Source organism: Dechloromonas denitrificans (assembly GCF_001551835.1).
GTDB lineage: Bacteria > Pseudomonadota > Gammaproteobacteria > Burkholderiales > Rhodocyclaceae > Azonexus > Azonexus denitrificans.
The window spans coordinates 112,336-170,006 of the sequence record NZ_LODL01000040.1; the positions used below are offsets into that span (position 1 = coordinate 112,336).

The following is a 57,671-nucleotide window of genomic DNA, read 5'->3' on the forward strand; positions in this document are numbered from 1 at the left end:
TCTGGTAGCGCGCTTCGAGCGACTCCATGGCCAATCGACCGTAACGCTCGGCTTCACTGGCGTTGGCGAAAGCGTAGAGGCCGGCATCGTCGTAGGACTCCAGGCGCGGGGCGCGTTCGCTGGCGAAGGCCAGCGCCGTCGGCACGCTGGCCGCGACGCTGCGCTTGGCCTTGTAGTCGTAGGAAATGAAGGTACTGAGCGCGCTCAGCAGGCGGCGATGTTCGCCAAAGGCGAGGACGACGTCCTGGTCTTCCTGCGAGTCGGCCCGGTGGTAGCGGATACCCTGGCCGCCATTGGCCGATTGGGAAAGCACGTCTTCCGGAAAGCTGCGGCTGTCGGCAAAGATCACGACCCGGTGGGCGCCGGGGGCATCCTGGTCGGCCTCGATCCGCCAGCCGAGGCCTTCTTCGGCCAGCAGGCGGGCGATAAACTGGAAATCGCTTTCGCCATACTGGACGCAATAGCTGCGCGGCCGGCTGTCGGCCAGAAAGTTGCCGACTTCGTCGGCCCAATGCCAGGCGGCGACATCGGCGTAGTCGGCAAAAACCGCATCGACGATCTGTTGCAGCGTCTTTTCCTGAAAGACCCGGTTGTGCCGGCTGCGCGAGAGCAGCCAGAGCCAGGGCACGATGGTCAGTCGGTAACGGCTGAAACCGCCATCGCTGCCCAGCTTGAGGGCGGCACGGACATAGCCGCTGCGCGGCAAGGCGCTGCCGTCGGAGAGACGGGTCTGCAGGCTGAGGGCACGGCCGAGAAAACGCTTGAGTTCGATATGGGCGTCGTTGGACAGCAGATCTAGGCAGTATTCAAAGCCGCCCGACAGACTTTCCTTGCCCCACCATGCTTCGACGGCCAGCGCCGGTCCCGCTTCGTCGCGCCACGTCAGATCGTATAAACGCGTCTCGGAAGTGAAAAGCTGGAACATGGCGCCTCGCATGCGGATAAGAGGGGGCAACGGAGTGGTCGCTGCGTGCTGCAAAAATAATCCGATAGCATACTTCAGGCGTCGTTTCGTGACAATGACGTTGTTCTATTTGCTGGTTGTGTAACCCCTGTCGGCAGTGCTGGACCGGAAAGCGCGGCTCAGTATTCCTGCAACATCGTCAGTTCGGTGTCGGCGTGGCGTAGGCGGATGGCCAGCGTGCGGGCGATGGCGGTGATCAGGCTGAAGGCGAGTTTCTTGTGCTCTTCGGCAAGCAGGTCGAACTGCTCGCGCGACAAGACATAGACCTCGGTTTCGGTTAGTGCCACCGCGTCGTTGCCGCGTGGCCGATTGTCGAGAAAGGCCAGGCCGCCGAAGAAGTCGCCGCGGCTGAAGCTGGCAATATGCCGGCTTCGGCCGGCGCCGAGCGGCGCAAAAATGCGCACCGTACCGCGCCGGATCCAGAAAATTTCATCGCCCGCTGCGCCTTGCGCATAAATGGTCTCGCCGGCTCGATAGGTGCGCTGCTCCATTCGGGTTTCGAGATCCTTCAGGGTTTCATCCTTGCGGTGGCTGAACAGATCCATTTCCTGCAGTTCGATCGGCGTTTCGGTTTCGGCAGGGGCCTGTACTTCGCCGAGGATGTGGTCTTCGACCCATTCGATGGCGGCATCGAGTTCGGGGAAAACGCGGACCACACTGTCATCGCTGGCATTGACGACCCCGGTCTGTTCGAGGAACTCGCGCAGGTTGCGGCCATTCGGCAGCTTTTCGCGGACACCGGAGAAGAGCAGCATGGCGCCACGCTCCTGCAGCGTCTGACGCACGTTGTGCAGCAAATGGGCGGCCGTCACATCGACGGACTGGACCCGTTTCAGGTCGAGGATCACGTAGTTGCGTTTGCCGAGTTCTGGTTCCAGCTCGCTATACAGTTGTTGCGTGGTGCCGAAGAACAGGCTGCCTTGCAGTTCGAAGATCACTGCCTGGTTGCCTTTCTGCTCGATGATGCGCATCTCGGCTTCCGGCCGGTACCAGGTTGAGGACATCTGGTTGGCGTACACCTTGTGGCGTACCACCGAGCCGCCGATCTGCTCGCGGACGAAGAGGATGATGGCCATCGCGACACCGACCGCCGAGGCGGCGATCAGGCCGATGGTCAGCGCGACGACAACGACGGCAAGGACGACCGCGAAATCGAAGACGGTGGCGCGTGATTCGATGAAGCGCAGCGGTTCGCGGTCGAGCATGCGGATGCCGATGACGATCAGGATGCCGGCCAGGGTGGCGACCGGTAGCCAGGCCAGGAAAGAGCCGAAGATCAGCGCCGCGATCAGCGAAAGTACTCCTTCCATGACGCCGGAAACCCGGGTCTGGGCGCCACTGTTCAGGTTGACCAGCGAAGCCCCCATCGTGCCGGCGCCGGGCGTGCCGCCGACGGCGGCCGAGCTGATGTTGGCGATGCCCTGGGCGACCAGTTCGCGGTTCGAGTCGTGCTGTGTCCGGGTCAGTTGGTCGATGACGACGCAGGTTTTGAGGGTGTCGATCGAGAGCAGGGCGGCGAGGGTCAGCGCGCTGCCGAACAGGCTGGCTATCTGGCTCAGGTGCAGATCGCCGATGTCGTGCCAGCGTTCGGTGATGGCTGCGAAATAGCCGTCGCGGGCAGCCCCGAGCGGACCGATGACCAGTGGGTTGCCGGTGATTTCCCAGAGCTTCGGCTCCTGGATGGCCAGCGCGAAATAGGTCAGCAGGCCGGCGACAATGCCGAGGATGGTACCGGGCACTTTCTTGGTGATTTTGGGGGCGGCGACGGCGACGATGACCGTTGCCGTACCGATGGCCAGGGCGCGCCAGTCCCAGCTCCACGGGGCGAGCAAGGCTTCCCACCAGCGTGTGCCGACGGCAGCGCCGACGAATTTCGGGATCTGGCTACCGATGATGATCAGGCCGACCCCGGACAGATAGCCGCTGACCACCGGGTAGGGGATGTACTTGATCAGCCGGCCGACGCCGATGAAGCCGAGCAGCAATTGCACGATGCCGGCCAGCACGCCGAGCAGCACCAGCAGCAGAACGATGGTATTGGGATCGATGCCCTGGCCGACCAGTTCGATGGCGAAGGCCGAGAGCACGGCGGCGGCCGGGGCGCAGGGGGCGCTGATCAGGCGGTCGGTACCGCCCAGCGTCGAGGCGACCAGACCGATCACCGTCGCCCCGATGATGCCGGCCAGGGCGCCGATGGCTGCGTAGCTCGGGGCAATGGCGGCGTAGATGGTGACACCAAAGGCGATCGAGGCGGGCAACGCAACCAGCATGGCGGCCAGCGCCCCCCAGAAGTCGCCGGGGACCTGCTTGTTGCCGAGCAAGGGTTTTCGACCGGCCGGGGGGGAGCTTTGCATCACGATGTCACCTGTTGTTTGAAGCCCGAAGCGCGGGGCGTATTTTGCGGGACGCACAGATGAGGAAATCTTAAACCCTTTGCCGGATGGGGAGTTGGCGAAGTGCATGGCTTATGCCTTTCGGCTGCCGGCAAAGCTGCTATCTTTAAGTGATGGCCCGAGCCGGGCCGACAGGGCCAAATGATGATCCAGCATCCTGCTTTGAATATCAGCCAGCTGACGCCGGAGGCGGCGCTGGCCAGTCTGGGCAGTGGCCCAGACGGGTTGAGTGCGAGCGAAGCCCGGCGCCGGCTGGGCGAATTCGGTGCCAACCAGGTGGCGCCGGTTGCCACCGAGCCGCTCTGGCGAATGCTGGGGCGGGAATTCAGCCACTTTTTTGCACTCGTCCTGTGGGTGGCGGCCGGCCTGGCCTTTTTTGCCGCCTACGCCGAACCGGGGCAGGGCATGCTTGAACTGGGGCTGGCGATTGTCGGCGTCATCATCGTGAACGGCGGCTTTTCCTTCTGGCAGGCCTATCGAGCCGAGCAGGCGCTGGCCGCCTTGCAGAAGCTGCTGCCGCAGCAGGTCGATGTGCGGCGCGACGGAGCGACCCTGGCAGTGCCGGCGGCGGCCCTGGTGCCGGGCGATCTGGTGCAGCTGGTCGAAGGCAGCAAGGTGCCGGCCGATTGCCGGGTCATCGAAAGCTGGGCGTTGCGCGTCAATCTGGCGACCTTGACCGGCGAATCCTATGCCCGTTCGATCTCGGCCGAGGCGAAACATAGCGATGATCCGATGTCGGCCCACAACCTGCTCTTTGCCGGGACACTGATCATCTCCGGAGAATGCAGCGCCCTGGTCTACGCTACCGGCATGCGTACCGAGTTCGGCCACATTGCCCACCTGACGCAAACGGCCGGCGACACCGAGTCGCCGCTGCAAAAGGAAATCGCCCGGGTTTCGCATCTGGTTGCCCTGTTGGCACTCGGCCTCGGGGTGGTCTTTTTCGTCATCGGCCAGTGGGTCGGGCTGCCGTTCTGGGCCAATTTCATTTTCTCGATCGGCATCATCGTCGCCAATGTGCCGGAAGGTCTGTTGCCGACCGTGACGCTGGCGCTCGCCCTGGCCGCCCAGCGCATGGCGAAGCGCAACGCTCTGGTCCGCCATCTGCCGGCGGTTGAAACGCTGGGCAGCGCGACGGTGATCCTGACCGACAAGACCGGTACGCTGACCCAGAACCGGATGACCGTGCGCGAATTGTTCGTTGCCGGCCGGCATCACCTGGCCGCCGAGCGCTGGCCGCGGGCCGACGATTTGCGGCTGCGCGCGGTGGCCCGCTTCTGCCACAGCCTGAAATTCCATGACGGCGAGCCGGCCGGCGACCCGATGGAAATTGCCCTCTGGCAGTTTGCCGGCGGGCTGCCGGAATTCGGCCGGCGGGCCGGGGAAATTCCCTTCGATACCGCACGGCGCCGGATGTCGGTGATCTGGCGCGAGCCGGATGGCAGCGGCGATCTCTATTGCAAGGGCGCCCCGGAGGTGATTTTCCCGCGGTGTACCGACTGGCTGGACGGCGATGCGACGCGGCCGTTCGATGCGGCGGCGCTGAAGGTGTTCCAGGCGGCGCATGAGGATCTGGCCGACCGCGGCTTTCGAGTGCTGGCGCTGGCCTGGAAGACCCTGGCCGGCCCCGGTGAGAGCGCTGAGGACGGGCTGCGGCTGTGCGGCCTGGTCGGCCTTGAGGATCCGCCGCGGCCGGATGTCCATGAAGCCGTCCGGCGCTGTCACGAGGCCGGTATCCGGGTCTTCATGGTAACCGGCGATCATCCGCACACGGCGGTAGCCTTGGCCCGCGAGGTCGAACTGGTGCGTTCGGTGGCGCCGCGCGTGCTGAGCGGGGACGAACTCGGGAAAATGAGTCCGGCCAGCCTGCAACTGGCGCTCGATGCACCGGAGATGGTTTTTGCCCGGGTCAGTGCCGAGCAGAAAATGCTGATTACCCAGGCCTTGCAACTGAAGGGCGAAATCGTCGCCGTCACCGGTGACGGGGTCAACGATGCACCAGCCCTGAAAACTGCCGACATCGGCATCGCGATGGGCCTGTCAGGGACCGACGTGGCGCGGGAGGCAGCCGATATCGTGCTGCTCGACGACCATTTCGCCACCATCGTCAATGCCATCGAGGAGGGGCGGGCGGTCTTCGAGAACATCCGCAAGTTCCTGACCTACATCCTGACTTCGAATATTCCCGAGCTGGTGCCTTACCTGATCTCGGTACTTTTCCGCATTCCGCTGCCGCTGACCATCATCCAGATCCTCGCCGTCGATCTCGGTACCGATATGTTGCCGGCCCTGGCGCTGGGCGCCGAGCGTCCGCATGCCGAAGTGATGAGCCGGCCGCCGCGGCCCCGCCAGGAGCGCTTGCTTTCCTGGCCGCTGCTGGCCCGTGCCTACCTCTTCCTCGGGCCACTCGAGGCGGCCATTGCCATGAGCTGTTTCTTCTTCGTGCTGAACGGCTTGGGCTGGACCTACGGTACGTCGCTGGCCGCCACCGATCCGCACTATCTGCAGGCGACCTCGGCCTGTCTGCTCGGCATCGTGCTGGCCCAGGTCGCCAATGTCTTCGTCTGCCGCCACCCGCTGTTACCGACCTGGTACTTCCCCTTGCTGCAGAACCGCTTGTTGCTCGCCGGCGTGCTGGCCGAAATCCTGTTGCTGCTGGCCATCCTGTACACGCCCTGGGGCAATGCGCTGTTCGGCACGGCACCGTTGGGCCAGGATGTCTGGCTGCTCGGTGCCGGCCTGGCGGCGCTTTTTGCCTTGCTCGAAGAAGGCCGCAAGTGGCTGCTGCGCCGCGCCGCCGTCCCCTGACGGCGGGCCCGGCTCAGTTGCCGGCGGCCTCCTTGTTCCACAGCGAGACGATGAAACGCAGTTGCCCCTGCATGCCGGGCGAACCGCTGCTGCCGAACGGAACGCAGACCTCCATCCGGCTGTCGCCGAGCAGTTTAGCGTCGATCGCGGTATCGGCCTTACTGACCCCGCTGCCCTGCCAGGCGTATTTGACTTGCCAGGCATCGCCCTCGGCTTTTGGCGGGACCATTTCGAGAATGATCGAATCGCGGAACAGGTAGCCGCCCTCGTAATGCTCATTGACCCATAGCCGGCGGTCGACCTCGTAATCCGGCACGCGTACGCCGAGCGTCATGCTGTAGGCCAGCGAACGGCGGCGCGGATTGACCCGGGCCCGGTTGGCGAGAAAGACGCTGGACAGGTAGAGCGCCTGGCGTTGCGCCGGCGCCTGCATCCACTCCTCGTGCGATAGGCAGGCCACCGAGTCTTCCTCTGCCGTGCGCCGGGTCAAATACCAAAGTTTGCCGCGCGGCGAAGCGAGAATCTCGAACTGATACAGCGCGCTGACCTTGCGCCCGGCCAGCACCTCGTCCTGTACCGGCTTGGGCAGGCGGATCTGCTCGACATCGACCCACAGGTCGACGCGGATATCGCCGAACAGGAAGCGCGTCAGGTTCTGGAAAGCCTCCTCGCTATTGACGATGCCCAAGAAGCCGGAGTGGGCGCGGTAGGCGAAGGCCTTGGCGCAACTGTCGCCGGCACTCCCCTTGTTTTTGCCGCTGCGCCGCCAGCCATGCAACGCTGCATTCTCGATGCGGACCAAGCCGTCGCTGCCGTGGCCGGCAAAGGTGCGCGACATGCCGAGGGCGGCTTCGTAATCCATCCGGTTCGAGCCGACCATGCAGAACACCCGCTCTGACGGGAAACTGTCTTCCGGCAACCAGTCCACCCGGCCGGTCGCCTTGAAGGCGTCCTTGATGTTCAGGTACTCGGCCATGTAGTCGCGGTTGAAGTTCTTCATGTCGTTCATATCCAGCCATTTCGGGATATTGACGCCGACCATTTCGATGCCGTTGTGCGGCGTGGCGTAGGTGAACAGCTTGTCGACATGTTTGACCGCGGCACGAAACTCGGCGGCCGGGTTCTGCAGCAGGGCGCGGCAGACCAGGCCGCCCATCGAGTGAGCGACCAGGTGGCAGCGGAAATCGTCTTCACCGATGCCGTTCGCTGGGTTCTTGCAGACCAGTTCGCGGACCCGCAGGATGAGCAGGCGCAACTTGTCGGCAAATTGGCTGATGTTCGGCGTCTGGCCGATGCCGAGCAGGCGCGAGGCTTCGTCGTAATAGCGGAAGATGATGATGGCGCGGCTCGGCACCTTGTTGTCCGGGTCGGCTTCCCATTCCGGGTCGAGGATGTCGTAGCCTTCCTCGTAGACATCCTGGTAGCCGAAGTCGGAGGCCAGCCGGATGACCGGCGACTCGAAGATGAATTTGCGCGGCTGGCGCTCTTTTTCTGGAACGGCGCGGTAAACGGTCGAACCGAGGTTAAAACCGCAGAACGGGTCAGCGGTGGTTTCGTCGATTTCGCCCGGCGTCATCGCATAACCGCGGACATAGATGATCGGGTGGAACGGAGCGTTCTTGTTGGCCATGTCATCCTCCAGTCGTTGTCGGGCGGCTGCCCATGACGTAGTTATATGGGGCAGGCCGCGATGCGCAAGGTCTTTGTCATGCCGGCTGGCCCGCTCCGCTCGGCAGCATCCGGCCGGCGCCTGTATCATCAAGCTCATGCTGACCATCGACATCGTCTCCGACATCGTTTGCCCGTGGTGCTTCATCGGCCTGCGCCGGCTCGACCTGGCCATTGCCGAAGTACGCCGGGAAATGCCCGACTTCACCTGCCGCAAGTGCTGGCTGCCTTTCTTCCTGAATCCGCAGACGCCGCCGGAAGGCGAGCCCTACCTGCCGTTTCTCGAACAGAAGTTCGGCGGCCGGGCGCCGGTCGAGGCGCTGTTCGAACGGGTGCGGGCCGCCGGCCGCCCCTACGGCATCGACTACGCCTTCGAGAAAATCCCGCTCCGGGCCAATACCCTGGCTGCGCATCGGCTGATCCACTGGGCCCAGCAGCGCGGCGATGCCGAGCCGCTGGTCGAACGCCTGTTCGTCGCCCAGTTCCAGCGTGGCGAGCATGTCGGCGATCAAGGCTTGCTCGCGACGCTGGCCGGCGAATGCGGCTACCCGGCCGAGGAGGTCGCGGCCTACCTGGCCTCCAGTCAGGACGTCGCTGAAGTGCGGGCGATGGAGGCACAGATTCGGGCCATGGGCATTTCGATGGTGCCGACCTTCATCGTCGGCGGCCAGCGCATTGTGGTCGGCGCCGAAGATCCGTCGGTGCTGGCCAGCGCCATCCGGCAGACCTTGGCCTGAGGTCGGCCGGGGGGCGGCCGGCGGCTGCCTCGTGAAATTCGCTAGCCTTTCTTCCGGTTTTTCCCGTCGCGCCGCCGCTGGCGTCGGCCAACAATGGCTCATCGCATTGTTGTCGCTGAAAGGAATTCCATGCCCAAGGAAGAAACCGGCCTCAGTCTCGATGGTCAGGGCAAGCCGCTCTGGGTTTCGCTGGAACTGACCTATCGTTGCCCGCTGAAATGCTCGTGGTGCAACAACCCACTCGATTTTGAGGATTACGGTTCGCGCGAGCTGACGACCGAGGAATGGAAGCAGGCGCTGCGCGAAGTGCGCGAACTGGGCGCCCTGCAGCTCGGCTTCACCGGCGGCGAACCGCTGTTGCGCGAGGATCTGGAAGAGCTGGTCGCCTATGCCGACAGCCTCGGCTTCTACACCAACCTGATCACCTCCGGCATCGGTCTCACCGAAGAGCGCCTGCTCGCCCTCAAGGCAGCCGGCCTCAAGCATGTGCAGTTGTCGCTGCAGGCTACCAAGGGCGAACTGACCGATGCGCTGGTCGGCGCCCGGGCGCATGCGCTGAAGCTGGAGGCGGCCCGCCTGATCAAGGCGCACAACTTCCCGATGGTGCTCAACGTGCCGATCTTCCGGCAGAACATCGGCGAGGTCGATGCGATGATCGAATGGGCGGTGGCGCTCGGCATCGAATACATCGAATTCGCCAACATCCAGTATTACAACTGGGCCTTGATGAACCGCGACGAACTGATGCCGAGCCTGGAGCAGATCAAGGCGGCGGAAGCGGTGGTCAATGCCTGGCGCGCCAAGCTCGGCAACACGATGACCATCTACTTCGTGATTCCCGACTACTACGAAGGTCGACCGAAGGCCTGCATGAACGGCTGGGGCGCCATTCATCTGACGCTGGCGCCGGATGGCGTGGCCATGCCCTGTCAGGAAGCGCGGGTGATTCCCGGGCTGGAGTTCATCTCGGTACGCGACCAGCCGCTCGGCTGGATCTGGCACGAATCGCCGCTCTTCCGCAAATATCGCGGTCTCGACTGGCTACCCGAGCCGTGCAGTTCCTGCTCCGAAAAGGAAAAGGATTTCGGCGGCTGCCGCTGTCAGGCGCTGCTGCTGACCGGCGACGCCGGCAATACCGACCCGGCCTGCAGCCGCTCGCCGCTGCATGGCGTGGTCAGGGATGCGGTGGCGGTCAGCGAGAAGCCTCTGCGTTTTAGAAAGCCGCTGGTCAAGCGCTCGGCCGGAGCGGTGTCCACGGCCTTCATGGAGGCCTGAGCGAGGTGCGCCATCCCTACGACAGCGCCGCCGGCACCATCGCCCTCGGCCTCGCCCTGACCGTGGCCCTTGTCCTCCTCGTCCGCCAACTGGCCGGCTGAACGGCATGGATCACGCGCTGTTCGATCTGCTCGCCCGCTGGCTGCACCTGATCGCCGGCATCATCTGGGTCGGTCACAACTACGCCAGCGTCGTCCAGCGTCCGCGCTGGCAGCCGCTGGCGGCGAGCGACCTGAGCGAAGCGGGCGGCCCGCGCCTGCAGGCGGTAATCAACCGGGAGCACGGCACCTTTCGTTGGGCCTCGGTCGTCGCCTGGGGGGCCGGCATGTTCATGCTCTGGCAGCGCGGCTGGCTGCCCGGTGCCCTGACCTTGCAAGGCGGCCTGGCGCCGATCGGCATGGGAGCCTGGCTCGGCACCATCATGCTGCTCAACCTGTGGTTCGTACTCTGGCCGCACCAGCAAAAGGTGCTCGGCCTGAAACCGGCCAGCGTTGAGGAAAGACTGCGCTGTTCGCGCATCACCCATCTGTCGTCGCGCACCAACACCATGCTCTCGGTGCCGCTGCTTTTCTTCATGGCCGCCGGCAGCCACGGCGGCGCCCTGTTCGGTTAGGGCGATGGCCTGGAACTTCGCGGCCGGCCCGGCCCGCCTGCCCGATGCCGTGCTGGCCCAGGCCGGAGCCTTGTTCCGGCGGAGTGACGACGGTGCCTGCACTATCGAGCGGCCGTTCAGCGGTCCGCGTTTTCGCGCCGTGCTGGCCAACGCCCGGCAGCGCCTGGCTGAACTGCTCGATCTGCCGAGCAATTACCGCATCCTCTTCATGGCCGGCGGCGCCATGCAGCAGTTCGCGCTGCTGCCGATGAACCTGGCTCGGGCCGGGCAGGCGGTCGCCTATGCCGATTCCGGCTACTGGTCACGGCGGGCGCGGCAGGAGGCTGGCTGGTCGGGGCCGCTCATCGAAGCCGCCCGCCATCCCGGCGCCACCGCCCTGACCGCGCCGGTAGCCGGAAAGTGGGCCTTGCCGGCCGATTGCGCTTACTGCCACATCACGCCAAACGAAACAGCGGATGGCATCGCTTACCCGGCCTTGCCCGACACCGGGGCGGTGCCGCTGGTCGCCGATTGCACCTCGGCGCTGCTGCTGGCGCCGCTTGCCGTCGAGAAATTTGGCCTGATCTACGCCAGCGCCCAGAAAAACATCGGCCCAGCCGGCCTGTGTGTCGTTATCGTCCGCGAGGATCTGCTCGAACGCTCGCCGGTGGCGCTGCCGGCCGTTTTTTCCTACCGCCAGCAGGCGGAGGCGGGGAGTTGCGTCAATACGCCGCCAATGCTGGCCCTCGAAATGGCGGCGCTGGTTTTCGAATGGATCGCCGGGCAGGGCGGCCTGCCTGCAATGGCGGCGGCAAACCAGAAGAAGGCGGCGCTGCTCTATGGCGCCATCGATGGCAGCCGGGGCTTTTATCAGGCGCCGGTCGAGGCGGTCCACCGCTCGCCGGTCAATGTCCGTTTCCAGCTGGCGGCTGATGCGCTGACCGAGCGTTTCATCGAACAAGCCGCGGCGGCCGGCCTGCAGCATCTGCGCGGTCACCCGCAGGTCGGTGGCTTGCGGGCCAGCCTCTATAACGCCATGCCGCTGGCCGGTGTGGCCGCGCTGGTCGACTTCATGGCCGATTTCGCCAGGCGTCACGGGTGAGCCGTCGCCGCTTACCCTGGCTGGCCCGCCCGGGGCTGGCCGGCGGTATCGACAAGGACGGCAGCCGGGCCGGCGAGTTGCTGGCCGTGGGGTTCGGCAGCGTCGAGTTCGGTTCGGTGATGCCGGGCGGGCTGGCAGATGTCGCCGAGCGTCTGGCCACGTGGCGCGGCACCAGCCGCTGTGCGCTCGGCGCCGGCCTCGGCCTGCCGCAGGCATGGCCGGCCGAAGACTTGGCGATGGCCTGGCTGGCCGGGCTGGAAGCCTTGGCGGACAGCGTCGACTATCTGTCTTTCAACCTGAGCGCGGCGGCCAATCGCCGCTTTCTGCTGGCCGAACACCGGGTGCGGCTGGCCGATGCCTGCCGGCGCCTGGCCTGGCGGCGTAACGTGCTGGCCGCAGAGCACGGCCGCTACCTGCCGCTGGCGCTCAAATTGCCGCTGGGTGGGTCGGACGAGCCCTTGCCGATGGCTGCCCTGATCGGTGCGGCGGCCGGTTTCGATCAATTGATCGTGGTGCTGCCGGAAGACAACGGGCGTTTTGCCCGTTTGGCGGCGTTGACCGCCGCACTCGGCCAGCGGCCGGCCGTGGTCGCCGTCGGCGGCATTCGCAGCGCGGCCGAGGTGGCTGCGGCGCGCCAGGCCGGCGCGGCCGGCGTGCAGGTGCATCGGCTATTCGTCGAGCAGGGGGCGGATTGCCTGGCGATGCTGGGGGAAGCAAAAATGCCGATTCAGGGCCGTCGACCGCCGGACTCTTGCTGACTACCTAGCCGCAACAGGCCTGGGCGCGCAGTGCCGCGACATTCGGGATGCCGATCTGGCGGCCGTTGATGGCGATCACGCCGAGCCCCTGCAACTCGCCGAGCAGGCGGGAGAAGTGTTCCTGGGTCAGGTTCAGTTGCGAGGCGATGACGCCCTTGGCGGTCGGCAGGGTCATGTGGATATCGCTGTCGCCGGCCTCGTCCTCGGGCACCGTGCGCAGCAGGTAGCCGGCAATGCGCTGGCGGCCGGAATGCAGCGAAAAGGCTTCGACTTCGCTCATCAACTGGTGGGTGCGGCTGGAGACGTTGGCCAGCATCCTTTGCGTCAGCCGCCGGTTGCGCGGCAGTTCGTCGAGCACCACCGTCTTGGCGACATGCAGCAGCCGCGTTTCAGTCAGTGCCTCGGCCGAGACGGTGTAAGGCTGCTCGGCAAAAATGGCGTCCTCGCCGCAACTGTCACCCATGCCGAGAATTTCGCAGATTTTCTCGTTGCCCTGCGGCGAGATGAAATAGCGCTTGATCTGACCATAGAGCACGACATGCAGGCCACAACAGCTTTCGCCCTTGCAGTAGAGGATTTCACCCTTCTTCAGATGGATTTCGCGCGTACCGCGACTGAGGCGGGCGATGGCCGTTTCATCCAGCCCGCTGAAGAGCGGGGTCTGGCCGAGACGCGCGGCGATGCCGATGGGGAGATTGCCATGCATGGATCAACGATCGGTGGATTCCGGAGGCGCCGATGCTGACATCCGAATATTACGGCGGCAATAATCCTTTCGGTCTAGCCAAAGGACTAGGCACTCGGCCGCCCCTGGCCTCGGGGGCGGCCGGGCCAGGCGGCGGTCTATTCGCTGACGCTGAGGTAAACCAGGGTCTGGTTCAGCAACTGGTAGCCGATTTCGCCAAAAGTCATCGGGCCGATGACCTGGCCGGTCCGTTTGCCTTCCAGTTCCGAATACAGGTAGTTCAGGATGCAGTTGCAGGAGAAGCTGATTTCCGTCGCCAGCGGCGGCAGCGCCGCCTTGAATTCGGCCAGGTAGTCGCTGACCGGCGCTGCGATGCGGTATTCGAGGCCGGGAAATACCGGGGCATAGAACTCGACGCGCTGGGTGGCTGGGTCGATGTGCTTGATGCTGACATTGATCATCGCCCCGCTGTAATCAGCGACCAGCGGCAGGCGGCGGTCGATGCCGTGCTCGACCAGGTAGTCGGCCAGGTTGCCCGGCTTGCCGTTGATCTGGCAGGCCCCGGCGCTGAAGCCGGTGTCGAAGAAGGTGATGCTGCTGCCGGTGCCCGGGCGGAATAGATTGACGATGTCGATCTGGGCGAACTTCTCCGGCGGCAGCGCAACGTCCATGACCACCGCGTGCTGCGCCGAGAACTCGCCGCTGCTCCCGAGCACGACCTTGGGTTCGAGCTGGCCGAGGGCGTCGAGATGGACGCCGGCGACCCAGCCGATCAGCGGCTTCAGGTACATCTCTTCATAGTTCGGCGCATTGCGGGCAAAACTGGCGTGGATCGTGCTGAAGGCGGGCAGGATCAGCACGCTGTAGCCGTTTTCCGGGGCATTGCGACAGATTTGCGGCAGCGTCGCGGCGTCGTAGAAACGCATTTGCGGCGGGGTCGAAAAACCGGTGATTTCGCTGACGAAGACCTGCTCGCAACTGCTCGTGCCGCCGTCGGCGCCCATGAAGTAGGGAATCGTGCCGCCGATCCAGTTGCCGAGCGGCAACTGGCGCAGCGCCGCTTCATCGCCGGCGATGCTGAGGTAGTGGCCGCTGGCGATCAGTTCGGCGGCGTGGGCGATCGGCATCAAGGACTGGGGTGGTTTCATGCGGACTCCTGCGGCTCAAAGGCGGGCGAGTTGGGCCAGTTCGTGGCCGAGCAGTTTCTCGTGGCGGACGAAGTAGCGCTGCATCTCATGGGTCTTGAGAAGGCGCACCTCGCCGTCGGTGATGAGGGAAAACTGCTCGCGCAGTTTGGTCAGCAGCAATTTCAGGCTGAGCACGCGGATCTCGATATTGATCGTACCATCGAGCAATCGTTCCCAGACCGGGTCGCTGGCCTCCGGCACGCCGCTGCCGGCCGGTTCGGCGCTGGCCATGCGGCGCCCGGAGAGGTTGGTCTTGCCGTTGTCAAGGCTGTGCTTGAATTTCCAGAGTTCGGCGACCGGAATATCAAGCAGCGAACAGATCGCCTGGAAAGTGATGCCTTCCATGAACATGCCGGCAATCTGCCGGGCCAGGGCGCGACTGAAGGGCTGCTTCGCCTCGCCCAGCCATTGCAGGCCGGGCTGATCGTCAGCGCCGGGCGGCAAGGCATGGACCAGGCAGCGGGCATTGCCGATGTTGATATGGCGCCAGACCTGCTCGTTGCCCTGGCCGACTTCGCTGCGGGCGCCAAAGAACCAGCTGCTGCGGACGCTTTCGCGGGCGACCCAGAGGTCGATCTGGCCCTTGCCGAGGTCGTTGCGCATGCGCACGATCTGCCAGGGGGCGTGAATTTCCAGGGCCTGGCGCAGCACTTCCTCAGGCTTCATTGTTGCTCTCCATAATGCTCCCGGCCTTGAATGATTGGTTCGAATGACGGAAATGCAGCAAGGAGCGTGCTATGCGGCCGGCGCCCGTGGTTACGCCGTTGTCCTCGGCAGGACTGTAAAAAAACGGAACGATTGCTGCGAATGGGAGCAGCGGCCGCTCTGTTCGGCGAGTCCGGCGGTCGACCGCTGGAAAATGGCGAAAACTGGCTGGCTGTGAGGGGCTGTTTGCGACCCCAAGCGGACGTTGAAAGCATGAGAAAGCAGACGCTCAACGTAGAAGAGAGGGGCGCTGATTGACTAGGCCAGAAGAAAGTACCCCGCTTGCACCGCGCCCCTCGCAGCTGCTGGGTTAAGCATTAGGCGTTCAATCTCAGAATAAGCCTGCAAAGTACTTGGACGTATTGTCTCGAATCTCTATACCACGACCATTAACATCCTTAATGTTCTTCAATGTGCGTTCTCGCAGAACGATACCGTCTTCATTGAGTTCGCGTATCTTGGTTGCCGTGCCATTTCGAACGTCAATGGCTTTAGCATTGGCTGTCCGAATAGCTTGATTAAATTCAGCGGTAATTTGTTTGACACTCTTGATAGCTTCTGGATGGTTCCTCGGAGCGCAGCTTAGTTCAACAACTATCGCAGTCCCGCTAACAATAACGGTAGCAGCGACCACAGTCGGAACGACGAGCGGGCTTAAAAGTGTTCCGGCTACATAGCCACCCGCGCCTGTCAGAATGTAGCCACCACTGCTATGCGCAACGAACTGCAAGCCCGTTGCTTGAAGCAAAGCCGCCGCACCAACTCCAGCGCCTCCAGTTCCCGCAGAAATTTGATTTACAGCTGCGCTTTGGCTGGGAGCATAGGAGCACACCACGTCTGCGGTTGTGTCAGCATATGACATTAATGTTGCGAGTGTGAGTGCCGCCGCGACAAGCAGTCGTGTGATGTTCACTTGGGTACCTTTTTGATGAAATTTATTGGCCGAAAAGTGCCCTTTAAATTGTACGAGCGCATTCAATCCGTTTGGCTATTCTCCGATTCTGGCCAGCTGCCGCCAGCTACCGAATCTCATAAGTCGACATCCGACCAAATGCTGGCGTAGCCTGCTTGGAAAGCGGACTCTACTAAATTCCCCGTGGCACTGTTTATGGGGGGGGCACCTCAATTATTGCTTCGCCCATAGGTTGCCATTTACACCGCAGTTGCGCTCTATCGCTGCCATTGTTTCATCAGCCGAATATTCCTTGTTGCGGTAGGCGTCCACTGCGGCTTGAACATAAGCACGACAATTTGATGGCAGTCCGGTTGATTCCCCAAATGTTGGCTTGGAGTTCGGGTCGCATGCCGAGAGGAAGAAAACGGCACCTAATAAACCAACAGTACGTACAATTTTTCTAAGCACAATCATTCGATTCTCCAAGCGCCCAGCGTTCAAAGTCACCGGCCTTGCGCAGTTTTTCGCGCGAGGTCCGGTGCATTGGAGGGGTGGGCATCGGGGGCATTCCGTTACATATGCTTAGATGGCGCATGCTGGTATGGGCTGCCCGCCCAGTCGTTTAGCCAAGAGTTGCATCACTTTTTGAAGCGTCCTTTTTCGCACCAGTACTTAACCTTAATCGAGCCAGGGGAAACGGTGTTGCTTCGATAGTCACGGTAGTGCGGCTGACTTAACGTAAACAACTCCAGTGCAAACTCACAGTTCGCAAGGTTGTATTTGGCGTTATCTTCGACACTCTTGAGCGGAGTGGCATCAAAGGTTGCGACGTGAATTCGAAGTGACTCATCGTGCTTTTGCATAGGTATGTCAATGCCGGTGCGGTACAAAGTGTATTCAGCGCTGTCTGCTATTACACAAGAGGTAATGAATCCGAGAGACAAAATTGCTATCAGTTTCCGCATAGTGTTCCTCCTCATGGCTAACGTAGAACTGACCGGCACTGCGCGGCTTTATCGCGCAGCGTCCAGCGACCGAAGGGAGCGAGGTCGAGCGCCGGGTTGGGCTGCACTTTCTTCACCACAACCACCTATCGGTTGGCAACCTTGCTGTGTGGCGCCAAACAAAACGTGCAGTAGTTGTAAGCACGACTGCTACCAATAGCCAAAGGCCAACTAAACCTGCGGTTCCCGCAAGAGCAAATGCGCCCTCAATCACCCACGCCAAACGCCCCTTGAATGGCGGAGCCGAGGGCATTAACCATTCATTGACGGCGGCACCCATTGCGAAAAGGGCGAGCCCCGCAAGTAGGCGGACAAACCAACGTGTTTCTTGCGCACCTGTACGTAGGAGGATGGGTTTCATGATGCCCAACGTTTGAATTGAGCGGCCTGCGCGGCTTTTCGCGCAGGTCCGCTCGAATGATGGGGTGGGCATCTATTGCGCATAGACACGGTTTTCAATCTCCGCGCCAAACCACTTACCAAAACCTTCGACTACCGCGATTGCGGCAAGAAGCTGCTTCTCGGTAACGTGCAGAGTTGGCGGGATGAACCAGGCTCTTTCGCCTTCCTCTGCGTCCGCAAAGAGAGCTGCCTCCCTTTCATCAACGAAGAACGGATGCGGCAATTTCTTTAGGTCCGCATCGGCGTAGTTTGTTCTGATGCTGGTAATCGACGGCGGGTGCTCAAACCGATTGCGCGCAAGAACGACCTCTTCAAGAAGCTGAAGGTTCTCTGGGCAAGCTTCAAAGTTGATTGCGAAGCGCTGAGAGTAGTGAGTTCTGTAGCCGGGAAACCAGCCAATTTTCTTGAATGATTTCTTCAGCGCTTCGTCAACCGGGACGCGACTCTCGCTCACCCATGACCCAAGGTAGAGATGCAGGGCCGCAGCGAGCATTGAAACGCACGAGTACGCGAGGACGTGAAGAGATTCATCGGCTTCTATCCACTCGCTCAGGAAGGCCGGCTCGGCATCCTCGCTGTACGGCGGAACAAATGGTTCCTCCTCGGCCTCAATCTTTCGTTTGCGCTCCACGTATGGCGCAGATGCCGTGTCGTAGAGCTGCCGAATGAACTCTAGCCGGCGGTTGAAGAAGTACGAAACGTCCATGGCCTGTGCCTAAGATGCCCAACATTTATTCAACGGCCCCACCGGTCCGCATATTGATAATCGTAAAACATGGAAATTCAAAGTAACTGCTTGATTCATTGTGGGTGGTATCCGGCAGACTGTCAGCATATGCAATGATAGTACGGGCCGACGGGCGTTTGGTATGCCGAAAGCAAGAACGTTTTGGCGAATGGCAGCTATGGAAAAAAACTCGACAGGCCGCTCCTGGCCGGAAGTACCAATTCAGCCATACCTCCGTCGCTGGCTATAAATTACACCAGCATGCCGTGGGGCCAAGCACCTAATCGGTCTTGGCGTTTGCTGGCGTGAGGGGTATGGTTTGAGAAACCCTCGGAGTCCCATCGCGGAAAGAGAATTCCAGACCATGACTTCGGTAGCCAGCAACCCTGCAACAACTTATTCTGAAATCGTCCTCCGGACGACGCCGCCGCGGGCGTCCAGAAATCAGCTGGCGCGGCCGCGCCTGAGCCTTTCGGATGAGCGCTTCCGCGATCGTCCGGTCATCGTCGTCCAGACTCCCCCGGGATTTGGCAAGACTTCCCTGCTGGGGCAATGGCGGCGGGAGTGTCTGGCTCGGGGAGCGGCGGTGGCCTGGATAACCGCCGACGCGAACGACGATCTGCAGAGCTTTCTGCACTGCTTGGTACAGGCGGTCCGCTGCGGTTGCGGCCGACCCCATTTCGGCAACCAGCTGGAAACCCTGGGCGCCAAACCCGGGGAACTTGAAGGGGTGACCGCCTGGCTGGCGGAAGTGGCGCAAACCTCACTGGACATCGTCCTGATTGTCGACGAGGCCGAGCGCCTCTCACCGGGTAATGTCGCCGCGCTCACCTATCTCCTGCACAACGTTACGCCCAATCTGCAGGTGGTGATCGGCTCCCGCAGCGGCTTCGACACCGCCGTTGCCGATCTGGTGGATTATGGCCATGCCGTGCTTCTGGGGGCGGAGGACTTGCGTTTCCGACTGGATGAATCGGCCTCCCTGATCCGCGCCCGTTTCGGTGACAAGGTAAATGCGGATCTGGCGGCCTGTCTGCACGAACAATCCGAGGGCTGGCCCCTGGGGCTCCAGATTTTGATGACGGCGGTCGAGAAGGGGAGCGACTTGCGGATCAGGCTGCTCCCCACGGCCGGCTTGGAAGGGAGCGGGAGCGAACATTTCGTCGGCAGTTTGCTGGCCAACCTGGCGCCCGAGGATGTCGACTTCCTGGTGCGCATTTCCTGTCTCGACCTGGTCCATCCTGACCTTTGTTGCAAGCTCATGGATTCGGCGGCAGCCAAGGATCGCCTGGAGCACCTTATTCGCGATACACCGGTTTTCGTAGTGAGCGACGACAGCGAGTGGGTACGCCTGCACAACCTGATCCGGGAAGTGTTGCAGCACAGACTGAGCAGCTTTTCTGCCGAGGATCGGACCGAACTTCATCGTCGCGCCATGGGCTGGCTGGCCGATCACGGCATGATCCAGGAGGCGGCGCGCCATGCCCTTGAGGCGGGACAGAATGAAGTCGCCTACGACCTGGCCGAGCAATGTCTTTATGAAGCCATGGCACAGGGCCATCAGGAGACCGTGCTGCGCTGGCTCGACGTGCTGCCGGAGACTGAGCTGAAAAGACGCGCCAGGTTGCGCCTGGCCGTCGCTTGGGCTTTGGCGTTGAGCGAACGTCACACCGAAGCTGAATTGCTGATTCAGGATCTTCTGGAGACGCCGGATGCCGACAGTTCATTGCGTTACGAATGTGCGCTGATCGCCAGCGGAGCTGCCTATTACGCTGACGATCCGGATCGCTGCACCGAACTCTTCCAGCCTTGGGTGGCTGCTCAACCACTTCCCCGGGCGCTGCCGCTGCAGCAGATGCATGCCAATCGCCTGGCGATTCTGGCCACCCTGAACGGCGATCCGGCCGGCGCCCGACGCATCATCCAGGCCGTACCCCAGGGGGACTTCGGCAAGGAATATCGCTATGGGAGCCGTTTGGGGGCTTTCATCATCGGCTTCAGCTACCTTTGGGAAGGGCAGGTGGTCCTCGGTGAACAGGTCTTGCGTCCGGCGCTGGTCAGTGCCGATGCCGATTTGGGAAGGCGCCATCCCTTGAGTTGCATGCTCGCCGCCCTGCTGGCAGCGACGGTATTGGAACGGGATCTGGTGGATGAGTCGGCCGAATTGCTGGCCAACCGCCTGGATGTTCTTGAGCGGGCCGGCACGCCGGATACCGTACTCCTGGGCTACCGGACGGCGGCCAGGATCGCGGCGGCCAAGGGGATAGAGCATCGGGCTCTGGACCTGCTGGAGATGATGTATACCATCGGCACTTCCCGAGGCCTGCCCAGGCTTTGCGTGGCGAGTTTGGGAGAACAGGCCCGGATGCATGCCTTCCGCTTTCATTCGGAAACCTGCCGGGTCGTCGTTCAGCGTATCGACGAGATCATTGCTTACCATGCCGGCATCCAAGGCCGTCTCTGGCGTCGCTCGATAGAGCTTATCCAGCGTCTCGCCCATGCCCATGCCTTGATTGCCAACCAGGACTGGCCGGCGGCGGCCCTGGCGCTGGAAACGTCTCAGGAACTGGTCGAAATGACCAGGCAGGAGCGTTGGCGCATCGAAATCATGGCCCTGCGCGCCTTCGTCATGGAACGTGCCGGCCAGAACGGCCGCTCACTACTCCTCGAAGCCATGAATTTGGCACAGACCTTCGGCCTGGTGCGGACCTTCGTCGACGCGCCCCCGGGCCTTGCCGATTTGGTCAGCCGCGCGGGGAACGAGGCGGGGGGGCATAAGCAGACTCCTACGGCAGAGGCGGCCCGTCCCGTTCCACCACGGGGGACGGCACCGTGGGTTGTGCCCAGCATGGTGCTGACCACGAAGGAGCGTCAGGTGCTGGAGCTCCTCGCCCGCCATCTCTCCAACAAGGAAATCGCCCAGGCCATGGAAGTGGGCGAAGAAACCGTCAAGTGGCACCTCAAGAACCTGTTCGGCAAGCTCGATGCGGGCACCCGCAAGCACGCCGTGCGCCGGGCCCAGCTCCTCGGGCTGCTCGAAGGAATGCAATGATCGCCTGGCAAACGGCAGGCCGGTGCCCGTGCTTACGCCATTGTCCGGTGGCGGGCTGTCAAAAAATGGAACGGTTGCTGCGAATGGGAGCAGCGAGCGGTCTGTTCGGCGAGTCCGGCGGTCGACCGCTGAAAAACGGCAAAAACCGCTCGGAGGCTCAGGCCGCTTCCTGGGCGGCGAGCGGCAGCCAGAGGCGGAAGCAACTGCCCTTGCCGGGCTGGCTGGCGACATCCATCCGGCCGTGGTGCTTCTTGACGATGATGTCGTAGGAAATCGACAGGCCGAGACCGGTCCCCTTGCCGATCGGCTTGGTGGTGAAGAAGGGATCGAAAATCTTGTGGCGGACTTCGTCCGTCATGCCTTGCCCGGTATCTTCCACCTCGAACCAGACATGGCCGTTTTCGGCACCGGAGCGGACGAAGATCTTGCCCTGCTGCGGAATAGCCTGAGCGGCATTGACCAGCAGGTTGAGGAAAACCTGGTTGATCTGGGCCGGAATGCAGTCGACGAGCGGAATGTCGCCGAATTGGCGGATCACCTCGGCCTTGTACTTCAGCTCGTTCCAGACGACGTTCAGCGTGCTTTCCATCGCCGCATTGAGGTCGGCCTGCTGGTGTTCGGCCTGGTCGACGTGCGAGAAGTCCTTCAGATCCTGAACGATCTTGCTGACCCGGCCCAGGCCTTCCTGCGATTCGGCGAGCAGCGAGGGCAGGTCTTCGCGCAGGAAATCGAGATCGGCCGTCTGGCGTGCCTGGGCGATGCTGGCCGGGTCACCGCCTTCGTAGGCGCTGATCACGGCCAGCAACTGGCCGACATAGGATTTCAGCGAACCGAGGTTGGAATTGACGAAGCCGACCGGGTTGTTGATTTCGTGGGCGACACCGGCGGCCAGCTGACCGATGGCGGCCATTTTTTCCGACTGCAGCAGTTGCTGCTGGGCTTCCTCGACCTTCGACAGCAACTGCTCCAGCTCCCGGCGGTCTTTTTCCAGGCTGGCATTGGCTTCGGCCAGTTGCGAGGTGCGCCGGTCGACCAGTTCTTCGAGTTGGTTCTGGTACTGCCGCAGATCGTCCTCGGCGCGATGGCGGTCGGTGACATCCTGCAGCGTTTCGATCGCACCGACCAGTTTGCCGTTGGCATCGCGCAGCGGCGCTGCGGTAAAGAACAGCCAGATGCCGTCGCTGCCCAGCTTGGGAAAAAAGGTTTCCGCCTCGAAGGCGCCGGCAATCGTTTTCGAACGTTGAAACATGCCGTGGTAGTAGGTCTCGAACTGCTCCTCCAGGCTGCCATTGACGATCAGGTCGGCCATCACCGGGCGCGGGCTGGGGTAGAAGATTTTCCACTGCAGATCGGTGCCGACCATTTCGCTGCTCGTCACGCCGCTGATCGCGGCACAGGCCCGGTTCCAGTGGGTGATGCGGTGGTTGGCATCGATCACGAAAGTCGGCACCGGGTCGCCATCGATGATCTGTTCGAGAAACAGCGCCATGTGCCGCTTGGTTGCTTCGCTGCGCTGGTGTTCGGATTCGAGCAGCTTTTTCTGGGTGATTTCGACCTGCAGCACGGCATTCTTCAGGCGTTCCTGCTCAAGCAACAGCGCGCTGTTGGTTGCGCTCAGTTCCTGGGTCCGCTGGGCGACCTGGCTTTCCAGGTTGGCGTTGAGTTTCTGCAGGCTGTCGTTGCGGCTGGCGATCAGCCGGTAGAGAGACTTCATCGCATCCAGCAGGCTGGAGGTGGTCGGGTCGGCGGCGCGTTTTTTCTCTTCAAGATAGACCATTTCAGCCGATTCGCCAGCGCGAATCCGCTGTACCTGGCGGGCCATCGACTGGTCCACGCCGAGAATGTGATGGGCCAGCCAACTGGTCAGGAAGCGCAACAGGTCTTCGGTGCCGACGCCATCGCTGGAAAATTCGCGCATTCTGACCACCTGCTGGGCAAAGTCGCGATGAATGGCGACGTGCTCGGCAATATGGCGGGGGTCGCATTTCGTCTCGGCCATCAGGCGTTCTTCATGGCCGAAATGGACCACGGCGTACTGGACCAGTTGGGCAAGGATCTGGTTGACCTCGGTTGCCGGCGTCTTGCTCGAGACCTTTTCGACGACCAGGTTGATGATGCGCACCAATTCCTGGTGTTCCGTGTCCACGATGGCTTCGCCGGTCATGTAACGCTGGTCCCAGATGAATGCATCCATGCTTATTCCTCTCCGGCCATCGGGCCAAGTACGCGCAAGATTTCTTCCAGCGTGGTACTGCCCGCCTGGATTCGTTCGACGGCATGGTGGGCGATGCTGCGCAAGCCCTTTTGCCGGACCTGGCGGCTGATTTCCAGCACGCTGGCGCCGCTGCCGATGCGGTCGCGGGTCTCGTTGTCCAGGGTCAGTACTTCATAGATGCCGACCCGCCCCTTGAGGCCGGTGCCGTGGCAGGTCGGGCAGCCCCGGCCGCGCCAGACGGTGTCGATGCCGCCGAACATCGGCCCGAGGCGGGCGCGGACCGCCGGGTCGGGCGCCGCTTCGGCCCGACAGTCGGGGCACACGCCGCGCACCAAGCGCTGGGCGATGATGCCTTCGAGGGCGGTGGCGACGACATAGGGCTTCAGGCCGAGATCGAAGAGGCGGGCGATGGTCGCCACCGCCGAGTTGGTGTGCAGCGTCGAATAGACCAGGTGGCCGGTCAGCGCCGCGTGAAAGGCGACCTCGGCGGTTTCGAAATCGCGGATTTCGCCGAGCAGCACGACATCCGGGTCCTGGCGGAGCAGGGCGCGCAGGATGGCGGGAAAGGTCAGCCCGATCTTTTCGCGGACCAGTACCTGGCCGGCCATGTCGAGGTAGTACTCGACCGGGTCTTCGATGGTGACGTAATTTTTGTCCGGCGTCGCATCGTGCTGCAGCAGCGAATAGAGTGTCGTCGTCTTGCCGCTGCCGGTCGGGCCGGTGGCGAGGATGATGCCTTGTGGCTTGGCCACCATGTCGGCGACGCGCGGCAGGTCGATGCTGGAGAAGCCGAGCTTCTCCAGCGAGTGCACCGTCGAGTTGCGGTCGAGGATGCGCATCACCACTTTTTCGCCGTTGATCGTCGGCAGCGTCGAAATCCGCAGGTCGACCATGCGCATCGGCGTCTTGACGGTAATCCGGCCATCCTGCGGTCGCCGCCGTTCGGAAATGTCGAGTTCCGACATGATCTTCAGGCGGGAGACCAGCGACTGGTGCAGGTGGTGCGGAATGTGGATCTTGTCGGCCAGGACGCCGTCGATCCGGTAGCGGACGACGACGCTCTTGGTGCGCGGCTGGATGTGGATGTCGGAGGCGCCGAGCCGGATCGCTTCGAGAATGATCGCATTGGCCAGCCGGATGGCGGGCGGCGCCTCGGTGTCGCGCAGCAGGTCTTCGAGCTTGGCGGCATCGTCGTCCTCGATGACGATCTCGATGCCTTCGTAGGGGTCGGGGGAACTGACCAGGGTTTCCAGTTCCTTGAAATCGACCTCGCCGCCGCCATAGAGGTCGTCGATCTTCTTGCGGATGGCGGCGACATCGGCCGTCACCGCATTGATGTCGAGGCCGGCGGTGAACCTCACCTCGTCGATCAACCCTTCGTCGAGCGGGTCGGCCATCGCCAGCAGCAGGCGGCGCCCTTCCAGCTTGAGCGGCACGACCAGTTGGCGCTGGCAGAAACTGCGCGGAATCAGGTCGGCCAGCGCCGCATCGACCTGGAATTCGGGCAGTTGCACCTCGTCGATCATCATCTCGCTCTTCAGCAACTCGCGGATGCGGCGTTCCGGCACCCAATCGTGCTCGAGCAGCAGGCTGATTAGCGACTCCTTGCGGCGCTCCTGTTGCAGGGCCAGTTCCTGCAGTTGCGCGGCCGAGAGCAGGTTCTTCTTGTGCAGCATGATGCCGAGCCGGCTGCGATGGGTGGCGGCCAGGCGGGAAAGGGCCGAAATCTCCTTGGCCTTCTGCTCGTTCTCCGCTTTCAGGCTGCGGTTGCGGCTGATCAGGTCGAACTGCTCCAGCGCCAGGGCGACCGTGATGCGCAGGTCGTCGTCGTTCCACGGCTTGAGAATGAACTTGTAGACGGCGCCGTCGTTGATCGCGCCCATCACCGCATCGGTATTGGCGTGGCCGGTCAGCATGATGCGGATGGTTTCCGGCGAGCGTTTCTTGACCTCGTAGAGGAACTGGGCGCCGTTCATGCCGGGCATCATGAAATCGCTGATCACCAGGTGCACCGGGCCTTCAGCCAGCCGATCGAGGCCTTCCTTGCCGCTGCCGGCGGTGACGACCTCGTAGTTTTCCTGGCGGAAAACGCGGCTCAGCGCCTTGACGATGCCCGGCTCGTCATCGACGAAGAGCAGTCGATAGCGCGGCGGCGTCAGGTGGGTGGCTGGGGCCTGCGGTGTACCGCTCTTGCCGGTAAAAAGTGAGGAATAGTCGGTCATGGCGGGGCCGGGAAAAAGATGCTGACGGTTGTCCCGCCGTCGGGCTGGCTGTCGAGCGTGATCCGGCCGCTGTGGGCGAGCACGATGTTGCGCGCCGTACTGAGGCCGAGGCCGACGCCGGCACCGACCGGGCGCGTCGTGTAAAACGGCTCGAAGGCGCGTTCCAGTTGGGCCGGCTGCATACCGATCCCATCGTCGTGGATGCGGATGGCGATGCCCGCCTCGCTCGCTTCCGACGAGATTTTGATGTTGCCCGGCCGGCTGGCATCCTGGATGGCCAGCATGGCATTGCGGATGAGATTGAAAAAGAGCTGGTTGATGTGGCCTGGCAGGCAGATCAGACGGGGCAGCGGCAGCAGGTCGAGCTGGATGTCGATGCCGGCCGGTAGCTGTTTTTCGACGATGCCGGCGGCCTGCTGCAGGCAGTCGTTGAGGTCGGTGAATTCCTCGCTGGCCCGGTCGACATTCGAGAAGGACTTGAGGTCGGCGACGATGCGGGCAATGCGCTCCAGCCCCTTGGTGCATTCCTGCAGCAGGTCGACGCCGTCCTCCAGCACGAAGTCGAGATCGAGCTTTTTCCAGGCGGCCAGGTCGGTGCCCAGTGCGATCTTCAGTTCGCCGAGTTTCTCCAGGTATTTCTTGAAAGTGGACAGGTTGCTGCGCACGAAGCCGAGCGGGTTGTTGATCTCATGCGCCATGCCGGCCGCCAACTGGCCGACCGAAGCCAGTTTTTCCGCCTGGTAGAGCATTTGCTGGCGTTCTTCGAGGACAGCGACCTGCTTTCGGACGCGTTCTTCCAGTTCTTCCGACAGCGCCTTGTAGCGGGCTTCCGATTCACTGAGCCGGGCGTGCTCGCGGCGCAGCGACTCGAAGTCTTCGGCGACGGCTTCGAGGTGCAGGGTGGACGCCATGCGGAAGCGGACTTCGGCCCGGAGTTGCATTTGCAGCAGATTGCGCGCCGCCGTCAGGCGTCCGCTATCGCTTGCCTGGCCGAGCAGGTAGCCGATCGGCTCCAGTTCGAGAATCAAGGGCAGCCGCTGTGCGCCGGGCGGGGCGATGCCCCACAGGGTATGGCCGGCGGCATCGGTAATTGCCAGATCGCTAGCGAGCAGGGGGCGCAGGTTGGCGCCGAACTGTTCGAGCAGCGGGCCGTCGAGCAGTTCGCCCAGTTGCCATTCGCGGTCGAAGGCCTGGCTCATGCCGCTTGCCCCATGGCACCGGCGACGAAGGCCGCTTCGTCGAGGCCGTGCTGGCTGGCCAGCCCGTATTCCTCGGCAAAGCGCCGGTAGACCGAGCGGAGCAGCGTGGCCAGCGTGCTGTCTACGCCCTGGCCGCTGAGTGCAATGGAAAAGACCAAGGGCCACGGTGCCGACGCCCAGCGCCCGCGGACTTCGCTTTCCGGCGTTGCGGTAGGCAGGTCACACTTGTTGAACTGAACGACCAGCGGCAACTGGTTGAAGTCGATGCCGACCCGGGCGCAGTTGTCGGCCAGGCTCTGGAAGGATTCGCCGTTGTTGGTTTCCTGGGCGCGGTCGGCATCGGCGACGAAGACGACGCCGTCGGCCCGTGACAGCACGGCCTTGCGGGTGCCGTCGTGGGCGACTTGGCCGGGGACGGTGAACAGCCGGAATTTGATCAAAAGCCCGGAGGGGGCGCGAAAGCCGAGCGGCAGCAGGTCGAAGAACAGTGTGCGGTCGTCCTTGGTCTCCATGGTCATGACCTCGCCCTTCATTTCCGGCGCCAACTGGTCGTGCAGGCGCAGCAGATTGGTCGTCTTGCCGCTCTGCGCCGGCCCGTAATAAACCAGCTTGAAGGTCAGGTGCCGCGGATCGCTTTCGGGCATCGCCGTTCAGCTTTTGTCGAGAAACTCGGGGTCGAGGACGACCGAGCCGTCCGGTCCCCAATTGACTTCGGTGATGCCCGGCTCGATCTTTTCCAGGCGTTCGGCTTCCAGTTTTTCGGCGGTCGTGTCGCCCATTTCGAGGCGGACCAGATTGGCCAGCTGGCGGTTTTCGAGCAGCAGTTCGCGATGGGCGAGGGCCTGGCCGATGGCCGACATCAGCTCGTAGTCATTCCACGGCTTGCCGATGAAACGGTCGATGCCGACTTCGTTGACCGCCCGCATCAGCGCATTGAGGTCGGCGTAGCCGGACAGGATCAGGCGCGCCGCGTCGGGCTGGATGGCCTTGGCGGCCTTGAGGAACTCGACGCCGTCCATGCCCGGCATGCGGTAGTCGCTCATGAAGAGATCGAAATCTTCCCGGTGGGTTGCGGCCAGCGCCTCCTGCGGCGAACTGAAAGCCTGCACCTCGAGCGCGAAAGTCTTGTTGCCGTAGGTGCAAGAGGCCAGGCGCAGGACGCGTTGCAGGGATTTGAGGATGGATTCCTCGTCATCGACGATCAGGATGCGACTCATTTTTCCTCCTGGCGAATATAGAGCGTCAGCGTTTGTTGTTCGGCTTGTTCCATGCGGATCAACTGCCCGATGATCTCGCTGGTCAGCGCACTGCCTTTGGCGAGCAGCATGTAGCCGTCGCGGTGGGTCAGGTCCCGGCTCAGCGTCATGCCCGGCTTCAGGTGCATGGTGCGCAGCGGCAATTCGCTGGTCGCCGGCTTTTGTGTTTCGGAAATCAGCTTGACGAAGGCGTCGACCGCAACCGGGTCGTAGCGCTTGCCGCGATTCTCGATCAGGAAGCTCAGTGCTTCGCTCGCTTTCAGCGGGCGCTGGACCAGTGTGCCGATCTGCAGCGAGTCGTATTCGTTGACCACGCTGAGAATGCGGGCGCCTTGCGGAATCGCGATGCCGGCCAGGCGGTCGGGGTAGCCGCTGCCGTCGTAGCATTCGTGGTGATGGCGGACGAGCAGTGCGGCGTCCTTGAATTTCTCGATGCCCATCAGGATGTTCTGGCCGATCACCGGGTGCTTCATGACCATGGCGCGCTGCTCGCCGCTCAGCGTGTTGTAAGCCTTGCCGAGCAGTTCGTCGGGCAGGCCGAGCTTGCCGATATCGTGGAGCAGGCCGGCCAGCATGATGTTCTGGACCTCGGCGTCGGGCAGCCCGATGCGCTTGGCGACGCTGCGCGCCTGCTCGGCGACGCGCCGGCCATGGCCGGCGGTCAGGCTGCCGACTGGGCCGCTGCGCAGTTCGATGACCCCGGCAAAGACCTGGACGCTGGTCAGGAAGGCCTTTTTCAGTTCGCCATGCGATTGCTCGACAAAGCTCAGGGCCTGGCGCAATTCGGCGGTGCGTTCGGCCACCTTCTGTTCCAGGCTGGCGTTGAGTGCTTTCAGTTCCTCATTCTGGGCCTGGGTAAGGGCGGTCAGGCGCCGGTTTTCGCTTTCCAGGCGCTGCCGTGCGGTGGCCTCGCGGACGATGCTGACGATCTCATTGTCGTCCCACGGCTTGGCGACATAGCGATAGATCTCGCCTTCGTTGATCGCGGCCACCGTCGAGGTGATGTCGGCGTAGCCGGTGAGCAGTACGCGCATGACCTGCGGCCAGCGGCTGCGGACCTGCTTGAGAAAGGTGGCGCCGTCCATTTCCGGCATCCGCATGTCGGAGATGACCAGGTCGATCGTCTCCTTTTCGAGAATCTGCAGACCGGCGGCGCCGCTTTCGGCAATGAAGATGCGATAGCCGTGCGGCCGGAAAAGGCGCCGCAAGGCCGACAGGATGCCCGGTTCGTCATCGACGAAGAGCAGGGTGGGGGAGGCGACGGCCTCGCTCATGATGAAATCTCCGAATCTTGTTTCTCAGGCGTCGGCTGCGGGCGCAAGGGGAGCAGCAGGCGGAAGGTGCTGCCGGCACCCGGCTGGCTCTCCACCTCGATGTGGCCTTGATGGCGCTCGACGATGCTGTACGACAGGGAAAGCCCGAGTCCCGTGCCCTTGCCGACCGGCTTGGTGGTGAAGAAGGGCTCGAAAATGCGGTTGAGGTGTTCCGGCGCAATGCCCTTGCCGGTGTCGATGAACTCGAGGCAGACCATGTCGTCGCCGTGCCGGCGGGTGCGGATGGTGATGCTGCCCTCTTTTTCGATGGCGTGGCCGGCATTGACCAGCAGGTTCATGAAGACCTGGTTCAACTGCGAGATCAGGCAATAGACGTGCGGAATGTCGCCGTATTCCTTGATCACCTTGCACTTGTACTTGAGTTCGTTCCAGACGATGTTCAGCGTCGAGTCGATACCCTGCTGGAGGTCGGCTTCCTGCCATTCCTGTTCGCCGACGCGCGAGAAGCTCTTCAGGTCCTGGACGATCTTGCGGACGCGGCCGAGGCCGTCCTTCGATTCGGCCAGCAGGCTGAAAATGTCCTGCTTGATGAAGCTGTAGTCGCGCTCTTCCATCAGGCGATGGACGCCGGCCAGTTGCTGAGCATCGACGCCGCCCGTATCGGCCAGCTTTTCGTAGGCGGCGATGATCGCCATCAGGTCGTGCAGGTAGCCGTCGAGGGTCCCGAGGTTGGAATGCACGAAGCCGATCGGATTGTTCAGTTCATGCGCCACGCCGGCGGCGAGCTGGCCGATCGAAGCCATTTTTTCCGACTGCAGCAATTGCTGGCCGGCATCTTCCAGCCGCTTGTTCAGCTTTTTCTGCTGCGCCAGTGTTTCGGCCAGTATCAGTTGCTGCGTCTTGCGCTCGGTGATGTCGGTCAGTACGCCATCGTAGAACTCGACCTGGCCGCTGACGTCACGCTGGACAATCGTGCGGTCGACCACCCAAATCACCTTGTTTTCGGCGGTCAGCAGCCGGTATTCCTGCTCGTAGCCGGCCAGGCCGGCCGCCGTATTCCTGCTCACCTCGTCGACGACGCGGGCCAGGTCGTCGGGGTGCACCAGTTCGGCAAACTGCGGCTGCCCGGCCTTCAACTGGTCGGCGGTGTACCCCCAGCGCCGGACGTTGTCCGAGACGAAGACCACCGGCCAGCCCTCGCTGGCCGCCCAGCGGAAGCAGATCACCGGGCTCGCATTGACCACTTGGGTGGCCAGGCGCAGGGCGTTTTCGGAGCGTTGCCGGCGGACGATGCGCCAGGTTTCGTTAGCGATCAGTTGTACCGTCTCGATATCGAATTCCGAATAGTCGCCGCCCTTGTTGCCGACGCCGGTCACCATGCGGACGATGCTGCCATCCATCACCGGCACGCTGAGAAAACGGGTGAGGTCCGAGTGCCCGGCCGGCAGGCCGTGTTTGTTGGCAGCCGAGGTGTAATCATTGATGACGACCGCCTCTTTCCGGCGTGCCGCATCCGCCCACAGGCCGGCTTCGCTAAGTGGGTAATGGTTGTTGAAGGTGGCGTGGCAATACTTTTCCAGCGTGCTCTTCGACCAGGCAACCAGTTCGATGCTATCGCCATCGTCATTGACGAAATGCATGAAAGCGATCGAGCTTTGCGTCAGTGTCTCGGCACATTCCAGCGCGTACTGCATGAAGGCCTGCTCCGCCATTTCCTCGGCTTTTTTCGGCAACTCCAGCAATACCGCCGAGCGCTTGATCTGCAGGGCCAGGTTGAGTTCCGCCAGATGACGCGTCGTCACGTCGAGCGTGATGCCGCCGAGCCAGGGCGACTCCTTGTCGCGCGGGATGATGAATTTGGTGCTCTCGTAGTGGCGGCCATTGAAGGCAAGCTCGGTCGTTTCGGTGGTGCCGGTGGCCAGGATGCGCCGGTCTTCGGCGACCATCGTCCGGCCGGCTTCGTCGGGGAAAATCTCTTGCGGACTGCGCCCGAGAATGTCTTCGCTACGCAGGCCGAGTGCATTGACAAAACGCTTGTTGGCAAATAGCGTATGCGATTCGGCATCCTTGACGTAAACCGCGCCTGGCAGATGGTCGATAAACCCCTGCAGGGTCTGGACCAGTTGGTCGCGCGCCTGGTCGGCCAGTACCCGGTCGGTGATGTCTTCGATGACTACGGCAAAGCAGTCGAGTGCGCCATCCGGCTTGCGGATGCCGCAGGCCGCGATATAGGCGTGCAGGATGCTGCCATCGCGGCGAATGAAGCGTTTCTCCAGCGTATAGGCGTCCGCCTTGCCCTTGATCACCGATTCGTATTGCGCCTCATTGAATTTCAGGTCGTCCGGGTGGGTCATCTCGGCCCAGGTTTTTTCCACCAGTTCACTGGCTGAATAGCCGAGGAGCCGGCAGAGGGCGGGATTGACCTCGATCCAGCGGCGGTCGAGCGAAGTCCGGGCGATACCGACCATGGCATGGTCGAAGATGGTGCGGAAGCGTTTTTCCGCCTCGCGTTCGCGGGCCTGACTGCGTTGCAGGTAATAAATGGCGGCACCGAGCAGCAGCAACAGGAGGCCGGTGAATAGCCATTTTTCGTTGGTGGCCGGGCGGGTCAGGGCCGCCAGTTGGTCATTGCCCAGGTGCGAGACGACCAGCCAGCGGTAATCGTCGCTCGCTACCCCGGCACCGCTGCCGGCCGGATAGGGCAGCACGCTCTGGTAAGTCCACAGCCCGTGCTGGTCGGTAAATTGTCCGTTCGCCGCCTGCAGGCGCTGCCAACTGTCGGGGTAGCGAGCGGCCAGGCTGCGACTGGCATCGTTGAACATGAATCCCCACTCGTCGGCGGCATTGGGGGCATGCAGCCAGTAGCCGGCGCTGTTGAGCAGCGCGAGGTGCTTGCCGCTGGCCTCGCCAGAACTGACGAAGTGTTTGAGCAGCGCATCGCCGAGGTAGTTGAGGACGACGATGCCCTGCTTGTTGCCTTGCCGGTCGGCGACGGCGGTGGCGACGCGCAGCATCGGCTTGAAGGGTTTTTCGATCTGGCCGTTGTCGACATTCAGATCGAGCGGCGAAAGATAGATCCGGCCGGCCTCGGCCTGCATCGCCTCGCGGAAGTAATAGCGATCGGCCTTGTTTTGCAGTTTGTCGGCGGGCACCAGCCGGCCCTGGCCATCCCGCAGATCGACCCGGATCACTTCCTGGCCGGCCTGGTTGATCCAGCGGATCTGGTCGTAAACCTTTTTGGCGCCCGAAAGATTGATGAAACTGCTTTCCAGCCGGCGAATTTCAGCGGAGGCCGGATTGTTGGCCAGTTGCTGCGGCGTCAGGTCACCGGCGATATACGCGATGTCGCCGAGCACCCCGTCCATCTGGCGCAACAGCGTCGTCGCGGCCAGTCCGACATCGAGCGTTTCCTGGTGCTTGATCTTGTCGAGCCGGTGGTTTTCCTCGCTGTTGCTGTAGAACATGCCGGCCAGCAGGATGGCCAGTGCGCCGGGAACGAACAGCCTGAGAAATGCGAAAAGCGGGCTACTGGTCATTGGCTGGCGGGGGCGGGCTGTGCGGGTGCGTGTCCTTGGCCAGTCGGAAGGCTTCGCGGATCTGTTCGCGCAGTTGGTCGTCATCCCATGGCTTGGTCAGGAATTTGTAGATCGCGCCGCGATTGATCGCGCCGGTGACCGAATCGAGATCGGTGTAGCCGGTGAGCACGATGCGGATGGTGTCCGGATAGAGTTGGCGGACCCGGGCAAAAAACTCGGTGCCCGACATGTCCGGCATGCGCTGGTCGGAAAGCACCACCTGAACGCTATGTTTGGCCAGGTGTTCGAAGGCTTCGGCCGGCGACTGTGCGGTCAGGATCTGGAACCCTTCGCGGCGCAGCAGGCGCGAAATCGAGGTCAGGATATGCGGTTCGTCATCGACGACGAGCAGTGTCTGGCCGCTGTCGCGCGGCTTGTCGACCAGCGGCAGCCGTTTGTTGCTGGCCAGCAGTTGTTCGAATTCGGCGGGCGGCAAGGGGCGGCTAAACAGGAAGCCCTGCATCGCATCGCACCGTCGGCCGCGCAGGAAGTCGGCCTGAGCTTCGGTTTCCACCCCTTCGGCGAGGACCGACAGGTTGAGGCTGCGCGCCATGACGATGGCGGCGGTGGCAATCGCCGCGTTGACCGGGTTTTCGATAATGTCGCGGACAAAGCCCTGGTCGATCTTGATCTTGTCGAAAGGAAAGCGCGAGATGTAGGCCAGCGACGAATAGCCGGTCCCGAAATCGTCGAGCGAGAGTTTGGTGCCGAGCGCCTTCAGGGCCTGGCACTGGACGATGGCTTCCTCGATGTCGTCGATGAAGGCGCTCTCGGTGATTTCCAGTTCCAGGGCGCTCGCCGGCAGCCGGCTTTCGGCCAGCGCCTGGCGGACGACGCCGACCAGGTTGGCCTGGCGAAACTGGCGGGTGGACAGGTTGACGGCCACCCGCAGGTTGGCCAGGCCGAGGTCCAGCCATTGCCGGGTCTGCTGGCAGGCGGTGCGCAAGACCCATTCGCCGATCGGCAGGATGAGCCCGGTTTCTTCGGCAATCGGGATGAATTCGAGCGGCGAGATGGCGCCGAACTGCGGGTTGTTCCAGCGCAGCAGGGCTTCCATGCCGATCATGTTGCCGCTTTCGAGGCTGATCTGCGGCTGGTAGTGCACCGCCAGTTCCTGGCGCGTCAGCGCCTCGCGCAGCGCGGCTTCCAGCCCGAGACGGCGGGCCGCATCGGCATCCATTTCCGGCGAGTAGAAGCGGAAGGTGTTGCGGCCGCTTTTCTTGGCGCGGAGCAGCGCCGTATCGGCGCTTTTTAGCAAGGTATCGGCATCGACGCCGTTACGCGGTGCGACGCTGATGCCGATGCTGGCGGTGATGACGACCGACTGCCTGTTGATCTCGAAGGGAACTGCAATTGCATCGAGCATGCGCTGGGCGAGGGCGATGGCGTCCCGTTCATGGCCGAGGCTGCCCATGACGAAGCCGAACTCGTTGCCCGAGCGCCGGCCGACGGTATCGCCATCCCGCACCTGCAGGCCGAGGCGACGGGCGACTTCGACCAGGACCTCGTCGCCGACCGGTGGCCCGAGCGTGTCGTTGATCAGTCGGAAGCGGTCGAGATCGAGCAGGATGACGGCGGTCTCCCGCTTGAAGCGGTGGGCGCTGATCAGCGACTGGCCGAGGCGGTCGGCGAACAGGTTGCGGTTGGGCAGGTTGGTCAGCGGGTCGTAGCTGGACAGGTACTGGATGCGCTCGGCGGCGCTCTGCCGTTCGGAAAGGTCGCTGAAGATGCCGACGTAGTGCATCGGCTGGCCGTGTGCATCCTGGACGGCCGAAATGCTCAGCCATTCGGTGATCAGTTCGCCATCCTTGCGTCGGTTGGTGATTTCGCCCTGCCAGTTGCCGTGCTGGTTGATGCAGTCCCACATTTCCCGGTAAAAGGCCGGGCCATGCGCGCCGGATTGAAGAAGGCGCGGGTTCTGGTTGATCACGTCGTCGAGGCAGTAGCCGGTGACCTTGGTAAAGGCGGCGTTGATCAGCAGGATGGCGCCCTGGGGGTCGGTAATGCAGATGCCGTCGTTGATCCCGGCAAAAACCGCCGCGGTCAGCCGCTGTTCGGCCTCGACCGCCTTGCGCCGGCTGATGTCGGCCATCGTGCCGAGGACGAGCTGCGGCTTGCCCTCGGCGTCGCGGCGGATGACCCGGCCGCGTACTTCCAGCGTCACCCAGTGGCCGGCCTGGTGCTGCAGGCGCATTTCCGCGAGGTAAATCTCGTCATCCCCGGTCAGCGCCTCGGCCATGCCCTTTGCCACCGTATCGCGGTCTTCCGGATGGATCAGCGACTGAAATTCGCCGATGTTCGGCGGACCGCTTTCCCGGCCCAGCATGCGGGCCAGGGAGTCGCTCCAGCGCATGTTGCCGGTTTGATGGTCGTGTTCCCAGGTGCCGAAGCCCGTGGTGGACAGCGCCACCTGCAGGTGGGCGTTGAGCTGGTTGTTTTCCGCAACCCGGCGGCTGACCTCCTGTTCCAGCCAGAGTTTTTGCCCGGCCAGCAGGTCGCGCGAGCGTTTCAGTTCAAGGTGGCCCTCGACCCGGGCCCGCAACACCGCCGGTTTGATTGGCTTGGTGATGTAGTCGACGGCGCCTTCGTGCAGGCCGGCTTCTTCTTCCGCGGGGTCGGTCAGGGCGGTGACGAAGATGACCGGGATGTCACGGGTTTCCGGCTGGGCCCGCAATTCGGCGAGGACGGCATGACCATCCATGCCGGGCATCATGACATCGAGCAGAATGAGGTCGGGGCGGGGTTCGAGCCGGGCATAGCGCAAGGCGGTCGGGCCGTTGGTGGCGGCCCGGACATCGACGCCGAGGGCGCGAATCATTTCGGAAATGGCGCTCAGGTTGTCCGGGATATCGTCGACTGCCAGAACGATCGGTTTGCTGCCGCCCCCTGCTTCCCATTCCGGATGTCTCATCCCTGCGCTCCGATCATGCCTGTTCTGTTTTCAGCAGTGTCTCTCGACTCGGCGGGCGCGACAAGCGATGGCTTGTGGTGGACCGCTATTTTCAGGCAATTTTTTCCTGCAGCGCCTGCAGCAGTTCGAAGGCGGCGTCGTAATTGAAGCTGCTGATTTCCTGGCGCAGGATTTCATAATCTTCCGGCCAGCCGGCTCTCAGGCTGGCGGCGAGGCGGGCGAAAAGATGGCTGGCCTCGACATCGCCGCTGGCGAGCAGGCTGGCCAGCCGCTCGAGATCCTGGCTGAGCTGTCCCCGATCGATGCTGTCCGCTTCCTTGATCAGGCCCGCCGTTGCCTGGCGGGTTTCGGTCAGGTACTTGCCGAGCATCTGGTAGAGCGTGTCGGGATCAACCGGCTTGGCCAGGAAATCGCTCATGCCGGCGGCGAAGCATTGCTCCTTGTCTTCGCTGAAGGCATTGGCCGTCAGCGCCACGATCGGGATTTCGCCGCCGCCGGGCAGGGCGCGAATCCGGCGGGTGGCGTCGAGTCCGTTCATGACCGGCATCTGGACATCCATCAGGATCAGGTCGAAATATGCCTTTTCGAACAGGTCGACCGCAGCCATGCCGTTTTCGGCGGTTTCGACCTGCAGGCCGGCGCTGCTCAGCAGTTCGCCGGCAATTTCGCAATTGATCGGATCGTCCTCGGCGAGCAGGATGCGGCCTTGCATCTGGGTCGGCTGCCAGTTGGCGACGACCGGCGCTTCATCGGCCAGCAGGGGGCTGCTGACCCGGCCGAGGCGGGTCGTGATCCAGAAGGTGCTGCCCTGGCCGGGCGTGCTGTCGACGCCGACTTCGCCATCCATCAATTGCGCCAGGTGGCGGGCGATGGCCAGGCCCAGCCCGGTGCCGCCAAAGCGGCGCGTCGTCGAGCCGTCGAGCTGTTCGAAGGCATTGAACAGGCGCCCGGTGTCTTCCGGCGCGATGCCGATGCCGGTGTCGCTGACCGCGAAGCGGCAGATCCAGGACTGCGCATCGCCGACGACGACTTTGCCCGACAGCGTGATCGAGCCCTGATTAGTAAATTTGAGGGCGTTGCTGGCAAAGTTGAGCAGGATCTGGCGCAGGCGGTTGGCATCGCCGCAGACCAGTCGCGGCAGGGCGTCGCTGTCGATGATGACGCGCAGGCCCTTGCCGACGGCCTGGTCGCGGATCAGTTCGGCGACCGTGCCGAGCAGGTCGCGCGGCGAAAATGTATTGTTCTCCAGCAGCAGCTTGCCGGCTTCGATTTTCGACAGGTCGAGAATGTCGTTGATGATATGCAGCAGGTGATTGGCCGCCGCCGAAACCTTGCTCAGCTTATCCCTTTGCGCCGGCTGCAGCGGGCTTTGCAGCAGCAGGTAATTGAGGCCGATGATGGCATTCATCGGGGTGCGGATTTCATGGCTCATGTTGGCCAGGAATTCCGATTTCGAGCGATTGCCGGCTTCCGCCCTTTCCTTGGCGACGGCCAGTTCATAGGTGCGCTGGCTGACTTTCTGCTCCAGGCGGTTGCGCTGATTGGCCAGTTCGGCCTCGATCCGGCGGGCCTCGGTGATGTCCTCCTTGACCGACACGTAGTGCGTGGTTTCACCCTGCGCATCGCGGACCGGCGAAATCGTCGCCCGCTCCAGGTAGCGCGAGCCGTCCTTGCGCTGGTTCATGAACTCGCCGCGCCAGGTCTGGCCGGCGAGCAGTGTCGGCCAGAGCTCGGCGTAGGTTTCCGGCGGGGTTTGCCCGGAGTGCAGGATGCGCGGATTGGCCCCGATCGCTTCGGCGGCGCTGTAGCCGCTGGCCCGGGTGAATGCCTCGTTGACGAAAACGATCCTGGCGTCGACGTCGGTAATGATGATCGCCGTCGGGCTCTGTTCGACCGCGGTCGACAGCAGGCGGAGGCGCTGTTCGGCGGCCTGCAGGGTGGCCAGCTTTTCGGTCAGCTCATGGTTCAGCGCCTCGATCGCCTGCTGGTCGGTCAGCGATTGCGCTTCGCGTTGTTGCAGGGCGCTGGTCATTTCGTTGAAGCGCTGATTGAGGACGGCGAACTCCTTCGGCATCTTGGCGTTCGGCAGCCGAGTCGACAGGTCGCCGCGCGCCACCAGCCGCGCCGCGTTTTCCGTCTGCTTGACCCAGGTTTCGATCAGCCGATAAAGATAGTAGCGGCCGAACAGCACCGAGAGTAGCGTCAGTCCGGCAAGCACGGCGAGGCGCTGCCAGAAGGCCTGCTCGATCCGCTGCAAAGTCTGGCTGAGCGGGGCGGCGACGCTGGCGACCAGTTGCTCGTTGGCGATACCGAGCGGGGCCAGCATGAACAGCCGCTCGATGCTGTCGAAGCCGGTCATGACGACACTGTTTTTCCCCTGACGCCGTGCTTCCAGCAAGCGGGCCAGGCTTTCCGCATTCAACTGTTTGTCCCGGTACAACTCGGGGTCCGGGTAACGGGAGATCAGTGTGCCATCGACGTGGAAGAGCTGCGATGACCAGCCTTCTGGCAGGGCCTGGCCAGTCGTGAAGCGGTCGAACCAGGCCAGCGTCACGCCGAGGAAGAGCAGGGCGCGCGGCTTGCCGTCGGCGTCGAGCATCGGGTAACTGAAGGTGACGTTGTGTTGCTTGCTGACGCGGCCCAGCAGGTATTGGCCGCGGCTGATGCCAGTGCCCTGTATGCCCTCCTGGAACCACGTCCGGTCGGCCACGCTGTGTCCTTTTTCGAACGGTTTGGCGCTGCAGAAGAGATCGCCATTGGGCAGTGCGGCGCCGATGTTCGACAAGCCTTCGCTGGCCTGGAGCATGCGCCTGGCCAGTGCGCTGCAGTCATCCGGCGACAGCGTCCGCATGTTGTCGGCGTTGGCCATCGTCTGCAAGGTCTGGCGGACCTGGCGCAACGCGGCTTCTTCCTCGATGCGCACCTTGTTGAGCAGCAACTGGCCTTCGCGTTCCAGGCTGGCGTTGGCTTGCCGGCGCTCGCTGCGGTAGTCGTTGATGGTCAGGCCGACCAGCGGCAGGAGCACCATGGCCAGCACCAGCCATAAACGACTGCTCAGGGAAAACTGGGGGAGGGGCATCAAGCGGGCTCCGGGGGCGGGGCGTTCGAGTGGCTTCCAGTATTCGCCCGGAGGGCGCCTGCTGTAAACAGCTTATTCGCGGCCGGCACGGCAGAGTCCGGCGGTCGACCGGTGAAAAATGGCAAAAAACCGGCGGCTCGCCAACTCCAGAAAAGCATGAGGCCCAATTCATTTTTCCCTGCAGGCCGGCCGGCGCAGTGCGCGGCACACTGGGGCCATGAAAATACTTGTCCTAGGCTCCGCCGCCGGTGGCGGCTTCCCGCAGTGGAACTGCAACTGCCGCAATTGCGCCGGGGTGCGCGACGGCAGCCTGCGGGCCACGCCGCGTACACAATCGTCAATCGCAGTCAGCGCCAATGGCGTCGACTGGGTACTGTTCAACGCTTCGCCGGACATCCTGACCCAGTTCCGCGCCAGCCCGGTGCTGCAGCCGGGGCGTGGCCTGCGCGATACCGGCATCGTCGGCGTTGTGCTGATGGATGCGCAGATCGATCACACCACCGGCCTCTTCATGCTGCGCGAGGGCAAGCCGCTCGACGTCTGGTGCACGGCCCAGGTGCATGAGGACCTGACCAGCGGCAACCCGGTATTCAACGTCCTGTCCCATTTTTGCACCGTGCGCTGGCAGCCGGTGTCGGTCGTCCCCCCGTCGTCCTTCTCCATTCCCGGGGCGGCGGGGCTGCGCCTGACGCCGGTGCCGCTGAACAGCAAGGCGCCGCCGTATTCACCGCACCGCGACGACCCGCATCCGGGCGACAACATCGGCATGCTGATCGAGGACGAGCGGAGCGGCCAGCGCGTCTTCTACGCGCCTGGCTTCGGCGCCATGGAGCCGCATCTCGAACCTTTCCTGGCCGACTCCGACTGCGTGCTGCTCGACGGTACTTTCTGGACCGACGACGAGATGATCCGCCTCGGTATTTCGAGCAAGACGGCGCGCTCGATCGGTCACCTGCCGCAGTCCGGGCCGGACGGCATGATGGCGTTGCTGGCCCGCTACCCGAAGCCGCGCAAGCTGCTGATCCACATCAACAACACCAATCCCATTCTCGACGAGGACTCGCCGGAGCGCGCCGAACTGATGCGGGCCGGTATCGAACTGGCCGAGGACGGGATGCTTATCGAGTACGGAGAGACCAAATGAAAATGGACGATTTGCAGCCGTGGACCGCAGCAGTCTTCGAGGACAAGCTGCGCGCGATGGGCGACCGCTACCATATCCACCATCCTTACCAGGTGATGATGGGCGAGGGGAAATCGACGCGCCAGCAGATCCAGGCCTGGGTCGCCAACCGCTATTACTATCAGATCAACATCCCGATCAAGGATGCGGCGATCATGGCCAACTGCCCGGAGCGCGAAGTGCGCCGCCACTGGGTGCAACGCATCCTCGACCACGACGGCTTCGAGGGCGAGGCGGGCGGCATCGAGGCGTGGATCCGCCTCGGCGAAGCGGTCGGCCTCAGTCGGGAGGAAATCATCTCGCAGCAGCATGTGCTGCCCGGCGTCCGCTTCGCTGTCGATGCCTACGTCAATTTCGCCCGCCAGCGGCCGTGGCAGGAAGCTGCCGCGGCCTCGCTGACCGAGCTGTTCGCGCCGACCATCCACAAGTCGCGTCTCGACCACTGGCCGACGCACTATCCGTGGATCGAGGCCGAGGGCTACAACTACTTCCGCCGCCGCTTGAATGAAGCGCCGCGCGACGTCGTGCATGGCCTGCGCATCACGCTCGGCCATTTCAACACCCGCGAGTTGCAGGAGCGGGCACTGAGCATCCTGCAGTTCAAGCTCGACATCCTGTGGAGCATGCTCGACGCCATGCTGCTCGCCCATTGCCCGGTCCAGGTCGACGGCTGGGGGCCGTACCGCAAGATGGGTGAGGCGGCCTGAGCGATCTCATGAAATTCATGAGCCGCTTTTGGCAAATGCCCGGGCGCCGTGCCGCGAGCGCTTCTCAATAATGGATTCAGAAACGGCGCCTGTCGTTTCACATCTACAAGGAGACACACCATGAACTGGCAAACCCCCGCTTATTGCGAAATCCGCCTCGGCTTCGAAGTCACCGCCTACGTCTACGTTCGCTAGGGAGACGCTGAAATATTCGTCATCCCCGCGAAGGCGGGGATCCAGTTCGTTGATTTTTCTGGATTCCCGCCTACGCGGGAATGACATATTTGAATAAATCAGCACTTCCCTGGCGTTAAGGAGAAGCGGCTTGGCAGGTGCTCAGGGACAGGGAGAAATCCCCTCCGTCGGACGCCACATGCCTGCCCAGGATCAGAGTGCTACGGTCGACCAGTCCAAAAGCATGAAAATGAAAAATGGCGCGGCTCAAACCTGCGCCATCTTTTTTGCCGGAAATCAGGCTCGAAAATAGATTTACTATAGCTTCGTGTTAGAGATTGTTATCAACATAAACGTCGGTGGCCTTTACAAGGTCTTTAATGAAGCGAATTACCTTTTCCAGTTCGTCTCGCTTGATTAAATGCGCGACAGGCGAACCGTTATTTAGGGGTTTTGATCGGTGTACGGCATCTCCGCGCTTACCTATCCAACTGTTTAAAGTAGCTCGTGCTTTTTCGGGTTCATAGTTGGCCCATGACCATCCTTCGGTGACATCCAGACCAAGGTATTCTTGAAAAATACGTTTTGTTTTATCAGAGCTTGGGTTGTGGAATTGCTTCAGATCGGTGTGCAACTTCTTTAAAACGAAATCACCGACGTAACTACCAGCGACGACACCCAGCTTTTTATTCATTTCTTCAAGAAGCCTATCCTCGACATAGGTTTCCCATGCTGTTAGCGCCATTACAAGGCCGGCACGTTTCAGTACCTCAGCATTCGCGGGCGGTGGATTTGTGTTGATTGCGTCAAAGTGCGCGAGCAGTTCTTCTGCGTCCTTTATGCCGAATTCAAAACTTTGGTATGCGCGTGACATTGAAATCTCTAACGTTTGAATGATTGGTTGGGCAGCATTTCTAAGCCCCCGAAAACAACCGGAGTAACAAACTAATTACGACGATAATTGCCCGAGCGCGACCAGAAACCTCCAAAACAAACTGGCTTTATGCGGCTATGACTTACCCGCTTACGTTGCTGGATCACGTTCGCGAACGGACTCGTTGCAAGCGCAAGAGCATAAGGAGCGAGGGTTCTCATGTCCAGTGGATAAGGCCTTGCATCCTGTTCAATGGCGAGGTTGGGCGAGTTAGCTATCGCCTTGGCGCGCTGAACGGTGACGGCAGAAGAGCCAAGCGTAGATTGCCGCGTTGATGACGAAGACTACGGCGGCCAGTGCGAACTGGATTTCCCGGGTCAGTCCGGTCGGATAGATGATGGCCAGTAGATAGTGCTCGATGAAGCTTTCGCTGTAGCCCGCTTCGCCGGCCTTGAGGCGCAGGTAGTTCTCGGCGGTGGTCAGCGGGCAGAGGCGGCCGGTGAGCTCGACAAAAACGCCCCAGGCTGCGGCAGGAAGGTGGATGAGGGGCAGCCAGGGCCAGCGCGCCGCCCCGGCTGCGCCCAAGATGACGAAGACGATGAAGGCCAGGTGAAGGAGCAGGACGGTTTCAGCGGCCAGGCGGTAGAGCATGGGGGGCTACCTCACTGGATCCCCGCCTGCGCGCCCCGCAGGAAGTACCCTTGGGGGGCGGGGATGACACTCTATTCAGCGTTTCCCTGGGTCGGCGCTGAGTCGGCATTCCGCTTCGGCATCTGCTCGAGTATGCAGCGGATGCCGGGCGAATCGGCCGGGGCGGCGTAGGAGCCTTGCAGCGCGGTGACGTAGCTCTGCTCGGAAATCTTGCCGTGGTAGTAGCGCGACGTGACATCGAGGAAATAAGGGTCCGTCGTCGTTGCATTGGGCATCAGCCGGTTGATGCTGACAGCGCCGAGCCGGAGGCCCCAGCATTGGACCCGGACCTGCTCAAGCGCCACATCGAAGTTGCGCTCGGGGCGCCAGGCATCGGTGGCGCAGCCCGCGAGAGCCAGGGCCGTCAGGAGCAGCTTGGAGAATTCGGCAACTTTCATGTTGGACTCCAAAACAACAGCGGGTTTTCGCGCCTAGAACAGCCGGTAATGCCGGAAGGCGCCGGGGGCGTGCGAGAGCAGCGTCGACAGGGTCAGGATAAACCAGAAAATGGGCAGGGCCCAGGCCGGTTGCAGCGCCATCAGGCCGACCAGCAGCAGTTTGAGCAGCACGCCGAAGCCGGCGGTTTCGCGCAGTTGGGCCGGGTTGGCCCAGCTGTCGATGGCGAACATGGCGAAGCCCGAGATGAACAGCACGCTGGCGCCGAGGCCGAGACTGCCGGCCCCGAGCAGGGCGCCACCGAGCAGGACCAGGCCGAGCAGATGGACGGTGCGCAGGGTGACGTTCAGCCAGCGTTTGCCGGGAAAGTCGCGGACGTTGTCGCGGGGGCGGCGCATCGGTGTCCGATCAGGCTGCGCTTAGCGCGGCCGTGCCTTGGCCGCCGGCTTTTTCGCCGGGCCGGCCGTTTTGCCCGGGGCGCTGCGCCCGCCGCCACGGCGGCCGGACTTGGCCGGCGCATCGTCGAAACCGACCCAGTTGCCGGGCACACCCTTGGCTGAACGACCGCCCGGGACCTTGGGCTTTTTCGGCTTTTTGACCAGTTGACCGGCGGCATTGGTCATCGGCACCCGGTGATCGGGTTCGAAACCCGGTTCTTCCTCGCGTTCCAGCGTCTGCTTGGTCAGCGTCTCGATGGCGGCGAGCAGCGGTGCTTCGTCGGCACAGACCAGCGAAATCGCCTCGCCGCTGGCTCCGGCCCGGCCGGTGCGCCCGATGCGGTGGATATAGTCTTCGGCGACGATCGGCAGGTCGAAATTGACCACCTGCGGCAGATCGTCGATATCCAGGCCGCGCGCCGCGACATCGGTGGCGACCAGGATTTGCACTTCACCCGCCTTGAAACTGTCGAGGGCGCGCTGGCGGCTGGCCTGCGGCTTGTCGCCGTGGATCGCGTCGGCCTTGATCTTCTTGGCGAGGAGGTTGGCGACCAGTTCGTCGGCGCCCTTTTTGGTCTTGACGAAGACCAGCACCTGCCCCCACTTGCGATCTTTCAGCATGAACAGGAAGAGTTCGCCCTTGCGCTTCTTGTCCACCGGCACCACCCACTGCTTGACTGCCTTGACCGTGCTGTTGCGCGGGCTGACTTCGATGCTCAGCGGGTCGCGCAGGCGGCCCTTGGCCATGCTGCGGATTTCGTCGGAGAAGGTGGCGGAGAAGAGCAGTGTCTGCTTCTGCTTGGGCAGCGCGGCGAAGACGGTCGACAGTTCCTGCGCGAAGCCGAGGTCGAGCATGCGGTCGGCCTCGTCGAGAATGAGGATCTCGACCTGCTTGAACTTGATGGCGTTCTGGCGGAAGAGGTCGAGCAGGCGGCCCGGCGTCGCGACCAGCACATCGACGCCGCGGCGCAGGCGCATCATCTGCGGGTTGATGCTGACCCCGCCGTAGGCGGCGTAAGTGCTGACCGCGAGGTGCTCGCCGTACTGGCGGAAGCTGGACTGCACCTGTTCGGCCAGTTCGCGGGTCGGCACCAGGACCAGGGCGCGGATCGAGTTGCTCGCCGCCTTTTCGCCTTCGCTCAGGCGCTGCAGCACGGGCAGCGCGAAGCCGGCAGTCTTGCCAGTGCCGGTCTGCGCCGCCGCCATCAGGTCGCGCCCGGCCAGCACGGCGGGAATGGCCTGGATTTGCACCGGCGTCGGCGTCTTGTAGCCGAGGGTGTCGAGGGCTTGCAGCAGCGGGGCGGCGAGGCCGAGGGAGGCGAAAGTCATGGTCGTGGTGGCGGCGGGAGCGGGGAAAGGGTGGAGTTTACCCGCTTCGCTCAGCCAAAGCGTCGCGCTGCGTCAACGGCGAGGCCGGCGCCGATGCTGCCGAACAGATCGCCTTCGACGGCGCGGGCTTTGGGGAGCTGGGCGGCGATGCGCTGGCGCAGGGCGGGAATGCCGCTCGAGCCGCCGGTGAAGAAGATGCTGTCGATGCGGTCGGCGGCGATGCCGGCCTGCGGCAGCAGGCGGGCGACGGTCGTTTCGACCTTTTCGACCAGTTGCGTACTGGCCAGTTCGAATTCGAGGCGGCTCAGCGTGTGCATCTCGCCGGGCGAAAAGGCTTCCAGCGTCAGCGGCGCGCTGTCCTGGTCCGACAGCGCGATCTTGGCCTGCTCGATCTGGTGCGCCAGCCAGTGGCCGGCCTTGTGCTCGATCAGGGCGAGCAGGCGTTCGAGGCGTTCCGGCTCCAGGGCGTCGATGTAGAGCCGCTGCTGCTCGGCCCAGACCTGGCGGGTGTAGGCGAAATTGATGGTGTGCCAGGTGGCGAGGTTGAAATACAGGCTGGCCGGCATTTCGCGGCCGCTCTTCAGGGCGCTGCGGTAGCCGAGCAGGGGCATGACACTGCTCAGGCTGAGCTGGCGGTCGAAGTCGGTGCCGCCGATATGGACGCCGCCGTTGGCCAGCACGTCGCTGCGGCGGTCGGCCTGTTTGGCGCGCTCGGGCGACAGGCGGACGATGGAAAAGTCGGAGGTGCCGCCGCCGATGTCGGCGATGAGGACGATCTCTTCGTGGTGCAGGCTGGTTTCGTAATGGTAGGCGGCGGCAATCGGCTCGAACTGGAAGCTGATGTCGCGAAAACCGATGGCGCGGGCGATGTCGCCAAGCGTGCTTTCGGCCAGCTGGTCGGCGGCCGGGTTGTCGTCGACGAAGAAGACCGGGCGGCCGAAAACCGCTTCGTCGAAACGGCGGCCGGTTTGCGCCTCGGCCCGGCTTTTCAGGGTGCCGATGAATTCCTTGAGCAGGTCGCGGAAGACGATGGCGCGGCCATTCACTTCGGTGCGGCCGTCGATCAGGCTGCTGCCGAGCAGGCTTTTCAGCGAGCGCATCAGGCGGCCTTCGTAGCCGTCGAGGTATTGCCCGAGCCCGGCCCGGCCGAAGCTGACGCTGTCTTCCTCGGCATTGAAGAAGACGACCGAGGGCAGCGTCACCTTGTCGTCTTCGAGCGCCAGCAGCGTCGGGCGGCCGGGGTTCAGCCAGCCGACGGTGGAGTTGGAGGTGCCGAAGTCGATGCCGCAGGCGCGGGCGGGTGAAACGTGCATGAACTGGCCGGAAAAATGTGGGGGCGCGCGATGCTACGCGGGGCCTCCGGCAAAGTCCAGAAACTAATCGGCCAGCTCGATTTCGCCGCTGATGCTGCTCGAAATCTGGCTTTCGCCGGCCTCCAGCGGCACCGGGGCGGCATCGCTGGCCATTTCCATCTTCGCCGCGCGCAGCATCGGCATCGGCGGCACCTGGCTGCTCTGCTGGATGTTCAGGCGCTTGATCTTGTACGGCTTGCCGAGCGTGCCGGCGACCAGCGCGGCGCGCGCCTCGAAGGCGCGGATCGCATCCTGGGTGACGCCTTCCTCGACCAGTCGGCGCGTCGCCGGCGACGGCAACTGGCTGACATTGCCGAGGGCCAGCTTCATCTGCTGCAGTTTGGCCAGCAGTTCGGACAGTGCGGCGCCATCCTTCGACTCCAGCACCAGCTCCGAACGCATCCGCCAGCTTTCAATCTTGCGATTGTTGCCGTACACCGGGTAGGTGTGCTGGTTGCCGCTTTTGACCGAAATGCCGGCCTTGCCCTTGATCAGGCGCAGCGCCTCGGCGATTTCCTGATTGACCCGCTTCGCCAGTTCGGCCGGATCGGCGGCATTGGCTTCGGCATAGACGACGGCGCGCAGCAGGTCGTTGGCGGCCGGCCGACTGGCTTCGGCCGACAGTTCGATCAGCGTGCCGGCCTGGGCGGCGGGCAGCAGCAGGCTGCCGGCGAGCAGCGGGATGGCAAGCAAGGCGAAGGTTTTGGCAGGCATGGTGGGGAGTCTCCCGGTCGGTATGGTGCGTCGAATTATGCACCTGTCAGACGGAGCGGCCGGCGTGAAATTAAGGCAGCGGGGATCGTCACAAAACGGCAGTGGGCGAATGCTAAAATTTGCCCGATGAATGAACTTGAAACCCTCTCCGAACGTCTTGGCACAACGCTTCTCGCCCGCGGCGAATGGCTGGCCGCCGCCGAATCCTGCACCGGTGGCTGGCTGGCCCAGTCGGTAACGGCGATTGCCGGCAGTTCCACCTGGTTCGACCGGGGCTTCGTCACCTATTCCAATGCCGCCAAGGTCGAGATGCTCGGTGTGCCGGAAACAACGCTCGAACGCCACGGTGCGGTTTCCGAAGCGACCGCCCGCGCCATGGCGCAGGGCGTGCTGCGCAACAGCCGGGCCGACTGGGCGGTGGCGATTACCGGCATTGCCGGGCCGAGCGGCGGTTCGCCGGAAAAGCCGGTCGGCACCGTCTGCTTCGCCTGGGCACAGAAAGACAAGGGCTGCGAGGCGCAGGTCTGCCAGTTCGCCGGCGACCGCGCCGCCGTCCGCGAGCAGTCGGTGCGCCATGCGCTGAACGGCTTGCTGAAGCGGGTGATGGCGGCCAGCATGCTGGCCTGACGGCTCGCTTTTAGGGCAGTCCTGCGGTCGACCGCCGTAAAAGGCCGATTCTCAGCGGCCGGCTTCGCCGGCAATTTCACCAAGCAGCGCTTCGATGGCCGGCGCCGCCTTGCCCTGCGGCTTGCGATAGGCGACCCAGGTACGTGCCGTCTCGCCGGGCAGCGCATAGACGGCGATCGAGAACGGGCAGAGCACGATGTTGTGCGGGTCGGCCTCCATCATTCGGCGCGACAACCCGGCCGAGCAGAATTCGATGATCTCGGCTTTGGCGAAGACCGGCCGGTTGGTCCCGAGATCGGCCCCGGTGCGGGCCAGCATATCGGCGATATGCGAGGTGTAATTGACGACCAGACCGCGGTTCTCGATGCCGAGGACGATCGCTTCGCGGGTTTCCTCGAAGCTGCTGCCGACCTGGCGGCGCACCATCCAGTCGTCGGCCAAGGCGCTACCGGCGGTAAAGAGCAAGGCGAGCAGGGCGAGCGGACGGCGCATGACAGACCTCAATCAGGATTCGTTGATGGACGGATTGTACGCCGGCCAGCCCGGCGAAAAATATGCCGTTTTGAATGTGCCAGAGTGCGGGCTGGTCGGGGATAATCCGGCCCATAAGGGTGGCCGCTCCGTTGCTGCCGACGATTGTTGGCGGGGCCGGTACTGGGGGAATTGTTATGTCAAATGAAAATGCTGCGGTCGTCCTCGATACGGCGCTCGGCTTGCACTCGATGAATGGCAACGTCCGGCTTTATTGCCGTCTGCTCAAGGTGTACCGCGACGAAAGCGCGATCAGCCTGCCGGCGCTGCACAGCGCACTGGCCGAGGGCGATGCCGAGTCGATCGAACATCTGGCCCACCGCCTGAAGGGCGGCAGCGGCACGCTCGGCCTGCCCACCGTCCAGCAGGCGGCACAGGCGCTGGAACTGGCCGCCAAGCAAGGCGCCGCCGCCGGGCAGTTGACGGCCTTGCTGCTCAGCCTGGAGAGCATTCAGCAGCAGGGTATCGAGGCGATTGCCGAGTATCTCGCGCTGGCCGATACGTCGACGCCGGAAGGCGGCAGCGCTTCCTGAGGCGGGGCCGTTCCCCGAGTCCTGCGGTCGACCTCGGTAAACCGGCAAAAATGCCGGCGGCCCGATTTAGCCGGGTAGAGGCTCGAACAGCGCGGCGAGATCGTCGGTGCCGAATTTGACGTCCACGCGGTGGTCGTCGGACAGGATGCCGGCCGCCAGTTCAGCCTTGCGTTCCTGCAGCGCGAGAATTTTTTCCTCGATACTGCCGCCGACGATCAGCTTGTAGACGAAGACCGGCTTGTCCTGGCCGAGGCGGTGCGCCCGGTCGGTGGCCTGGTTTTCGACGGCCGGATTCCACCACGGATCGTAGTGGATCACGGTGTCGGCCGCGGTCAGGTTGAGACCGACGCCGCCGGCCTTCAAGCTGATCAGGAAGATCGGCACATCGCCGTCCTGGAAGCGGCGGATCTGCGCTTCGCGGTCGTCGGTGCTGCCGGTGAGCAGCGCGTAGGGAATGCCGATTTCGTTCAGTTCGTCCTCGATCAGCGCCAGCATGCTGGTGAATTGCGAGAAGACGAGAATCTTGCGCCCTTCATCGACCAATTCCGGCAGCATCGCCATCAGCAGATCGAGCTTGGCCCGTTCCTTGACTTTCTTGGCGGCGTTGGCCTTGACCAGGCGCGGGTCGCAGCAGACCTGGCGCAGCTTCAAGAGGGCGTCGAGGATGACGATCTGGCTGCGTGCGAAACCGCGGTTGGCGATTTCGTCGCGGACCTTGGCGTCCATCGCGGCGCGCACCGTTTCGTAGAGGTCGCGCTGGCTGCCTTCGAGTTCGACCGAACGGATGATGATGGTTTTCGGTGGCAGTTCCTGGGCGACGTCTTCTTTCTTGCGGCGCAGGATGAAGGGCCGGATGCGGCGGGCCAGCAGGTCGCGGCGCTGGGTGTCGCCGACCTTCTCGATCGGCGTCCGCCAGTGCTTGGTGAACTGCTTGCTGGTGCCGAGGAAGCCGGGCAGCAGGAAGTCGAACTGGCTCCACAGTTCGCCGAGGTGGTTCTCGAGCGGCGTGCCGGTCAGGCACAGGCGATGCCGGGCGTCGATCTTGCGCACCGCTTCGGCGCTCTGGCTCTGGGCGTTCTTGACCGTCTGCGCCTCGTCGAGGATGAGCAGGTGGTAGCTGTGCTGCATCAGCACGTCGGCGTCGCGCCAGAGCAGCGGATAGGTGGTCAGCACGACGTCGTGCTCGGCGATTTCGCCGAAGCGGCTCTTGCGTTCCGGGCCGTGCAGCGACAGCACCTTGAGGCCGGGCGCAAAGCGGGCGGCTTCGTTCTTCCAGTTGAAGATCAGCGAGGTCGGCAGAACGATCAGCGTCGGCTTGTCGAGGCGGCCGCCTTCCTTTTCCAGCAGCAGGTGGGCCAGCGTCTGCGCCGTCTTGCCGAGGCCCATGTCGTCGGCCAGGATGCCGGACAGGTTCTGCTCGCGCAGGAACTGCAGCCAGGCCAGGCCTTCCTTCTGGTAAGGGCGCAATTCGAGGCCGAGGCCGGCCGGCGGTTCGATGTCGACGATGCCCTGCGCCAGACGCAGTTTGTCGGCCAGGGCCAGCACGTCGCTTTGCCCCTTGAACTGCCAGCGGCTGGTGTCGTTCAGCTCGGCCAGGCGTGGCGCGTCGAAGCGCGACAGGCGCAGCGTTTCACCGCCGCTGAAGCCGTCGAAAAGGTCGATCAACGTCGCCGCCAGCGGCTTGATGCGGCCGGCCGGGACGCGCAGGCGCTTGCCGCGCGCGGTGTGCAGTTCGACCGGCTCTTCATCGGGGATGAAAGCCAGCTGCAGCGCTTCCAGCCAGCGCGCATCGCGCCGGAAGAGGCCGGCCAGCAGAGGTGCCAGCGGCAGGCGCTCGCCTTCGACGATGATCCCCATGTCGAGGTCGAACCAGCCGTTTTCCGATTCGATGAGGTCGGCTTCCCAACCTTCGACATCGAGAACGTGATGACGGAAGTCTTCCGGGAACTCGACCTGCCAGCCGCCGGCTTTCAGACGGTCGATACCGTTCTGCATGAAGACCGTCCACTGGCCTTCGTCGACCAGGCCGTAGATGCCCTGCGGTGGGCTGCCGAAGGTGGACAGCGTATGGCCGGGAATCTTCTCCAGACCGCTGCCGGATAGCACCTGCAGGGCGGCCGCTTCGGCTTCAGGCCTGCGTTTCAGGCGGACCGTCTCGCCTTCCGGCAGGGTGATGAATTCATGGCGTTCTTCCGGCCGGATTTCGGCATCGGCGTAACGGAAGATGACGCGGGCGATGTCGAACGGGCCGCCGCTGAAACTCTGCGGATAGCCGCGCCAGGCGCGGTAGCCGTGGGTGTGGATGGTGTCGAGCTGGAGGATGGCCTGCAGCGGCGCATCGATCAGGCGCAGGCGGGCGCTGGCATCCTCGGCCGGCGGCGGCAGTTCGGGCGCCAGTTCGGACAGCGCCTCGGCGACCAGCGCCGCTTCCTTGGCCGACAGCGGCGGCAGGTTGAACAGCTTGCTGACCACGTCCGGGTTGCCGGTGACTTCGAGGGCACCGGTTTCGCCGGCATTGAAATCGAGGTACCACGGCGGGTCGACCGGCACGATCATGTCGGCCGACGGTTCGGGCTTCAGGTAAGGGCGCTGGAAGCCGGCCGCGTCGACCTGCCAGCCGATGCTGGCCGGCCGGCTGCCGCCGGCGTGCAGCGGCAAGGCCAGGTCGTCCTGCGAATAGAGGCGGTGGCTGGCGGCCATTCGCTGCAGCGCTTCGGCACCGTGCCGGGGGCCGAGGCCGAAGGCGCGCAGGCCGCTTTCCTGGCCGCGATCGGCCCAGATCAGGCGCAGGATGCCGAGGTCTTCTTCATTGACGAACTGCGGCGGTGTGACCAGCGCGCGGTCGACCTTCCACCATTCCTCGGCGTTTTCCGGGTACTTGCCCTTGCGGATCTCGATGCCGAAATAGCGCTTGTCGGCCGTCCATTTCAGGATGTAGAACAACTGCTGGCGGGCGCCGCTCGGTCGGGCCTTCTTCTTGGCGACGGCGACCGAGGCGCGCCTCAGATCCTCGACCCAGGACAGCACGCCGGGGCTGACCCGTTCGACCGGGTTGCGCTCCTCGATGGCCTTGAGCAGCGTTGCCGCGACGTGCTTGCAGTCCACGCCGACCGGGCAGGTGCAGCCGCTGATCAGCGAAACGTTGCCGTTCTTGTGCTGGACGAGGCGGGCGATCGAGGTATAGGGCTTGCGGGCCGAGCCGGGCACGACGGCGCGCAGGCGCTCTTCCTCGACATCCAGTTCGCGGATCAGGTCAACATAGGGGCGGGCCTTGGCGACTTCGGCTTCGCCGAGCCATTCGATGACATCGGCCTCGGTATAAGTGGTCAGGGTGACGGCAGACATTCCGGGTCAGCGAAACAGCGCGGCGGCCAGGCAGGCCAGCAGCAGGGCGATGATGGCGAGCCAGCGGTTCTGCTGGCGCTGGGCGGCGATCAGTTGATCGAATTGGGGCTGCAGATCGGCCTTGTGCGGTTGGGCCAGCGCCTGATGGACGAGGCGGGGCAGTTGCGGAATGGTCCGCGCCAGGTAGGGTGCTTCCTGCTTGAAGGTCTTGACCAGGCCGCGCCAGCCGACCTGCTCACTCATCCAGCGTTCGAGGAAGGGCTTGGCAGTTTTCCACAGGTCGAGCTCGGGGTCGAGCTGGCGGCCGAGGCCTTCGATGTTGAGCAGCGTCTTCTGCAGCATGACCAGTTGCGGCTGGATCTCGACATTGAAGCGACGCGAGGTCTGGAATAGCCGGAGCAGGATCTTGCCGAAGGAAATGTCCTTCAGCGGGCGGTCGAAGATCGGCTCGCAGACAGCGCGGATGGCGGCCTCGAATTCATCGACCCGGGTCTCCTTCGGCGCCCAGCCGGATTCGATGTGGGCTTCGGCGACCCGCTTGTAGTCGCGGCGGAAGAAGGCGAGGAAGTTCTGCGCCAGGTAGTTCTTGTCGCTGTCGGTCAACGTCCCGACGATGCCGAAATCGAGCGCGATGTAGCGGCCGTCGGCGTGCACGAAGATGTTGCCGGGGTGCATGTCGGCATGGAAGAAACCGTCGCGGAAGACCTGGGTGAAGAAGATTTCGACACCGGCTTCGGACAGTTTCGAGAGGTCGATGCCGTCGGCGCGCAGCTTGTCGATCTGCGAAATCGGCGTGCCCTTCATCCGTTCCATGACCATCACCGTCGAGGTGCAGTGGTCCCAATGCACTTCGGGCACGATCAGCAGCTTCGAATCGGTGAAGTTGCGCCGCAGTTGCGAGGCGTTGGCCGCTTCGCGCATCAGATCGAGTTCGTCGCGCAGGTACTTGGCGAATTCGGCGACCACTTCCCGTGGTTTCAGGCGCTTGCCGTCCGACCACAGCTTTTCGAGGAGCAGCGCGAAATTGTCCATCAGCGCCAGGTCGTGGTCGATGACCGACATCATGTTCGGGCGCAGGATCTTGACGGCGACTTCATGGCCGCCATCTTCTTCGCGCAACTTGGCGAAATGGACCTGGGCGATCGAGGCCGAGGCGACCGGCACCGGGTCGAATTCGGCGAAGACTTCGCTGGCCGGGCGGCCGTAGGCCTTTTCGATCTCGGCCAGGGCGAGCTGCGAATCGAAGGGTGGTACGCGGTCCTGCAGGCGGGCCAGCTCGTCGGCGATGTCGGTCGGCATCAGGTCGCGCCGGGTGGACAGCACCTGGCCGAACTTGACGAAAATCGGGCCGAGCGCTTCGAGGGCCAGGCGCAGGCGCAGGGCGCGCGGTGCCGAGAGGTCGCGCCAGAATTGCAGGGCATTGGCGAGGCGGACCAGGCGGCCGCTCGGCTCGTGTTCGAGCACCATTTCGTCCAGGCCGAAACGGCTGGCGACGGAGGCGATCTTGAGCAGGCGGAGGAGACGCATGGCGGCAGGGGATGCCGGTCGGGCCGGGCAATGAAGCGAAACGAGCATGTTAACACGTGGTCGGCCGTTGCGGCCCCGTGTTTTCGAGTTTGCCGACACTGCTCGGGGCGGAGTGTGCCGTCTTTGAACATTGATGCAGACGGCGAAATGCAATAGCTATAAACTCCGCGGGCGGGGCGCTTGCCCCTGTCTGTTTCCAGCCGAGACCTATCCAGATTGCTTCGATGAGCGAACCGAAACAACCCTTCGAAATTGCCCGGGAGGCATTGAAACGCCTGGCGGCTCGCCAACTGGCGCCGACCCCGGCCAATTATCAGGCCTGCTACAACGAAATCGCCAAGCTGCCCAATATCGTGCCTTTCCCCGAGCCGCCGCTGCGTCAGTTGGCGGAGGCGCTGGTGGCGCGCAGTCCGGAACAGAAGCTGGCAGTCGAGCAACTCGGCGCGGCGATTGCTCGGCGCAGTTGGCAAGGCGTGCAGGATGCGCTGCTCGGCTTTGTCGCCGCCGCCGGCGGGCCGGCCAGGGAGCCGGAACTGAAAATTCTGCCCGTGCTGCCGGTCGAGTTCGCCGCCAAGCTGGCGCGCTTCGTCGAATGCGTGCTGCCGGCGCTCGGCGACGACAACGAACGGATCAGCGAGATGTCGGGCGAGTTCCTGCATGCCCTACGCCAGCCCGAGCTTGATCTGCCGGCAGTGCAGGGCATGCTGGCCAATCTGAGCCACCAGGTGCTGTTCGCCGCCGAGGAGCAGGTCGAGATCAAGGAGTCGCTGCTCAAGCTGCTGCACCTGATCATCGAGAATATCGGCGAGCTGAGCCTTGACGACAGCTGGCTGAAAGGCCAGGTCGACGGCTTGCTGGCGACCGTCGTGCCGCCGCTCAGTCTGCGCCATCTGGACGAAATGGAGCGCCGCCTGCGCGATGTGATGGTCAAGCAGAGCGAGGCGAAAAGCCGCTCGATCGAAGCGCAGGAGGAAATGCGCCAGATGCTGAGCGCCTTCATCGAGCGCCTGGCGACGATGAGCGAGTCGAGTGCGGCCTTTCAGGGGCGGATCGAGGAAAGCGCCCGGCTGATCGAAGGCATCCAGCGGGTCGAGGATCTGGCGCCGCTACTGAAGGACGTGATCGGCGCAACCCGGTCGATGGTCGAGGAAACGGCGCAATCGCGCCAGCAATTGCAGGTTTTGCAGGAGAAGGTGCTCAACACCGAGGCCGAACTGGTCCAGTTGCACCTCGAACTCGACAACGCCAGCGCGCTGGCCCGCCACGACCCGCTGACCGACGCGCTGAATCGCAAGGGGCTGGACGAAGCGCTGGTCCGTGAAATCGCCAACATGCGGCGCAAGGAAACGCCCTTGTCGCTGAGTTTGCTCGACATCGACAATTTCAAGAAGCTGAATGACCGGCTCGGTCACGAGGCGGGGGATGATGCGCTGATCCATCTGGCCAATATCGCCCGCAAATGCATGCGGCCGACCGACACGCTGGCCCGTTACGGCGGCGAGGAATTCGTCATCCTGATGCCGGATACGCCGCTCGAGAACGGCATCGAGGTGATGACCCGCTTGCAGCGCGAACTGACCAAGGCTTTCTTCCTGTCCGGTCGCGAAAAGGTATTGATCACCTTCAGCGCCGGTGTCGCCCAGTTGGCGACGGAAGAGTCCGGCGCCGATGCCATCAAGCGGGCCGATCAGGCGATGTATCTGGCCAAGCGGGCCGGCAAGAACCGGGTGATGGCCGGCTGAGCCTTCCCTGATGGATTTGTCGTACGGTTTCCCGCCGGTCGCCAGCGGCGAAGCCCGCCTGCTGATCCTCGGCAGCATGCCGGGCCAGGCCTCGCTGCAGGCCGCCCAGTACTACGCCCATCCGCGCAATGCCTTCTGGCGGATCATGGGCGACCTGCTTGGTGCCGGTCCCGAGCTGCCTTATCCGCAGCGCCTGGTTCGCCTGCAGGCGGCCGGGATTGCGCTGTGGGACGTCATTGCCGCCTGCGAGCGAGGCGGCAGCCTGGATGCGGACATTGTCGGGGCCTCGGTCCGGGCCAACGATTTTTCGGTTTTTTTGGCCGTACACCGCAGCATTGAGCAAATTTTCTTCAATGGGGCGGCCGCCGAGGCGAGTTTTCGCCGGCATGTGCTGCCCGGCCTGGCCGAGCGGCCGCTGGCCCTGCATCGGCTGCCATCGACCAGTCCGGCCCATGCCGCGCGCAGTTACGCCGACAAGCTGGCCGCCTGGTCGGTGATAGTCGCCAAATAAACGGGCAGCGGCATCGTATAATCAACGTTTTGCTTTTTAAGCTGCAAATCAATGGCCCAAGACGTCAAAACCCAGCTGACCGCCCTGTTGCAACAGGCGCTGGCCAGCGTTGCCCCCAGCGCAACCGATACCCCGATTCACCTCGAACGCCCGCGCGACCCGACGCACGGCGACTTCGCGACCAACCTGGCGATGCAACTGGCCAAGGCGCTGAAGAAGAACCCGCGCGAAATCGCCCAGCAGCTGCTCAATGAATTGCCGGCCTCGGCGCTGGTCACCAAGGCCGACGTGGCAGGGGCCGGTTTCATCAATTTCACGCTCGACACCGGCACCAAGACCGACGTCGTCAAGGCCGTGCTGGCCGAAGCCGAGAATTTCGGCCGCTCGACGGTGGGCGGCTGGCAGAAGGTGCAGGTCGAATTCGTCTCGGCCAATCCGACCGGGCCGCTGCACGTCGGCCATGGCCGCGGTGCCGCCTACGGCGCTTCGCTGTCCAGCCTGCTGACTTTCGCCGGCTGGGACGTCACCCGCGAGTATTACGTCAATGACGCCGGCCGCCAGATGGATATCCTCGGCCTGTCGACCTGGCTGCGCTATCTCGAACAGCACGACGTGGTCGTGCCTTTCCCGCCCAATGCCTACCAGGGCGCCTACGTCCGCGACATGGCGGCGCAGTTGAAGCATGCCCATGGCGACAAGTACGTGCGCAGCGCCGAGGCCGTACTGGCCGGCACGCCGGGCCTGCCGGAAGCCGCTCGGGCCGACGACGAAGCCAAGCAGCAGCGCGAACTGCATCTCGATGCGCTGATCGCGCAGGCCAAGGAACTGCTCGGCCCGGACTGGGAGTATGTCCATCAGCACGCCTTGAATGAGCAGCTGGCCGACTGCCGCGACGATCTGAAGGAGTTTGGCGTCGAATTCGAAGTCTGGTACTCCGAAAAAGCCTTGTACGACACCGGTCTGGTCGCCCGCTGCGTTGACCTGCTGGAAAAGAAGGGTCACCTCTACGTCCAGAACGGCGCCCGCTGGTTCAAGTCCACCGCCTTCGGCGACGAGAAGGACCGCGTCGTCCAGCGCGAGAACGGCCTGTACACCTATTTCGCTTCCGACATCGCCTACCACCTGAACAAGTTTGAGCGCGGTTTCGACAAGGTCATCAACATCTGGGGTGCTGATCACCACGGCTACATCCCGCGCGTCACCGGCGCCATCAAGGCGCTGGAACTTGACTCCGACAAGCTGCAGGTCGCCCTCGTCCAGTTCGCCGTGCTTTACCGCAACGGCCAGAAGGCTTCGATGTCCACGCGTTCCGGCGAGTTCGTCACGCTGCGCGAACTGCGCAAGGAAGTCGGCAACGATGCCTGCCGTTTCTTCTACGCGCTGCGCAAGTCCGACCAGCACCTCGACTTCGACCTCGATCTGGCGAAGAGCCAGACCAACGAAAACCCGGTCTATTACATCCAGTACGCCCACGCTCGCATCTGCTCGGTGGTCAACCAGTGGGCCGGCGATGCCGCCGCGCTGGCCGGGGCTGACCTGTCGCTGCTCAGCAATCCGCGCGAACTGGCTATCGCTAATCAGCTTGCCCAGTTCCGCGAAGTGATCGAGACGGCGGCGCGCGATCTGGCGCCGCACATGATCGCCTTCTACCTGAAGGATCTGGCTGGCGAGTTCCACGGCTGGTACAACGCCGAGCGCATGCTGGTCGATGACGTCGCGCTGCGCGACGCGCGTGTCGCGCTGGCCACCGCCGTGCGTCAGGTGATCCGTAACGGCCTGGCCATCCTGGGCGTCAGCTGCCCGGAATCGATGTAAGGAAAGCCCTCGATGAGTCGCGATATGAAACCCCGCCGCAACCAGCCGGCCAAGAAGAAGTCCGGCGGTGGCACGCTGATCGGCATGTTCATCGGCCTCGTGCTCGGCGTCGGGGTCGCGGCCGGGGTCGTCTGGTATCTGAACAAGTCGCCATTGCCCTTCAATAAGCAGGTCCAGGCACCGCCGGCCAAGCCGGAAGGCTCCGCGCCGGCGAATGGCAAGGCGACGCCGCAGAACGGCCAGCCGATGGCGTTGCCGGGCAAGCCGGGCGACCCGATTCCCGAGAAGCGCTTCCAGTTCTACGACATTCTGCCGGGCAAGGCCGATGCGGTGCCGGACAAGGCCGCCAAGCCCGAGGCCAAGGCGGAAGAGCCGAAGAAGGAAGAAAAGAAGGAAGAAGCCAAGAAGGAGGAGCCGAAGGAAAGCAAGACGCCGCTCTTCCTGCAGGCCGGTTCCTTCAGCACGGCGCAGGATGCTGACAACCAAAAGGCCAAACTGG

45 protein-coding genes (1 of these 45 running past the window's edge) are annotated in these 57,671 nt (G+C 63.4%); 16 read left to right on the top strand and 29 right to left on the bottom strand.

The window, feature by feature from the left end; translation table 11 throughout:
- Together AT959_RS19320 and AT959_RS19325 are read right to left on the bottom strand one after the other, a co-directional pair.
- Nucleotides 1-925: type VI secretion system Vgr family protein (locus AT959_RS19320; RefSeq protein ID WP_157651374.1), on the bottom strand; the 925-nt coding region annotated here is incomplete at its 3' end.
- A 158-nt stretch (nt 926-1,083) separates the two neighbouring features.
- A complete protein-coding gene (locus AT959_RS19325) occupies nt 1,084-3,318 on the bottom strand; it encodes a SulP family inorganic anion transporter (protein ID WP_083518513.1) in 2,235 nt (744 codons plus the stop codon).
- A gap of 201 nt (nt 3,319-3,519) precedes the next feature.
- On the opposite strand from AT959_RS19325, the gene AT959_RS19330 reads away from it, so the two are divergent.
- Nucleotides 3,520-6,165, top strand: coding sequence for a cation-translocating P-type ATPase (locus AT959_RS19330; protein WP_066887520.1), 2,646 nt, complete (start codon nt 3,520-3,522; stop codon nt 6,163-6,165).
- A gap of 13 nt (nt 6,166-6,178) precedes the next feature.
- On the opposite strand, the gene AT959_RS19335 is transcribed toward AT959_RS19330, so the two are convergent.
- Complete coding sequence (locus AT959_RS19335) at nt 6,179-7,795, bottom strand: esterase/lipase family protein (RefSeq protein ID WP_066887063.1); 1,617 nt, start codon at nt 7,793-7,795, stop codon at nt 6,179-6,181.
- A 136-nt stretch (nt 7,796-7,931) separates the two neighbouring features.
- Here AT959_RS19335 and AT959_RS19340 point away from each other — a divergent pair, with 136 nt between their 5' ends.
- The 5 genes from AT959_RS19340 to AT959_RS19360 all read left to right on the top strand — a co-directional run bounded on the left by AT959_RS19340 (nt 7,932) and on the right by AT959_RS19360 (nt 12,297).
- Nucleotides 7,932-8,570, top strand: coding sequence for a DsbA family oxidoreductase (locus AT959_RS19340; RefSeq protein WP_066887523.1), 639 nt, complete (start codon nt 7,932-7,934; stop codon nt 8,568-8,570).
- 129 nt (nt 8,571-8,699) lie between these two features.
- Complete coding sequence (gene pqqE / locus AT959_RS19345; RefSeq protein WP_066887066.1) at nt 8,700-9,845, top strand: pyrroloquinoline quinone biosynthesis protein PqqE; 1,146 nt, start codon at nt 8,700-8,702, stop codon at nt 9,843-9,845.
- 106 nt (nt 9,846-9,951) lie between these two features.
- A complete protein-coding gene (locus AT959_RS19350) occupies nt 9,952-10,458 on the top strand; it encodes a urate hydroxylase PuuD (RefSeq protein ID WP_066887069.1) in 507 nt (168 codons plus the stop codon).
- A 4-nt stretch (nt 10,459-10,462) separates the two neighbouring features.
- Nucleotides 10,463-11,539: a 3-phosphoserine/phosphohydroxythreonine transaminase gene (gene serC / locus AT959_RS19355; RefSeq protein WP_066887072.1), complete on the top strand. Its 1,077-nt coding sequence runs from the start codon at nt 10,463-10,465 to the stop codon at nt 11,537-11,539.
- Nucleotides 11,536-12,297 carry a hypothetical protein gene (locus tag AT959_RS19360; protein ID WP_066887075.1) on the top strand — a complete coding sequence of 254 codons (762 nt, stop codon included), beginning with the start codon at nt 11,536-11,538 and terminating at the stop codon, nt 12,295-12,297. The genes serC and AT959_RS19360 overlap by 4 nt, the downstream gene beginning before the upstream one ends.
- Nucleotides 12,298-12,301: 4 nt before the next feature.
- On the opposite strand, the gene AT959_RS19365 is transcribed toward AT959_RS19360, so the two are convergent.
- The 7 genes from AT959_RS19365 to AT959_RS19385 all read right to left on the bottom strand — a co-directional run bounded on the left by AT959_RS19365 (nt 12,302) and on the right by AT959_RS19385 (nt 17,881).
- On the bottom strand, nt 12,302-13,003 hold the full coding sequence (locus AT959_RS19365) for a Crp/Fnr family transcriptional regulator (protein ID WP_066887078.1): 702 nt from the start codon (nt 13,001-13,003) through the stop codon (nt 12,302-12,304).
- A 137-nt stretch (nt 13,004-13,140) separates the two neighbouring features.
- Nucleotides 13,141-14,130 carry a DUF6976 family protein gene (locus AT959_RS19370; RefSeq protein WP_066887081.1) on the bottom strand — a complete coding sequence of 330 codons (990 nt, stop codon included), beginning with the start codon at nt 14,128-14,130 and terminating at the stop codon, nt 13,141-13,143.
- Between the two features lie 15 nt (nt 14,131-14,145).
- Entirely contained in the window at nt 14,146-14,835 is a 690-nt protein-coding gene (locus AT959_RS19375) for a hypothetical protein (RefSeq protein ID WP_066887084.1), read from the bottom strand.
- Between the two features lie 370 nt (nt 14,836-15,205).
- Nucleotides 15,206-15,853 (bottom strand): hypothetical protein, encoded by a 648-nt coding sequence (locus AT959_RS21325; RefSeq protein WP_157651368.1) that lies wholly within the window; start codon nt 15,851-15,853, stop codon nt 15,206-15,208.
- 147 nt (nt 15,854-16,000) lie between these two features.
- Nucleotides 16,001-16,243 (bottom strand): hypothetical protein, encoded by a 243-nt coding sequence (locus AT959_RS20740; RefSeq protein WP_083518514.1) that lies wholly within the window; start codon nt 16,241-16,243, stop codon nt 16,001-16,003.
- Nucleotides 16,244-16,407: 164 nt separating this feature from the next.
- A complete protein-coding gene (locus AT959_RS19380) occupies nt 16,408-16,734 on the bottom strand; it encodes a hypothetical protein (protein ID WP_066887087.1) in 327 nt (108 codons plus the stop codon).
- Nucleotides 16,735-17,206: 472 nt separating this feature from the next.
- A complete protein-coding gene (locus AT959_RS19385) occupies nt 17,207-17,881 on the bottom strand; it encodes a hypothetical protein (RefSeq protein WP_066887090.1) in 675 nt (224 codons plus the stop codon).
- Between the two features lie 385 nt (nt 17,882-18,266).
- On the opposite strand from AT959_RS19385, the gene AT959_RS19390 reads away from it, so the two are divergent.
- The gene (locus AT959_RS19390) at nt 18,267-20,954 is read left to right on the top strand and encodes a helix-turn-helix transcriptional regulator (protein WP_066887093.1); all 2,688 of its coding nucleotides are present in this window, start codon (nt 18,267-18,269) and stop codon (nt 20,952-20,954) included.
- Between the two features lie 157 nt (nt 20,955-21,111).
- Here the strand turns inward: AT959_RS19390 and AT959_RS19395 are convergent, their stop codons facing one another.
- The 9 genes from AT959_RS19395 to AT959_RS19435 all read right to left on the bottom strand — a co-directional run bounded on the left by AT959_RS19395 (nt 21,112) and on the right by AT959_RS19435 (nt 38,685).
- Nucleotides 21,112-23,148 (bottom strand): bacteriohemerythrin, encoded by a 2,037-nt coding sequence (locus AT959_RS19395; protein ID WP_083518515.1) that lies wholly within the window; start codon nt 23,146-23,148, stop codon nt 21,112-21,114.
- 2 nt (nt 23,149-23,150) lie between these two features.
- The gene (locus AT959_RS19400; protein WP_066887096.1) at nt 23,151-25,391 is read right to left on the bottom strand and encodes an ATPase, T2SS/T4P/T4SS family; all 2,241 of its coding nucleotides are present in this window, start codon (nt 25,389-25,391) and stop codon (nt 23,151-23,153) included.
- Entirely contained in the window at nt 25,388-26,590 is a 1,203-nt protein-coding gene (locus AT959_RS19405; protein ID WP_066887099.1) for a sensor histidine kinase, read from the bottom strand. Before AT959_RS19405 ends, AT959_RS19400 begins: the two co-directional genes overlap by 4 nt.
- Entirely contained in the window at nt 26,587-27,234 is a 648-nt protein-coding gene (locus AT959_RS19410) for a GTP-binding protein (RefSeq protein WP_066887102.1), read from the bottom strand. The genes AT959_RS19405 and AT959_RS19410 overlap by 4 nt, the downstream gene beginning before the upstream one ends.
- Nucleotides 27,235-27,240: 6 nt before the next feature.
- Complete coding sequence (locus tag AT959_RS19415; RefSeq protein WP_066887105.1) at nt 27,241-27,807, bottom strand: response regulator; 567 nt, start codon at nt 27,805-27,807, stop codon at nt 27,241-27,243.
- Nucleotides 27,804-29,120, bottom strand: a complete 1,317-nt coding sequence (nosR, locus tag AT959_RS19420) for a response regulator c-di-GMP phosphodiesterase, NosR family (RefSeq protein WP_066887108.1) — start codon at nt 29,118-29,120, stop codon at nt 27,804-27,806. The genes AT959_RS19415 and nosR overlap by 4 nt, the downstream gene beginning before the upstream one ends.
- The gene (locus AT959_RS19425; protein ID WP_066887111.1) at nt 29,117-32,656 is read right to left on the bottom strand and encodes a PAS domain S-box protein; all 3,540 of its coding nucleotides are present in this window, start codon (nt 32,654-32,656) and stop codon (nt 29,117-29,119) included. Before AT959_RS19425 ends, nosR begins: the two co-directional genes overlap by 4 nt.
- Nucleotides 32,646-35,606, bottom strand: a complete 2,961-nt coding sequence (locus AT959_RS19430; protein WP_066887115.1) for an EAL domain-containing protein — start codon at nt 35,604-35,606, stop codon at nt 32,646-32,648. The genes AT959_RS19425 and AT959_RS19430 overlap by 11 nt, the downstream gene beginning before the upstream one ends.
- Before the next feature lie 91 nt (nt 35,607-35,697).
- Complete coding sequence (locus AT959_RS19435) at nt 35,698-38,685, bottom strand: response regulator (RefSeq protein ID WP_066887118.1); 2,988 nt, start codon at nt 38,683-38,685, stop codon at nt 35,698-35,700.
- A gap of 217 nt (nt 38,686-38,902) precedes the next feature.
- On the opposite strand from AT959_RS19435, the gene pqqB reads away from it, so the two are divergent.
- From pqqB to pqqA, 3 genes are all read left to right on the top strand, one after another.
- Entirely contained in the window at nt 38,903-39,829 is a 927-nt protein-coding gene (pqqB, locus tag AT959_RS19440; RefSeq protein ID WP_066887121.1) for a pyrroloquinoline quinone biosynthesis protein PqqB, read from the top strand.
- Nucleotides 39,826-40,575: a pyrroloquinoline-quinone synthase PqqC gene (gene pqqC / locus AT959_RS19445; RefSeq protein ID WP_066887124.1), complete on the top strand. Its 750-nt coding sequence runs from the start codon at nt 39,826-39,828 to the stop codon at nt 40,573-40,575. The genes pqqB and pqqC overlap by 4 nt, the downstream gene beginning before the upstream one ends.
- 120 nt (nt 40,576-40,695) lie before the next feature.
- Nucleotides 40,696-40,770: a pyrroloquinoline quinone precursor peptide PqqA gene (gene pqqA / locus AT959_RS22120; protein ID WP_084019755.1), complete on the top strand. Its 75-nt coding sequence runs from the start codon at nt 40,696-40,698 to the stop codon at nt 40,768-40,770.
- Nucleotides 40,771-41,080: 310 nt separating this feature from the next.
- Here pqqA and AT959_RS19450 read toward each other — a convergent pair whose 3' ends face one another.
- From AT959_RS19450 to AT959_RS19480, 7 genes are all read right to left on the bottom strand, one after another.
- Nucleotides 41,081-41,623 (bottom strand): HEPN domain-containing protein, encoded by a 543-nt coding sequence (locus tag AT959_RS19450; protein WP_066887127.1) that lies wholly within the window; start codon nt 41,621-41,623, stop codon nt 41,081-41,083.
- 270 nt (nt 41,624-41,893) lie between these two features.
- Complete coding sequence (locus AT959_RS19455) at nt 41,894-42,274, bottom strand: DUF2784 domain-containing protein (RefSeq protein ID WP_066887130.1); 381 nt, start codon at nt 42,272-42,274, stop codon at nt 41,894-41,896.
- Nucleotides 42,275-42,345: 71 nt separating this feature from the next.
- On the bottom strand, nt 42,346-42,711 hold the full coding sequence (locus tag AT959_RS19460) for a hypothetical protein (RefSeq protein ID WP_066887133.1): 366 nt from the start codon (nt 42,709-42,711) through the stop codon (nt 42,346-42,348).
- Between the two features lie 33 nt (nt 42,712-42,744).
- The gene (locus tag AT959_RS19465) at nt 42,745-43,107 is read right to left on the bottom strand and encodes a hypothetical protein (RefSeq protein WP_066887136.1); all 363 of its coding nucleotides are present in this window, start codon (nt 43,105-43,107) and stop codon (nt 42,745-42,747) included.
- 21 nt (nt 43,108-43,128) lie between these two features.
- On the bottom strand, nt 43,129-44,475 hold the full coding sequence (locus tag AT959_RS19470; RefSeq protein WP_066887139.1) for an RNA helicase RhlE1: 1,347 nt from the start codon (nt 44,473-44,475) through the stop codon (nt 43,129-43,131).
- A 50-nt stretch (nt 44,476-44,525) separates the two neighbouring features.
- Nucleotides 44,526-45,788 (bottom strand): Hsp70 family protein, encoded by a 1,263-nt coding sequence (locus AT959_RS19475; RefSeq protein WP_066887142.1) that lies wholly within the window; start codon nt 45,786-45,788, stop codon nt 44,526-44,528.
- A 63-nt stretch (nt 45,789-45,851) separates the two neighbouring features.
- Nucleotides 45,852-46,541, bottom strand: a complete 690-nt coding sequence (locus AT959_RS19480) for an SIMPL domain-containing protein (protein ID WP_066887145.1) — start codon at nt 46,539-46,541, stop codon at nt 45,852-45,854.
- A gap of 126 nt (nt 46,542-46,667) precedes the next feature.
- Between AT959_RS19480 and pncC the strand changes: the two genes are divergently transcribed.
- Nucleotides 46,668-47,168, top strand: coding sequence for a nicotinamide-nucleotide amidase (gene pncC / locus AT959_RS19485; RefSeq protein WP_066887148.1), 501 nt, complete (start codon nt 46,668-46,670; stop codon nt 47,166-47,168).
- Between the two features lie 51 nt (nt 47,169-47,219).
- Here pncC and AT959_RS19490 read toward each other — a convergent pair whose 3' ends face one another.
- Nucleotides 47,220-47,660: a DUF302 domain-containing protein gene (locus AT959_RS19490; protein WP_066887151.1), complete on the bottom strand. Its 441-nt coding sequence runs from the start codon at nt 47,658-47,660 to the stop codon at nt 47,220-47,222.
- Nucleotides 47,661-47,836: 176 nt separating this feature from the next.
- Here AT959_RS19490 and AT959_RS19495 point away from each other — a divergent pair, with 176 nt between their 5' ends.
- The gene (locus AT959_RS19495; RefSeq protein ID WP_066887154.1) at nt 47,837-48,232 is read left to right on the top strand and encodes an Hpt domain-containing protein; all 396 of its coding nucleotides are present in this window, start codon (nt 47,837-47,839) and stop codon (nt 48,230-48,232) included.
- A 66-nt stretch (nt 48,233-48,298) separates the two neighbouring features.
- Here the strand turns inward: AT959_RS19495 and AT959_RS19500 are convergent, their stop codons facing one another.
- Nucleotides 48,299-51,577, bottom strand: coding sequence for a DEAD/DEAH box helicase (locus AT959_RS19500; protein ID WP_066887157.1), 3,279 nt, complete (start codon nt 51,575-51,577; stop codon nt 48,299-48,301).
- 6 nt (nt 51,578-51,583) lie between these two features.
- The gene (ubiB, locus tag AT959_RS19505) at nt 51,584-53,104 is read right to left on the bottom strand and encodes a ubiquinone biosynthesis regulatory protein kinase UbiB (protein WP_066887160.1); all 1,521 of its coding nucleotides are present in this window, start codon (nt 53,102-53,104) and stop codon (nt 51,584-51,586) included.
- A gap of 224 nt (nt 53,105-53,328) precedes the next feature.
- Here ubiB and AT959_RS19510 point away from each other — a divergent pair, with 224 nt between their 5' ends.
- The 4 genes in view from AT959_RS19510 to AT959_RS19525 are tightly spaced (at most 51 nt apart) and all read left to right on the top strand, a layout consistent with a single transcriptional unit that may run on beyond the window.
- Nucleotides 53,329-54,846, top strand: a complete 1,518-nt coding sequence (locus tag AT959_RS19510; protein ID WP_066887163.1) for a GGDEF domain-containing protein — start codon at nt 53,329-53,331, stop codon at nt 54,844-54,846.
- Between the two features lie 10 nt (nt 54,847-54,856).
- Nucleotides 54,857-55,357, top strand: coding sequence for a DNA-deoxyinosine glycosylase (locus AT959_RS19515; RefSeq protein ID WP_066887166.1), 501 nt, complete (start codon nt 54,857-54,859; stop codon nt 55,355-55,357).
- A 51-nt stretch (nt 55,358-55,408) separates the two neighbouring features.
- On the top strand, nt 55,409-57,172 hold the full coding sequence (gene argS / locus AT959_RS19520; RefSeq protein WP_066887169.1) for an arginine--tRNA ligase: 1,764 nt from the start codon (nt 55,409-55,411) through the stop codon (nt 57,170-57,172).
- Nucleotides 57,173-57,184: 12 nt separating this feature from the next.
- Nucleotides 57,185-57,671 carry the 5' portion of an SPOR domain-containing protein gene (locus tag AT959_RS19525; RefSeq protein ID WP_066887172.1) on the top strand. Its footprint extends 164 nt past the window's final position, so 487 of the gene's 651 nt are visible here — the first part of the coding sequence; the start codon lies at nt 57,185-57,187; its stop codon lies off the right edge, out of view.

Excerpts from the sequence above, each read along its gene's own strand:
- AT959_RS19325 (WP_083518513.1), bottom strand. The coding sequence starts at position 3,318 with ATGCAAAGCTCCCCCCCGGCCGGTCGAAAACCCTTGCTCGGCAACAAG.
- AT959_RS19335 (WP_066887063.1), bottom strand. The coding sequence starts at position 7,795 with ATGGCCAACAAGAACGCTCCGTTCCACCCGATCATCTATGTCCGCGGT.
- AT959_RS19340 (WP_066887523.1), top strand. The coding sequence starts at position 7,932 with ATGCTGACCATCGACATCGTCTCCGACATCGTTTGCCCGTGGTGCTTC.
- pqqE (WP_066887066.1), top strand. The coding sequence starts at position 8,700 with ATGCCCAAGGAAGAAACCGGCCTCAGTCTCGATGGTCAGGGCAAGCCG.
- AT959_RS19350 (WP_066887069.1), top strand. The coding sequence starts at position 9,952 with ATGGATCACGCGCTGTTCGATCTGCTCGCCCGCTGGCTGCACCTGATC.
- serC (WP_066887072.1), top strand. The coding sequence starts at position 10,463 with ATGGCCTGGAACTTCGCGGCCGGCCCGGCCCGCCTGCCCGATGCCGTG.
- AT959_RS19365 (WP_066887078.1), bottom strand. The coding sequence starts at position 13,003 with ATGCATGGCAATCTCCCCATCGGCATCGCCGCGCGTCTCGGCCAGACC.
- AT959_RS19370 (WP_066887081.1), bottom strand. The coding sequence starts at position 14,130 with ATGAAACCACCCCAGTCCTTGATGCCGATCGCCCACGCCGCCGAACTG.
- AT959_RS19375 (WP_066887084.1), bottom strand. The coding sequence starts at position 14,835 with ATGAAGCCTGAGGAAGTGCTGCGCCAGGCCCTGGAAATTCACGCCCCC.
- AT959_RS20740 (WP_083518514.1), bottom strand. The coding sequence starts at position 16,243 with ATGATTGTGCTTAGAAAAATTGTACGTACTGTTGGTTTATTAGGTGCC.
- AT959_RS19380 (WP_066887087.1), bottom strand. The coding sequence starts at position 16,734 with ATGCGGAAACTGATAGCAATTTTGTCTCTCGGATTCATTACCTCTTGT.
- AT959_RS19385 (WP_066887090.1), bottom strand. The coding sequence starts at position 17,881 with ATGGACGTTTCGTACTTCTTCAACCGCCGGCTAGAGTTCATTCGGCAG.
- AT959_RS19390 (WP_066887093.1), top strand. The coding sequence starts at position 18,267 with ATGACTTCGGTAGCCAGCAACCCTGCAACAACTTATTCTGAAATCGTC.
- AT959_RS19395 (WP_083518515.1), bottom strand. The coding sequence starts at position 23,148 with ATGGATGCATTCATCTGGGACCAGCGTTACATGACCGGCGAAGCCATC.
- AT959_RS19400 (WP_066887096.1), bottom strand. The coding sequence starts at position 25,391 with ATGACCGACTATTCCTCACTTTTTACCGGCAAGAGCGGTACACCGCAG.
- AT959_RS19405 (WP_066887099.1), bottom strand. The coding sequence starts at position 26,590 with ATGAGCCAGGCCTTCGACCGCGAATGGCAACTGGGCGAACTGCTCGAC.
- AT959_RS19410 (WP_066887102.1), bottom strand. The coding sequence starts at position 27,234 with ATGCCCGAAAGCGATCCGCGGCACCTGACCTTCAAGCTGGTTTATTAC.
- AT959_RS19415 (WP_066887105.1), bottom strand. The coding sequence starts at position 27,807 with ATGAGTCGCATCCTGATCGTCGATGACGAGGAATCCATCCTCAAATCC.
- nosR (WP_066887108.1), bottom strand. The coding sequence starts at position 29,120 with ATGAGCGAGGCCGTCGCCTCCCCCACCCTGCTCTTCGTCGATGACGAA.
- AT959_RS19425 (WP_066887111.1), bottom strand. The coding sequence starts at position 32,656 with ATGACCAGTAGCCCGCTTTTCGCATTTCTCAGGCTGTTCGTTCCCGGC.
- AT959_RS19430 (WP_066887115.1), bottom strand. The coding sequence starts at position 35,606 with ATGAGACATCCGGAATGGGAAGCAGGGGGCGGCAGCAAACCGATCGTT.
- AT959_RS19435 (WP_066887118.1), bottom strand. The coding sequence starts at position 38,685 with ATGCCCCTCCCCCAGTTTTCCCTGAGCAGTCGTTTATGGCTGGTGCTG.
- pqqB (WP_066887121.1), top strand. The coding sequence starts at position 38,903 with ATGAAAATACTTGTCCTAGGCTCCGCCGCCGGTGGCGGCTTCCCGCAG.
- pqqC (WP_066887124.1), top strand. The coding sequence starts at position 39,826 with ATGAAAATGGACGATTTGCAGCCGTGGACCGCAGCAGTCTTCGAGGAC.
- AT959_RS19450 (WP_066887127.1), bottom strand. The coding sequence starts at position 41,623 with ATGTCACGCGCATACCAAAGTTTTGAATTCGGCATAAAGGACGCAGAA.
- AT959_RS19455 (WP_066887130.1), bottom strand. The coding sequence starts at position 42,274 with ATGCTCTACCGCCTGGCCGCTGAAACCGTCCTGCTCCTTCACCTGGCC.
- AT959_RS19460 (WP_066887133.1), bottom strand. The coding sequence starts at position 42,711 with ATGAAAGTTGCCGAATTCTCCAAGCTGCTCCTGACGGCCCTGGCTCTC.
- AT959_RS19465 (WP_066887136.1), bottom strand. The coding sequence starts at position 43,107 with ATGCGCCGCCCCCGCGACAACGTCCGCGACTTTCCCGGCAAACGCTGG.
- AT959_RS19470 (WP_066887139.1), bottom strand. The coding sequence starts at position 44,475 with ATGACTTTCGCCTCCCTCGGCCTCGCCGCCCCGCTGCTGCAAGCCCTC.
- AT959_RS19475 (WP_066887142.1), bottom strand. The coding sequence starts at position 45,788 with ATGCACGTTTCACCCGCCCGCGCCTGCGGCATCGACTTCGGCACCTCC.
- AT959_RS19480 (WP_066887145.1), bottom strand. The coding sequence starts at position 46,541 with ATGCCTGCCAAAACCTTCGCCTTGCTTGCCATCCCGCTGCTCGCCGGC.
- pncC (WP_066887148.1), top strand. The coding sequence starts at position 46,668 with ATGAATGAACTTGAAACCCTCTCCGAACGTCTTGGCACAACGCTTCTC.
- AT959_RS19490 (WP_066887151.1), bottom strand. The coding sequence starts at position 47,660 with ATGCGCCGTCCGCTCGCCCTGCTCGCCTTGCTCTTTACCGCCGGTAGC.
- AT959_RS19495 (WP_066887154.1), top strand. The coding sequence starts at position 47,837 with ATGTCAAATGAAAATGCTGCGGTCGTCCTCGATACGGCGCTCGGCTTG.
- AT959_RS19500 (WP_066887157.1), bottom strand. The coding sequence starts at position 51,577 with ATGTCTGCCGTCACCCTGACCACTTATACCGAGGCCGATGTCATCGAA.
- ubiB (WP_066887160.1), bottom strand. The coding sequence starts at position 53,104 with ATGCGTCTCCTCCGCCTGCTCAAGATCGCCTCCGTCGCCAGCCGTTTC.
- AT959_RS19510 (WP_066887163.1), top strand. The coding sequence starts at position 53,329 with ATGAGCGAACCGAAACAACCCTTCGAAATTGCCCGGGAGGCATTGAAA.
- AT959_RS19515 (WP_066887166.1), top strand. The coding sequence starts at position 54,857 with ATGGATTTGTCGTACGGTTTCCCGCCGGTCGCCAGCGGCGAAGCCCGC.
- argS (WP_066887169.1), top strand. The coding sequence starts at position 55,409 with ATGGCCCAAGACGTCAAAACCCAGCTGACCGCCCTGTTGCAACAGGCG.